Origin of the sequence: Thermosynechococcus sp. NK55a (assembly GCF_000505665.1) — a bacterium.
In the GTDB taxonomy this organism is placed as follows: domain Bacteria; phylum Cyanobacteriota; class Cyanobacteriia; order Thermosynechococcales; family Thermosynechococcaceae; genus Thermosynechococcus.
Map to the genome: position 1 here is coordinate 2,382,824 of NC_023033.1, position 55,691 is coordinate 2,438,514.

Here is a 55,691-nt window from a genome sequence, read left to right on the forward strand (position 1 = left end):
TCTACTAAAGAAACCCGCTCATAACCTAGGGCTGCCAAGGTGGTGGCCACCTCCCCTAGGGCGTACTCTTGACCCACCTGCCAGGTTAAACAGGCAGCACGAAACTGCTCTGGTGGGGGCAAATGGGGTTGCAGTGCCCGTTCCGTGGTGACAATTGCAATATTGCGGCGATCGCTCTCGACTAAGACTTGCAGTTGCCCCCAGACCATCTCCGCTTCCAAGTCAAAGAGGTCATAGGGAGAGGCCGCCGATGTCGGGTAAAAGAGAACCGCATCCCAACCCATGAGTTCCAATTGCGCCGCCCAGCGTCCCCCCTCCTCTAGGGTGGACGTAATCACACACAGCGATTGCTGACTCTGCTGGGCCAATGTAGTGGCCACCAAGCCCTTGACAAGGCGGGGCATCCCCGTAAGGACCAGTTCCCGTTGGTGTTGTAATTTGCTGAGCAGTTCAGCCGTCAGCGGCAGCTTACCCCAACTGCGGGGAATTGCCATCAAGGACATAGACAGTGTCGGCGCTAGGACTTTAGACTTGAATCTCTACCCCTTAGGGGAGCATTAGCAAATTAGCAAATAATCGAATCAAATAATCAAAATAATCAAATAATAAAGTCTTACACTCCACTCCTTCTCTAAAATAGGGGATACATCAAGGGGATGCAATCCAGAAACTTCGTTCATAATTATTGAAGAGATAGACTTCCCGACATTTGATGACGCGATCGCCCGATATTCCAGATATTGAGAGTCCCTCTCCTAACCCCTCAGCCATTGTTGACACTTCGTTTGAGGAAAACGTCCCCATTGACCCGGAGGATGAACTGCCCAACGAGGTGGAAATGTCCCTTTGGGATCACCTTGAGGAGTTGCGGCAGCGGCTCTTTGTTGTCCTCGGCACTGTTGCTGTCACCATTGTGCTCTGCTTTACCCAAGTCCGCTGGATCATTCAGTTCCTAGAAAAACCAGCCCAAGGCGCGAAGTTCCTGCAACTGAGTCCGGGGGAGTACTTTTTTGTCTCCTGTAAAGCGGCGGCCTACAGTGGCATTCTGCTAGCCACTCCAATGATTCTCTACCAAGCAATCCGTTTTATCCTGCCGGGATTGACACGGCGTGAGCAACGCTTGCTGGCACCGGTGGTTTTCGGTTCATCCCTTCTCTTTATTGCCGGTTTGGTGTTTGCCTATACCCTCTTGGCTCCCGCCGCCCTTGGCTTTTTCATTAGCTATGGGGCAGATGTGGTTGAGCAACTGTGGTCGATTGATCGCTATGTGGACTTTATTTTGCTGCTGCTGCTTGCCACTGGTCTCGCCTTTCAAGTCCCCATTCTGCAGTTGGTCCTCATTGCCCTAGGCATTGTCTCGATTCCGCAAATGCTCAGCCAATGGCGCTACGTGGTGATTATTGCCGTGGCCGTGGCAGCGGTCTTGACCCCCTCCATTGACCCGATTACTCAAGGCCTGTTGGCGGGTGCGCTGCTTGCTCTGTACTTTACGGGGATTGGCTTGGCTAAGCTCATGGGGGTGGGGCGTTCTTAAAATAGCCCCAAAAAAGACTCAATTAGAAAAGATGATTTTGGCGATAAAAATCAATTATTGCGATCGTCCCTAGAACTTATCAAGGCTCTCAATAGAGATGATATGCTGAGGTTGCTAAATCAGTGCGTTCCTTGGCGATCGCAAGAATGGCACCACTTTAACAGTTTTTTGTGTTTAGGAGCAGTCTTCATGCCCATTGCCCTTGGGATGGTGGAGGTACTGGGTCACCCCCCTGCCTTAGCTGTTGCGGATGTCATGGTGAAAGCGGCGCGCGTTACCCTTGTGGGCTATGAAGTGGTCAGTGGTGCTCGCCTGACAATTATTGTGCGCGGTGATGTTTCTGAAGTGCAAATTGCCGTTGCAGCGGGTGTCGAAGCCGCTAAGAAAATTCCAGCTCAGAGTCCCAAGGAAAAAACACTCTATTTATCATCAACAGTGATCCCGCGCCCCCACGAGAATTTAGAGGCCGTTTTCCCGAAAATGCGGTTCCAATATGGCGATGGCTGGGAGCGTTTTCTCGTTTAGCAGCCTTGAAAGGGCTTCGCCAAGTTTTCCTAATGAGCAAAACTTCACCGCTGAGATAATTGTCTTAGCGGGGAGCAGCCCACCCAACCAACTATCTCAACAGTGAAGCCTCAAAATCTCTAGGAAGCAGCTTTAGAGGGGTACCTAGGCCAGGCCAGTATTGACCCCGGGCTTACCCGTAAACAGTTCCACTTTCACAATTTTGCCACCCATTTTTTGGATGCGTTGTTGCTCGCGGAACCAGTTTTCGTAGGGCACCAGTTTCGTGAAATAGGTATTTTGCAGTTCGCGCTGGGTGCGAATACGGGTTTGACTCGGCACGCAGGCGGTAATTTTGAACATGCGCATGGAATGGGACTCCAAATCTGTGTGGGGGGATTACACGTCTGGGAGCTAAAGGCCAGATTCAGACTGTTTAAGCACAATTGCCATGACAGGCTGACACTCTAACCCCTAACTCCCAGACAGATGTGCGACTGGAGAGCTGTATCTAGCTTAAGCCAGAGCAGATGTAGTCAAAGTAGATGCCCATTTCTTTGCCGGCATCCGCACCCACCAAGCTGGCAGTGACTTCTTTCATGGCTTGGATGGCTTGCACAGTGGCAGCGATGGGCACGCCCAAGGAGTTGTAGGTTTCTTTCAAGCCATTGAGCACCCGCTCATCGAGGATAGAAGGATCCCCCGCCAACATGGCATAGGTGGCATAGCGCAGGTAGTAGTCGAGGTCGCGGATACAGGCTGCATAGCGACGAGTGGTATACATGTTGCCACCGGGACGGGTGATGTCAGAGTACAGCAGGGATTTGGCCACTGCTTCTTTGACAATGTTGGCGGCATTGGCACTGATCACACTCGCAGCCCGCACCCGCAGTTCACCAGTTGCGAAGTAAGCTTTCAGCTTCTCCATGGCGGCAGTGTCGAGGTATTTGCCTTGTACGTCAGAGGCGTTGATGACAGCGGTAATCGCGTCTTGCATAGTTCTTTTTCCTCAAAAACGATTTGGATGATGGATCAATCTAAGGATGCTGAGGCGACCTACTGCATGGCGCCAATCACGAAGTCAAAGTAAGAACCGGCTTCAGCGGCATCTTCCGCAGACAGCAGCGAGCAAGCAACGTTCTTCATGGCGCGAATCCCTTCAGCCACAGCGGGAATGGGGGTACCGAGGGAGTTGTACATTTCACGCACACCCACCAAACCAATTTCTTCGATGGGGGTGACATCACCAGCAACGATACCGTAGGTCACAAGCCGCAGGTAGTAGTCGAGGTCACGCAGGCAGGTGGCGGTCATTTCTTCACCGTAGGCATTGCCACCGGGGGAGACCACATCAGGCCGTTTTTGGAAGAGTTGATCGCCCGCTTGCTTGACAATGCGCTCGCGGTTTTCCGTCAGGGTTTGGGCAATGCGCAGACGGCGCTCGCCAGTGCTGACAAAGTTTTTGATGCGATCCAGTTCACCGGGGCTGAGGTAACGGGCCTCGGCATCTGCATTCACGATCGATTTCGTGACGACGCTCATTGAGTTCCTCCAAAGTTGGAATTGTAAAACAAGGGTCTTGATAATGTGGCATCTGCCATTGGAATGTTACGACTTACCGAACTCCTGAAGGAGAGAGGTACGGGGATTGACCCGACCAGCTGCCGTAACCTTCCGCAAACATTCTCAGGCATAGGGGGGACATCTCCCACATCATCGCAATCCTTTTTAACATTCTTAACGTTTTTTCAAAAATCTGCTAAGGGCAGCTATTCCAGCCATTCAATAATGCGGGTGCCAAGGTCGAGGGGAATATTCACAGCCTTGCCGAGGCGGGGCTTTTCACGGGTGGTCTCAATATAGGTGCAGACCTGCTGGGCACAGCCCCAGTCATTGAGGTGCTGCGCGATCGCCCCTAGGTGGGCAGCATAGTCTTCGGGGGTATCAGGATAAGAGGCCTGCTCAAGGTAGCGCCACATGACCTGCAAAAAGATGCGATGGCCAACGCGGCGAAACTGAAGATCAAAGGAGCGCCCCCATTTGCGCAGGAGCAAGGCATGGAGTTCATCACCAGTAAGGGGCGTCAGCATTGGTTCAGCCCTTGTGGTTGGGACGGCTCGGACAATGTGATAATAGTTAACAGACGTAATTATTTTACGGCTGTCCGTTTCGATTTCTTAGTAAATAAGCGTAAACCATGGCTCAAGTTTCTGGAATGTCCGATGTGCCCGATATGGGGCGGCGACAGTTTATGAATCTACTGACGTTTGGTACCATCACCGGTACGGCGTTGGGTGCCCTCTACCCTGTCGTCAAGTACTTCATTCCGCCCTCCAGTGGGGGCACAGGGGGGGGTGTGGTTGCCAAGGATGCCTTGGGCAAAGATATTAAGGTTTCCGAGTATCTCACAAAGCATCTGCCGGGCGATCGCTCCCTTGCCCAAGGGATTAAAGGGGATCCCACCTACGTGATTGTTACTGAGGATCACCAAATTGCCAATTACGGCTTGAATGCTGTCTGCACTCACCTTGGTTGCGTGGTCCCTTGGAATGTGAGTGAAAACAAGTTCATTTGCCCCTGCCACGGCTCTCAATACGACAGCACAGGTAAAGTGGTGCGTGGCCCCGCTCCCCTCTCCTTGGCACTAGTGAATGCCACTGTAACCGAAGATGACAAACTGGTGTTTACCCCCTGGACGGAAACCGATTTCCGCACGGGCAAAGAACCTTGGTGGACGTAAAAAGAAATTTAGGGAGTGGTATGAAACACTTGTTCAAATCCTTGATGCTGGCGATCGCCCTTGCCGCCAGTGTACTTCTCTGGTCACCGCAAGCGCAGGCCTATCCATTCTATGCCCAGCAGGGATACGACAGTCCTCGGGAAGCCACCGGTCGGATTGTCTGTGCCAACTGCCACTTAGCTGCGAAGCCCATCCAAGTCGAAGTGCCCCAAGCCGTTACCCCCGATGCCGTTTTTGAAGCGGTGGTGAAAATTCCCTACGACACCAGTGTGCAACAGGTGCTGGGGGATGGCTCTAAGGGGGGTCTGAATGTCGGTGCGGTGCTGATGCTGCCAGAGGGCTTCAAAATTGCTCCCCCCGATCGCCTCCCCGAGGAGCTGCAAGCCAAAACCAGCGGCATTTACTACCAACCCTACAGTGACGATAAGCAAAACATTATTCTGGTGGGGCCGCTACCGGGTGAGCAGTATCAGGAAATTGTTTTCCCCATCCTCGCCCCCAACCCAGCGACGGATAAATCCATCCACTTCGGTAAATACTCTGTCCATGCCGGGGGCAATCGCGGTCGCGGCCAAGTCTATCCCAATGGCGAAAAGAGCAACAACAATGTCTTTACGGCACCGATTGCGGGCACGATTACGAGTATTACCGCTAACCCCGATGGCAGCACGGCGGTGGTGATTACCCCCGAGAGTGGCGAAGCAGTGACGGAAACCATTCCCGCTGGTCCTGAGCTCATTGTCGGTGAAGGCCAAACGGTGGCCGCTGGTGCAGCCCTGACTAACAATCCCAATGTGGGTGGTTTTGGCCAAAAAGACACGGAAATTGTCCTTCAGGATCCCAACCGCATTAAGTGGTTGCTGGTCTTCTTTGCTGCCATTACACTGTCCCAGATTCTCTTGGTGTTGAAGAAGAAACAGGTGGAGAAAGTACAAGCAGCAGAGATGAGCTTTTAGGGAGTTGTATCCCCAACGGTCGTGCGATACCTCCATGACACGATTGTGGCGATCGCCACGGCTATTGTGCCCCAGCAAGGGAGTATCGGCATTGTCCGTCTCTCCGGAGCCAAAGCGGTAGCGATTGCCCAATCTTTATTTGAGGCCCCTGGCAAGCAGCCTTGGGAATCCCACCGTATTCTCTATGGCTATGTCCGAGACCCCCAAACCAAGGAACGGGTAGATGAAGCGCTCCTACTTTTAATGCTTGCTCCCCGCTCCTATACCCGCGAAGATGTGGTGGAATTTCATTGCCACGGTGGCTTGATACCGGTACAGCGAGTGCTGCAATTGTGTATTGCTGCAGGTGCCCGCCTCGCAGATCCGGGGGAATTTACGCTGCGTGCTTTCCTCAACGGTCGCCTTGATCTCACCCAAGCTGAGAGTGTGGCTGAACTGGTGGCTGCCCAATCCACCGCAGCCGCCCAAATCGCCCTCGCCGGCCTCACGGGTAAATTGGCTCGTCCCCTCCAGCAGATTCGGCAAACTTGCTTATCTCTGTTGGCAGAAATTGAAGCGCGCCTAGACTTTACCGATGAGCTACCTCCCCTGGATCCAGCAGCCATTGCTGAACAAATTCGCCAGTTACAACACCAAGTAGAGGTGTTTTTAGCCACGGCAGAGCGGGGAGCGCTGATCCGCACCGGGCTGAAAGTGGCAATTGTTGGCCGGCCCAATGTGGGGAAGTCCAGTTTGCTGAATGCTTGGAGTCGGAGCGATCGCGCCATTGTCACCGATTTGCCGGGCACCACCCGTGATATTGTTGAGTCTCAATTGGTAGTCGGTGGGATTCCAATCCAAGTGCTTGATACCGCAGGTATTCGCGAGACCGATAACCTTGTGGAACAAATTGGCGTCCAGCGATCGCGCCAAGCCGCCCTCAGCGCTGATCTCATCCTCTTTGTCATTGATGCTAGTCAAGGGTGGACAGCTGCAGATCAGGAGATTTACGACCAACTCCAGCTGCAACGGCGGCGGCAGCAAGCGCCTCAGTCAGTCTTGGTGGTTTTGAACAAAGCGGATCTCCTCAGTGAAACCGTAGAAGTTAAAGATATTCTATTGCCCATTGCCCCCATTCCCACCGTACTGCTCTCGGCTCTCAGTCAAAGGGGAATTGAGCAGCTCGAGGAGGCCATTTTAGACCTTGTCCAGGGTCGAGGGGTGAGCGCCGCCAACCTAGACTTTGCGATCAACCAACGCCAAGCCGGGCTCTTGGAGCAGGTCCACCAATCCCTCAATCATGTGCTGGCGGCCATTGATGCCCAACTGCCCCTGGATTTTTGGACAATTGATCTGCATGCGGCTGCCCGTGCCCTTGGCACATTGACGGGGGAAGAGGTCAGCGAGTCAATCCTCACAGAAATCTTTAGCCGCTTTTGTATTGGTAAATAGGCTATGCTGGGCAAAACCAGTTATCGTTTTCTTCTTCCCTACGTATTGCGCTATTGGCGAACCCTCTCCCTAGCACTGTTGTGTACGGTGGGCTTTGTGGGCACGGCCCCCTTGGCTGCCCAGTTAGTGGGTCAAACCTCTGAACTTGTGGGGACCGGCAATGTGAGGCAGTTATTACCGTGGGCAGTGGCTGCCATCCTGCTCTTTCTTTGGCGGGGGATCTGTCAATTTGGTCAAGATGTGTTGATGGCCGATGCTGCTTTTCGGGTGGTTTACGATATTCGCCTAATTTTGTATGCCCACCTGCATCGCCTTGGGGTGGATTTTTTTGAGCGCATGGGTAGCGGTGATCTCACCTACCGATTAGCGGGGGATGTGGAGGCGATCGCGATCGCCATAATTAGAGTGTTTCAACAACTTTTGCCGGCCCTGCTAACGGCGATCGCCCTCATGGCCTATATGTTCTGTCTCAACTGGCCACTCACCCTAGCGGCTTTGATCATCACTCCCCTGATGGTGGCCGCAATCAGTTGGTTTGGTGAGCGCTTACGCACTGCTTCGCGGCGTAATCAAGATGCCCTTGGCGGACTGTCCTCCTACCTTACGGAAACCTTCGCGGGAATTCGCTTAATCAAGGCATTTGCCACGGAGGAGACGATCTTTCAACGCTTTCAGCAAGAGGTGGAAAGGAACCGCCGGGCCTATTTTCAAATTGCTCGGATTCAGGCAACGCAGTACCCTGTGGTGGGTTTCTTAGAAGCCTTGAGTATCATGAGCTTGTTTCTGCTTGGGACATGGCAAATTGGCGCCGGCAATCTCACACCCGCGCAATTGATTAGCTTTGGCGCCGCTGCCGCTTTACTCATCGATCCCGTCAATCAAATCTCCAGCAGCTATAGCTCCCTCAAAGTTGCTGAAGCCTCTTTGGATCGCAGTTTTAGCCTATTGGCGATTGCACCGAATGTGCAAGAAGTCAGGGATGCCCAACCCTTACCCCCCATTACTGGCAAAGTAGAATACCGCCATGTGTGGTTTGCCTATGAGCCTGATCAACCCGTGCTCCAAGAGTTCAATCTCCTGGTGCAGCCTGGGGAAGTGGTGGCGCTGGTTGGCCATTCCGGGGCAGGCAAGTCAACCCTCATTAACCTCCTCCTGCGGTTCTACGATCCCCAAGCAGGGCAAATTCTCATTGATGGCATTGATATTAAAACCGTGACCCTCAAAAGCCTGCGGCGTCAAATTGGCATTGTGCCCCAGGAAACAATACTGTTTTCAGGCACCATTGCTGAAAATATTGCCTTTGGGGATTCTGAACCCGATTGGGAGCGACTGGTTGAGGCAGCCAAAATTGCCAATGCCCATGACTTTATTACTCAGCTTCCCGATGGTTATCAAACATGGCTCGGGGAGAGGGGTATCAATCTCTCAGGCGGCCAACGGCAGCGCCTGGCGATCGCCCGTGCCATTTATGCCGATCCGCGGATTTTAATTTTGGATGAGGCAACCTCCGCTTTGGACGCCGAATCAGAGACCTTAGTGCAAGATGCTTTGGAGAAGGCAATGAAGGGGCGTACCGCCTTTATTATTGCCCACCGTTTGGCCACGGTGCGTCGCGCCGATCGCATTCTTGTTCTAGAGCAGGGGCGGATCATTGAAAGTGGCACTCACCAAGAACTGCTCGCCCAGTCTGCCCGCTATGCCCAGTTCTACACCCAGCAGTATCTCCCAGACGCGGAATGACCTTTTTTCTGATGGGCTGGCCCTTTGGGTTCGTTCTATCTTCTGAATTTGGGATGGGATGTTTCCTCGACGGCGGGATGTGAAAATAGACGTTGAATTCTCAGATCAGCGAGGACGGCCATGGGGAGCATTATTTCTGTGCATTCTTTTCGCGGGGGCACAGGCAAATCAAATACAACCGCAAATCTGGGCTGTACCTTGGCGATATTGGGCTATCGGGTGGCGATCGTAGACACCGATATTCAATCCCCCGGTATCCATGTGCTCTTTGGCCTTGAGTCGGCAGATACGGAAAATGCCCTGAATGATTACCTGTGGGGACGCTGTGACATTACCGATGTGGCCCGTGATGTCAGCCATCTCATTACTGCCCATGGCCAGCAAGCCAAAGGAGCCATCTATCTTATTCCTTCTAGCCTCAAAACTAGTGAAATTACCCGTGTCTTGCGGGAGGGCTACGATGTCGGCCTGCTCAATGATGGTTTTCAGCAGTTGCTGCAAGGGCTGAATCTGGACTTTTTGCTGATTGATACCCACCCAGGACTGAATGAGGAAACCCTGCTGTCGATTACGATTTCCGATGCCTTGGTACTGATTCTGCGACCCGATCGCCAAGACTTTCAAGGGACAGCGGTCACCGTTGATGTGGCGCGACAGCTTGATGTGCCGAAAATGGTCATGGTGGTTAACAAAGTCCCCAGTGCTTTTAATCAAGACTCCCTCAAGCAGCAGGTGGAGACGACCTATGGTGTGCCGGTTGCGGGCATCCTACCTGTTTGTGAAGAGATGTTTCAACTGGGGAGCAGCGACATTTTCTGTTTACGCTACCCTGAGCATCCCTACAGTCTTATTGTCAGGAGTGTTGTGCAGCATTTGTTGGATTAGGATAGCCTAGGAGTAGGGACGGTTATTTTGATCCTTTCTGGGTGCCACTGCCGTTGAGGAACACTACCGATCATGAATAGTCAAGACGCCAGCAGTGATTCCGAGAGGTGTCTCAATCCAGCAGATTTACTGGTTTTGCCCGAGCGCCAGCGATCCCTTTTGACACTGATGATGCGCCAGCCGATGCCCTGCACTGTGCCAGAATTGGCTAACCAGCTGCACTGGTCTGCCCAGGACGTCAGCGCTACCCTCGCGGAGGTTCTTCAACTGGGCTACGTAACAGTTGACAATGACACCTACCGAGTTAAATTCGGACGGCGTACCCCGCGCGTCCAAGCCAAGGGTCAATCTCCCCGTGTCGCGGCGGTTTGGGACAAGTTGGGCTAGGTCTCAAGCGGAGGTTTTCAGTCACTTCCTCTAAATTATTAATTATTAATATTAATAATTATTAAATTATTAATAATTACTAGGGATAACCCCTGTGGTAGGCTTGATCAGGTTAAGTTTCGCAGAGGAAAATCAGGACGAGTGCGCCCAAAAGTTCTTGCTGGCAACTGGAAAATGCACAAAACCCAACAGGAGGCAGTGGCCTTCCTACAGGAGTTTTTAGGGGAATTGGTGGACACCCCCAGCGATCGCGAGGTGGTGCTATGTGTTCCCTACACCTGTTTGAGTGTATTGTCTAAGAGTCTGCACGGAACACGGGTGAAGCTGGGTGCCCAAAATGTCCACTGGGCAGATCAAGGGGCGTTTACGGGCGAAATTTCGCCACCGATGCTGGTGGAGCTGGGCGTGCGCTACGTGATTATTGGCCATAGTGAGCGGCGACAGTATTTTGGTGAAACGGATGCCACGGTTAACCAACGGCTCAGGGCTGCCCAAAGCCACGGCCTAACACCGATTCTCTGTGTCGGTGAAACGAAAGCCCAACGGGATGCCGGCGAAACAGAAAACCACATCTTTCAGCAGTTGGCGCTGGATTTGGTGGATGTGGATCAGACCAATTTGGTGATTGCCTACGAACCCATTTGGGCGATCGGTACCGGTGACACCTGTGAAGAAACGGAAGCCAACCGTGTCATTGGTTTGATTCGCAGTAAGTTGCACAATCCCGATGTCCCCATTCAGTACGGTGGCTCAGTGAATGCTAACAACATTGATGCCATCATGGCCCAGCCAGAAATTGATGGGGTGCTGGTGGGTGGCGCTAGTTTGCAGCCGGAGAGTTTTGGGCGCATTGTTAATTACAAGCCCCTTTGAACATCACCCAAAGTTCCCCGTCAGTGCCCTACACCACACCTATCCCAGAGATAGAGCACTGTCTTCTGAGCGGAAAACCTCAAAATATCAACACCCAGCCTTTTTTCCAAGGATTTAAAACCGCGACAGAGCGGAAGGCTGGGTGTGCCGCCCAGAAAGGGGTCGTAGCTAGCAATTTATTACAACTGTTATCGTTTGCTGACCGATCGCTTCATTTTCTTTTAGGATCGAAGTAAGGCTGAGCAATGCCGAAAGGAGGCCGACGATGCGCCAACAACTCTTCAGTACTTTGACGGTTTTAGCTGCTTTTGTTGGTCTCAGCAGTGCTGTTGTGGCACAGCCGATGGCGATCGCCACCCTGACTCCCCCCGAACTTCAGGAACTGCAACGCCTGATGCCCCGCAGTGCCGAGGACTACTACAACGTGGGATTAATGCACCAAGGTACGGGGGACCTGGCCGCTGCCATTGATGCCTTTAGCCAAGCGATCAGACTCAACCCCAGTGCTGACTACTACTTTGCTCGCGGCCTGGCCTATTACGACCAAGGGGATATGCAGCGGGCGATCGCTGACTTTACCACTGCGCTGCGCAACGATCCACAGTTTATTGCCGCCTACTACAACCGCGGCATGGCCTATCTTGCCCTGCAAAACTACAATGCAGCAATTGCGGACTTTGATGCTGCCCTAGCACGGGATCCTCAATTTGTTGCTGCCTACTATAGTCGGGGCATGGCCCACTTCGACAGTGGGAATGTGGAACTGGCGCAACGGGACTATGAGCGTGCTCGCGCTCTCAACCCAGCCATGACCGCCCAGTACTATGATCGCGCTCCCCGTCCCCTCACCGGTGGTCCCTAGTACCTGAAGCCACCAATTACAGCGATAATAGAGGATAATGTGCACGATAAGGATGAGCGATCGCGCCTATGCCCAGAACCCCTTCTGAATTTGCGGTTCATTTATTTCTGGAGGGCGGTCACCGTGAGGAGGTGCGCTTCCCCACCATTCAAGACTTCCAGAAGTGGTACAGCAACGAGTTGGCGGCCAAAGCAGATTCCAACGACTTTATTTCTGTTCCCATTAAAAACATTCAAGGGGAATACATGGTGGTGCGCCCCTCAAAAGTCTTTGCGATTCGGGTAGAACCTGTGTTTGCCTCCAGTGTCGATCGGTTTGCCTAGGCTCTATGGCGGGTTTATGGACAGGATGGCTTCAGGGGGTCATCATCCTCGCAGCGGGCGCGATCGCCACAGCACCAACGGTTGCTCCCTTGACGCGCCAAAGCCAACTTCCACCAACCGTTGCCCTAGATACTGCCCTCTGGCAATCCCGCGGTGAGCGAGCACGACTCCTCCAAGCCATTGATCATAGTTTGCGTTACCTGCGTACTGAGAAGGCCCGCCAAGACTACGCCGCCTACACCGCTATTGGCCAACCCGGAGCAGCCCTTGGCCCCAATCTCCAGCAGCGGGTCATCCGCTCCCTCGAACGCTTTCGCCATCTGGTACAAACCCGTCGCTCTGCGGCAGAACTGCAAGCCGCCGTCAAGCGAGAATTTGTTTTTTATCAATCCATTGGCGCCGATGGCCAAGGGCGAGTGGAGTTCACGGGCTATTATGCACCGACCTATCGTGCCAGCTTAGTGCCGACAGCAGAATACCGCTATCCTCTATTTCGTCGCCCCCCTAATTTTGAGCAGTGGCCAGAGCCGCACCCCACTCGCTTGGAACTGGAAGGGGCGGATGGGCAGCAGTGGCGCAATGGCCCTTTGCGGGGTCTGGAACTGGTCTATTTGCGCGATCGCCTTGAGGCTTTTTTGGTTCACGTCCAAGGCTCGGCTGAGCTGCAACTGCCCAATGGTCGCCGCTTTACCGTGGGCTATGCCGGCAAAACGAATCACCCCTACACCAGTATTGGCCAAGAACTCATTCGCGATGGCAAGATTGCCCGTGAGGAACTGACACTCCCGCGCCTCATGGCTTACTTTGAGGCCAACCCTGCTGAGCTCGATCGCTACTTGCCCCGCAACGCCAGTTTTGTCTTTTTTGAACACACCCAAGGGCGTCCTCCCACAGGCAGTCTCTCGATGCCGGTGACCCCAGAGCGTTCGATCGCCACCGATAAGTCTCTAATGCCACCGGGCGCCTTGGCGGTGATCAACACGCAGATTCCCCTCAAGGCCCAAGGCCAATGGCGGCAAACCCCCGTTAGCCGTTTTGTGTTGGATCAGGATACGGGCAGTGCTATTCGGGGGCCAGGTCGTGTCGATATTTTCATGGGCACGGGAGATGTCGCCAAAGCGCGCGCCGGTCTCGTCAATACGCCGGGGCAGTTGTACTATTTGCTACTGCGGCAATAGCTAGGGTTGCAGGGCGACTTTGATCACTTGGCGTGCCTTCATGGCTTGCAAAACACTTTCAATCTCCGTTAGGGGGGCTTGGCCACTAATGAGCTTCTCAAAGGGCAGTGTACCGCTGGCAATCAATTGCAGAGCCTGACGGACAAAGGGGGGAGTGTTGTGAAAGACCCCCTTGAGGGTGAGTTCTTCGTAGTGCAGGCGTTCTGTATCCACGCGGATCGCCGTTTCCCGGGGACAACCACCAAAGAGGTTAATCGTGGCGCCCGGCCGACCACAGGCGATCGCCGTTTCCCAGACTTCAGGAATCCCAGTGGCTTCAATGACAATGTCGGCGCCCCGTCCTTCCGTCCAGTCTTTGACGACGGCGGGAATTTCCCCGCACTGGTGATGATTGATGGTTTGCTCTGCCCCAAAGGTGGTAGCGATCGCCAGCCGCCCATCGGAACCGCCAAAGGCAAGAACCCGTGCCCCCTGTTGTGCCAGCACGCCGACAAACATTAGACCAATGGCGCCATCCCCAAGGACAACAATTTGCGGTGGACTCGGCCACGTTTCCACCATAGCCGGGTCAAAGCCAGAGCGGGCAACACCATGGAGAACACAGGCGAGGGGTTCGGTCAGCGCTGCCAAGGCAAAGGAGAGGCATTCTGGAATGGGCAAAAGGTTTTGGCGGACAATACTGGCAGGAAGTTTCAAATACTCGGCAAAGGTGCCATTGTTAAACTCCAGATGAGGACACAGGGAAAAGGCCTGCCGCTGACAATAAAAACACTGACCACAGGGGGCAGAATTATTGGCCACCACGCGATCGCCCACCCGCCATTCAGTCACACCAGCTCCAAGGGCAACAATTTCCCCGGCAGCTTCATGGCCAAAGAGAATCGGCGGAGTCAGCATCCGGGCATGACCCCCGCGGCGCCATACCTTCAAGTCGGTGCCACAGGTGGTGGCGGCCCGTACCCGAATCACCACTTCCCCCGGCCCCGGCGTCGGATCAGGGACGGTTTCAATGCGGACATCTTCTTTGCCGTAGAGCACTGCGGCTTTCATTGCACTTCCCCCATCCAATTAGGCCAACCATTGCAGGAGGCCGCAGAGCAGTCCCAAGAGGGCAACGACCCCATAGAAGGTGGTCACCACCCGCAGTTCTGACCACCCCCCCAGCTCAAAGTGATGGTGCAGAGGTGCCATGCGCAGCAGCCGCTTGCCCACGCCGTCGGGGCCTTTTGTTGCCTTGTAGTAGAGCACTTGGGCAATCACTGAAAGGGACTCCACAAAAAAAAGACCACTGACAATCAACAGTTCCCAGAGGTGGTGACTGGCCAAGCCAATGCCCGCAAGGACTGCCCCCAGGGCTAGGGAACCGGTATCCCCCATAAACACCCGTGCCGGATGGTGATTGTGCCAGAGGAAGCCAAGACAGGCACCACTCATAACAACGGCCAGAATTTGCAAGTCGGGATAGGGGCTGAGAATCATCCCTAAAGCAAGGAGGGCGATCGCCGCCGTCCCAGTCGCCAGACCATCGAGACCATCGGTAAGATTCAGAGCATTCCCTTCCGCCATCGGCACAAAAATTGCTAAGGGGATAAATGCCATCCCTAAAGGCCAGACCCATCCCCAGGGAGCCGTCACAACCGTTGCCGTTGGATCACTACCCACCAGCCAAGCACAAAAAAGAGCCGCCCCAATGCCCTCCAGCAGGAGCCGCAGCCGAGCCGATAGTCCTTTGTTGGATTTGCGCCGCAGAACTTGCCAGTCGTCCCACCAGCCAATGGCCGCATACCAAAGCACCAACAGGGCGATCGCCCCCACCGTTGGCGATAGCTTCCCCTGAGCAAACCCTGTCCACAGGAGGGCTAGCCCCAGCCCCGGCGGCACAAAAAAGATTCCCCCCATCGTCGGTGTGCCCGATTTTTGCAGGTGAGATTGTGGGCCATCTTCGCGGATAATTTGCCCAGTTTTCAACCGCCGCAACATGGGCACGACGGCCATCCCTAGAACCGCCACGATGGCAAAACTCACCAAATAAGGCACCGTTAAGGTTTGCAACGGCCGTTGCCAGTGGTTTGCCCCTGTATCGTAAGCAATGCTAGCAATGAGGAGGCCAATGGCGAGAAGGCCAAAAAGCCGCCGTCCCGTTAGCCAACGGGGTTCAATCGCAGCCCTGGTTTTGGTGGAAGGCATGGGGATAGCTTTAGCACATACTCCGATAATAGGGGGATTTGTGCCCTACTCCTCAAGCCCTAGGTCCTCTTCTTCGTCGTAATCGCCCAAGGAGTCACCCACAAATTCCTCAATTTCACCCATATCATCGAGGGTGCTATCAATGATTGGGTCTGCCTCATTGGCATCGCGGGGAATAAGGCGGCCGGTTTGCTGTAACCATTCCAAAATTGAGCGATCAGAACGCCCCTCAGCAGTGAGGTTCTTTTGGGAAATGGGTTCTTCGTACAACGAGGGATTGTATAGGGTCATAGAGCGATGGGTAACAACCAAGTAGGGGCAATCAATCCAATCTTTTAGTTTAACGTTTGGCCATAGGAATGTAAACGTTGGCCGCAGACCAATCCGCCACAGTGGCACATTCTCTGGAACCTGCCTAAACTGGAGAAGTCTCTAAAGAATGGGCATTAGGCTTTCATACATGAGGGATCGAAAGAATGTCTTTACTCAAAACATCATCCATTCCCTTGATGGTTTTAAGTGTAGTGTCTCTCGGTGGGGGGCGATCGCCACCCCCTATCCTCCAGAGGTGGTTTCCCGATTCACCAGTGAATGCACAACCGCTCTGGAACAGCAAGTGCCTCAAATGGCGCAATACGGCAATGCCTACTGCACCTGTGTGATCAATGAACTGCAATCCTCGCTGACCTTAGCCGAGTTTCAAGCCATTGGTGAAAGTGTGCAGACCAATATCAAGCCGGAAGTGCGCCAGATGCTCACCCAGACCGCCCAAACCTGCCTGCAACGAGTCAGCCAGTAACTAGGGGGGGACAACTCCCCCCATACTTTCCTAGACTGCACTTAGAAACTGAGCAGCAGCAGCTTGCAGATCGGCAACTTTATCGAGTCTTTCCCAAGGCAAGTCAAGGTCATGACGCCCAAAGTGACCATAGGCTGCCACATCTTGGTAGAAGCGACCACCGCGATCTTGGGGTAAGTGGCGCAGGTTAAAGGTTTGAATAATAGCAGCGGGGCGAAGATCAAAGTGGGTTTTAATCAACTCCAACAATTGCTCTGGGGCGAGTTTGCCCGTGCCAAAGGTATCCACAAAGAGGCTCATGGGGCGAGCAACGCCAATGGCATAGCTAATCTGTAACTCGCATTTGTCCGCCAGCCCTGCGGCAACGATGTTTTTGGCAATGTAACGAGCCATATAGGCGGCACTGCGATCCACTTTTGTCGGATCTTTACCGGAAAAGGCACCCCCCCCATGGCGGGCATAGCCACCGTAGGTATCCACCACCAGTTTGCGCCCCGTGAGTCCTGAATCCCCTTGGGGACCGCCAATCACAAATTTGCCCGTAGGATTGACTAAAAAGCGGGTGTTTCCATCGGGTTGGAGGGTCAAATCGGCAAAAACTGGCTTGACAACTGCCTCCCAGAGATCGGCTTTAATCTTGGCTTGAACAGCGCTTTCCTCGCTAATGTCATCAATGGTGGCGGTGTGTTGGGTGGAAATCAAAATTGTATCAATCCCCACTGGTTTGCCATCCTCATAGATGACCGTGACTTGGGTTTTGCCATCGGGGCGTAGGTAGGGAAGCTGACCCGTTTTACGGACAGCAGCTAAGCGGCGTGCCATGCGGTGTGCCAAGCTAATGGGCAAGGGCATATACTCAGGGGTTTCATTGCAGGCATAGCCAAACATAATCCCCTGATCGCCGGCGCCAATGCGATCCAGTTCGGCGTCACTGAGCTGTTCCCGGGCTTCCTGGGCTGTATCCACACCACGGGCAATATCGGGGGATTGCTCATCAAGAGCAACAATGACGGCACAGCTATTGGCGGCAAAGCCATTGTTAGCATCGGTATAGCCAATTTCATGGATTTTCTGCCGCGCTAAGTTAACGTAGTTGACCTGTGCCTTGGTCGTAATTTCCCCGGTAATCAGGACTAAACCCGTATTAACAACCACCTCAGCAGCCACGCGACTCTGGGGGTCTTGGGTGAGCAAAGCATCCAGAATGGCATCGGCAATTTGGTCGCAAATTTTATCGGGGTGGCCTTCGGTGACGGACTCTGAACTGAATAAGTAACGCAAGATCGCACTCCTATGGCATGGATGATTGAAAGAAGGCAAGAAATTGCCTGGTGGCAACACGGACTTTTGACTAAAAACTAAGCACTTGTTTCTAAATCCTAGGATTATAACTGAGCAGCGAGACGTTACGAAGGTAATGTGATGATTGGCTAGACTAGGGGCAGATTTTAGACTTTTCAAGTGGTATGCCTGCTTTACGCTATGCCTACTATCCCGGTTGTGTGGCTCAAGGTGCCTGTCGGGAATTAGATCTCTCAACGCGGGCGATCGCCCCCCTGTTGGATATAGAGCTTGTGCCACTGAAGCAAGCCAGTTGTTGTGGCTCAGGTACCTTTAAGGAAAATTCATGGCTGCTGGAAGATACCGTGAATGCCCGCAACATTGCCCTTGCAGAACAGTTAGGCCTGCCCCTGTTGACCCATTGCAGCACCTGTCAGGGGGTGATTGGCCATGTGGATGAACGCCTCAAAAGGTTTCAGCGCGATCGCCCGGCGTACGTGGCAGAAATTAACCAAGTGTTGACGCAACAGGGCTGCGCTCCCTACCAAGGCACAACAGAAGTCAAGCATTTGCTCTGGGCAATTGTTGGCGATGTGGGCATTGACCAGTTGCGCGATCGCGTCCATCGTCCCCTCAAAGGACTTCGCTGCGCTGCCTTTTATGGCTGTTACCTCCTGCGCGCCCAAGAGAGACTCCCCTTTGATCATCCGCTCCATCCCACCTCGATGGAGCAGGTATTTGAGGCGCTAGGAGCGACCCCCATAGAGTATGAGGGACGTACCCAGTGCTGTGGTTGGCCAATTTCTAGCTATGCCACGGCGGCCAGTTTTGCGATGGCCGCCCAACGACTCCAGAGCGCGATCGCCAAGGGTGCGGATTGCATTGTCACCCCCTGTCCCCTGTGTCACCTCAATCTCGATGCCCGTCAACCGGAGATTGCCCAGCAGGTGGGGGTTCCCCTCAATCTGCCGATTCTCCACTTGCCGCAACTAGTGGGTCTAGCCCTTGGCCTGAGTCCGGAGGAACTTGGTTTGAGAAAGCACATCGTCTCGACGCAGCCAGTGTTAGCCAAGCTGGGTCTTTAGCGGATTTCCCAGAGGCCTGATTCAGTGCAAATTGCTTGCAGCGGCTGATCCCACGGATCATGGGGCAATTCTTCTACAAGCGCTGCCTCAAAGACAATCCCCCAGCGACACACGTGCTGCCAGTCAGGGTGGGCAAAGAGGCGATCAAAAAAACCCGCGCCATAGCCGAGGCGATACCCCTGGCGATCGCAGGCAACCGCAGGAATCAAACACAGATCAACGCAAGCGGGATCAATAGGAGGAGCTTCGGGGGACGGTTGCCAGAGGCCATAGCGGCCTTGCTGGAGAGTGTCTTCTTTGCCATCAAAACAATGCCACTGTAAATCCTGGCCCACCACACGAGGTAAGCCCCACTGTTTCGGGAGTAACCACAGGGAGCGCAAATCCGGTTCTCGGCGATGGGGCACGTAGGTCAACACCGTGGTTGCCTGTTGAAACTGGGGGTGATCAAACAAGTGCTGACAAATGCGCTGACTGCGCTCTTGCCACTCGCGATCGCTCAGGTGCTGCCGCCATTCAAGATAGTGTTGTCGCAATCTGACTTTATCGCTCATTGATTTGACATTGATTTTCTGGGCCCCCAAGCCACAGGCTAGTATATGAGGTAGAGCCAATGCTTAACCCTAGCAACGATGCAACTATCCCCGCAAGAAAAAGACAAGCTCCTGATTTTTACGGCCGCTCTTGTGGCCGAACGTCGCAAAGCCCGGGGTCTCAAGCTCAATTATCCCGAAGCAGTGGCCTATATTTCTGCGGCCATCTTGGAAGGAGCGCGGGAGGGGCGCACGGTTGCCGATTTGATGAACTATGGCACAACGCTGCTCACCCGTGATGATGTTATGGAAGGGGTGCCAGAAATGCTCACAGAGGTGCAAGTCGAGGCAACATTTCCCGATGGCACAAAGTTGGTGACAGTACATACCCCCATTCGCTGAAGTCTCAAGAAGCCTCAGGAGAGTGCCAACGGAGGACGAGGAACCCATCCCCAACAGGAAGAATTTTGCTGGTGATTCAAATCCCGATAAAAATAGTCGGATATGTTTGACAGGGTGATCGCCCCCTGCTAGGATGGTCAACAACTTGTCTGAGGCAGTCTGAGACCCATGACCGCAACCTTGACCTCCACCACCGAAACCGCCTATTTTACCCACCTCAAATGCAAAGAGTGTGGCGCAGAGTACGAACCCCAAGCCATTCATGTCTGTGAGTACTGTTTTGGCCCCCTAGAGGTGAAGTACGATCTGGAACGCTTGGCGGCAGTTGTAACGCGCAGCACCATTGAGGCGGGTCCGAAGTCCATTTGGCGCTACCGTCCCTTTTTGCCGGTGACCTCGGCAAACCCCATTGATGTGGGCACAGGGATGACTCCCCTCATCAAAGCCCAGCGGCTGGGGCGGCGGCTTGGGCTCAAGCATCTGTACATCAAAAACGATGCGGTGAATATGCCCACCCTCAGCTTCAAGGATCGGGTGGTATCGGTGGCGTTGACACGGGCGCGGGAATTGGGCTTTACGACGGTGTCCTGTGCCAGTACCGGCAATTTGGCGAATTCAACGGCGGCGATCGCGGCCCATGCGGGGCTAGACTGCTGCGTGTTTATTCCAGCGGATCTGGAAGCGGGTAAGGTCTTGGGGACGCTCATCTATGGACCAACGGTGATGGCGGTTGAGGGCAACTACGATCAAGTCAATCGTCTCTGCTCGGAGGTGGCAAATACCCATGGCTGGGGGTTTGTCAATATCAATTTGCGCCCCTACTATTCGGAAGGGTCAAAGACGCTAGGTTATGAGGTAGTTGAACAGTTGGGCTGGCAACTTCCTGACCACATTGTGGCCCCCTTGGCTTCCGGCTCTCTGTTCACGAAAATTTACAAAGGTTTCCGTGAATTTGTGGCAGTGGGTCTAGTGGCTGACAAACCTGTCCGCTGTAGTGGTGCCCAAGCGGTCGGCTGCTCCCCCATTGCCCAAGCCTATGCCGAGGGGCGGGACTTTGTGGCACCCGTGAAGCCCAACACCATTGCTAAATCGATTGCCATTGGTAACCCCGCCGATGGTGTCTATGCCCTAGACATTGCCCGCAAAACGAATGGGGCGATCGCTGCGGCCACCGATGAAGAAATTGTGGCAGGCATTAAGCTGCTTGCGGAGACGGAAGGGATTTTCACCGAAACCGCTGGTGGTACCACAGTTGCTGTTCTCAAAAAGTTGGTGGAATCGGGCAAAATTGACCCCGAAGAAGTGACCGTTGTCTATATCACGGGCAATGGCCTGAAAACCCAAGAGGCGGTACAAAACGATATTGGTCAACCCTTGACGATTGAACCGAAGTTGGCCAGCTTTGAGCGCGCCCTAGAGCGATCGCGCACCCTTGAACGGTTGGATTGGCAACCGGTATTGGTCTAGTTAGTTTTCCCAAACTTTGTTGAAATCTATGGATGGTTTGTAGAGGTCTATGGCTGTTACTGTTTTGATTCCGACTCCCTTGCAAAAACTCACCCGCGATCAGGCAACGGTGGAGTGTCAAGCCCAATCGATCGCTGAACTCCTAGAGAAGCTAGAGCAGGACTGCCCCGGCATTAAAGGGCGCCTCTGTGATGAAAACGGTCAGCTGCGGCGGTTTGTGAATTTCTACGTCAATAACGAGGATATTCGCTTCCTCAATGGCATTGAAACGCCCCTCAAGGATGGCGACGAGGTCAGCATCATTCCCGCGATCGCTGGCGGCTAAGGCGTTGTCAAGGGATGGTCTGATTCCTGCTGCACTGACTTGGCCCATAGGCAAAACATAGGCAAACCCTGTGATTTAAGGGTAAGGAAACGCTGGAGCTAGCAGGCGATGCCCCTAGGGGGTGATTTGCCCGCTCTCAAGTAGACATTTGTTAGGATCAGGGCACAGTTTTTCCCTGCTGCCTTTATGTTTCAGTCTTGGCTGCAACCCCTTGCCCACTCACCGATGCTGGCCCCGGCCAAAGATATTGAGGATTCCCTGCTGCTGCGCCTAGGGGTATTGGGCCTGGTCATTGTTGGCCTGGTGACCACGGATGTTGCCTCAGAAACAACGAATAGTTTTTGGGCAGTTCCCCTCTCCATTGCCGGTTTTGGTTGGAGTTGGTGGGCACGGCGGCAAAGCAATGTTGTCGCTAAGCTAGTGATTGCCATCGGTATGTTGGTGGCATTGGCGGTGTTTTTAGGGCGGCTGGCCGCACTGAACCAAGATTCCCGGGTGTTGCTGACGGAACTGTTAATCCAACTGCAAGTGCTCCACAGTTTTGACTTGCCTCGCCGCAAGGATTTGGGCTACTCGATGGTGATTGCCCTGATTTTGATCAGTGTAGCGGCCACCCTCAGTCAAACCATGATCTTTGGCGTGTTTCTTTTAATCTTTCTGGCGATCGCTCTACCGGTTTTAGTCCTCGACTACCGCTCACGCCTGGGCTTGCTATCCACTACACTAAACTCCCTGCGCTTGCCCTGGCCGCAATGGCTTGGTCTCTTTGCCCTGATTCTTGGCTTGGGAATGGCGGTCTTTGTGCTGCTGCCGCGTTTCCCTGGCTATCAGATTCGCACCTTGCCTGTCAGTGCTGAAATTGAAGTTCAAGGGGAGTTTGACCAAACCCGTGTGATCAATCCGGGCTACGTCAGTGGTCGTGGTGGTGGCGGTTTGGGGGAGGAACTGACCCATCAAACCTTCGACTCGAACTTTTACTATGGCTTTGGTGCCGAGATTGACCAGACCATTGGGGGCATGATGACCCCCCAGGAACTAATGCGAGTGCGATCGCAAGCCCCCGGCTTCTGGCGAGTCCTTGCCTTTGACCAATATACGGGGCGGGGTTGGCGCATTAGTCGCAACGATGAGGCAGAAGTGCTGCAGCGTTCCCCTTGGAGTTTTCGCTATCTGCTGCCGCAGCAACTCTCCCAGATGCCAACGCAGGAAGTGATTCAGACCTACACGATTGTTTCTGAGTTTAGTAACCTCATTCCCCACCTCTATGAGCCGCGCGAACTCTATTTTCCCACCCGTGAAATTGCCCGCGATCTCGATGGTGGGCTGCGGGCGCCGCTGCCCTTGCCAGCGGGGCTGACCTATTCCGTAATTTCTCAAGTGCCGGTGCGCGATCGCTCCCTGTTGCGCAGCGCTCCTAGACTGCATTCTCCCCTCGGGTATGAAGCCTACTTGGCAGTACCGGCGGATCTCAAACCGCGACTCCAAGCCCTCGCTAAGGATCTGCTGGCAAAGGCCGATCGCTCGATTCCTGAACCCTACGAGCAAGCCCTTTACCTCACCCAGGCTCTGAAGCAATCCTATGCCCTGAGAACTGATATTCCTGAACTAGGTAAAGATCAAGATTTGGTGGAGGCCTTTCTTTTTGAGTGGCGCGGGGGCTATCCCGATCACTTTTCCAGTGCGTTGACACTGCTGTTGCGCAGTATTGGTATTCCCAGCCGCTTGGTAACAGGGTTAGGAACAGGGGAATTTAACCCCTTCACGGGTCTGTACGTGGTTCGTAATACCGATGCCTATGCCTTGACGGAGGCCTACTTCCCCAATTTGGGATGGTTTCTCTTTGATCCGATTCCGGGGCACGATCTCTATCCAGCTACTCTAGAGGTGGATCAGACCTTTAGCGTTCTCCAGCAGTTTTGGCAGTGGGTCACCGGCTGGCTGCCGACCCCAGTGACAGGGCTCTTTGGTACCCTTTTTGCCACCCTCGAAACCGCTTTACAAAAATTCTTTGATCTGTTTAGCCAAGGGCTGGGGGGTATTGTCCAAGGGATTTTGATTCTTTTGGGGGGCGCCATCACTGTCTGGGGCTTGGGATACGCTCTCCAGGGGTGGCGATACCGTCAACGTCTGCAAAAACTGCCCCCGATCGCCCGCCTCTATGTACAAATGCTCGATGGTCTGGCCCAGCAGGGATTACCGAAGCGCGCCAATCAAACCCCTTGGGAATACGCGCGATCGCTGCAAACCTGTAGCCGCCTTGATGCCGTCAGTCAACGGGCCATTGCAACCCTGACCCAGGCCTATGTGGCTTGGCGCTATGGTGGTGATTGCCCCCCTTTGCCCCCCCTGAAACGGGCCCTTAACCAACTGCGACAACAACGCTGGCGATCGCTACAACGCACGGTAGCCGATTTGCGCCGTCGTTAATCCTTCTCCTTGTGGTTGCTCTCATCGGCGAGGGCATCATCGCTCACCAGTTCAGTGACCAGCACCTTATCAACGCGGTTGCCATCCATATCCACCACTTCAAAGCGCAAGCCGTCGGTTTCAATATAATCTCCCGACTGGGGAATGCGACCAAATAGCGTAATGATGAGCCCACCAAGGGTGTGGTAGTTGGCAGTGTCCTCCTGGGGCAAGCTTTCCCGCCGCAGCAATTCCTTGAGTTCATAGGTAGAAAGCAGACCATCCAACAGCAAAGAGCCATCCTCCCGCTGAACAATTTGTGGTTCCTCCTCCTCATCGTGGCGCAGTGTGCCAATAATTGCTTCCGTGAGATCATTGAGGGTGACTAGTCCTTCAATGCCACCGTATTCATCGGTAATCAGAGCAATGTGTTGGCTCGACTGGCGAAAGAGTTCAAGGACATCAAGCGCCGGTAGGCCTTCGGGAACAAACAGCGCCGGCTGCACCAGTTGCCGCAGGTCAATGGTTTGCTGGGTTAAGCGAGCCGCTAAAAAATCCTTGGCTGAGATAATCCCCAAGCAGTGATCAATGGTTTCCTCAGCAACAGGAAACCGTGAATGGGAACTGGCTAGGATTTCCGCCTCTATTTCTTCAAGGGAAGATTCAATATCCAGCCAAACAATATCGGTGCGGGGGGTCATGATGGATTGAATCGGGCGATCGCCCAAGTTAAAAATCCGCGCCACCATATCCTGCTCTGCCACCTCAAAGAGACCCGCCCGGGCCCCCTGCTCAATCAGGACCTTGATTTCATCCTCCGTAACCGTTTGGTCGGCAGTGGTGGCAATGCCCAATACTTGCAAGATGGCATCTGTGGAGATGCTGAGTAAATGCACAATCGGGGCTGCTAATTTCGTCAGCCAAGTCATTGGCTTGGCAATATTGCAGGCGATCGCCTCCGGATAGGTCATGGCAATCCGCTTGGGCACCAGTTCACCTATCACCAAGGAAAGATATGTAATCCCCGTCACCACAAGGGCAATGCTCAAAGGCTGGCTGTGTTGACCCAACCATGGCACGGGACTCAGGGTAGCCTGTAACCGCTGGGCAAGGGTGGCACCCCCCACAGCACCACTGAGAATACCAATCAGAGTAATGCCAATTTGTACAACCGAGAGAAAATCATTGGGGGAGTTGGCCAGTTTCAGAGCTGCCCTCGCCTTGCGTTTACCGCGTTTTGCCAGTTGCTCGAGGCGGACTTTGCGCGCAGAGACCACTGCGATTTCAGCACCAGCAAAAATGCCATTGGCGATGATGAGCAGCAGGACAAATAAAAGTTCTAAGGCAGCGGCAGACATTGCAGCTATTCTTCTAGGGGCGACCCCAGATATACATTCTCCGTCGGCATCGTCGGTGGTCAGACCTATTCAAGAGACTGCTCCTTTACTGCCGATGTTGTTTCCATGATGCTGAATAAATTGCTCCTCTGCCATATCGCCCTATGGAGGGGATGTGATTCCATTATTAAGCAGTCTTTGCGGTTTTGAGGGGGTTTCATCCTATTGCAAAGGGCTGTATAGCAGTCAGGATACTGGAATCTGGGAGACTCTACAAGAGGGAGAGAGTCACCAAGGGAATCCTAGAATAGACGTGATGTTTCCCTCGCTAGCCAATGCAAGCGCGGCTTCAACGCTTCCTTACCCTGGGGGCGATCGCGATTCTGGTGCTGTTGATTGTGGCTTTTGTCTGGAGCGAAGAGGCATTGCAGTCACCCAGCCGAGCTTGGGAGGCCCTCAGTAATGCAATCATCACACTGGTGGGAGAGTATCCCGATCGCCCGCGAACCCTGCTGGGGCAAGTCGTGCAACTGCTACTACTGCTCTTTGGCACCTTTGCCTTTGGTGCCCTGATTGGCAAGTTTTCCTCCTACTTTGTCACCCAAGCCCTTGCCCAAACGCTGCCCATGAAATCCTTTAGCAACCATATTATTATCTGCAATTGGAATACCAAGGCTCCCCTGGTGCTACGGCAACTCATTGAGGCCAACCGCTACTATCCCCGCGATATTGTCCTGTTGTGTGCGGAACCCATTAAACTTAACTCCGAATTTCAAGAGCGCACCGATGTTTTTGTGGTGCAGGGGGATCCCACCCACCACAGTACCCTCGAACGCCTCAATGCCCCCAAGGCCAAGGCAATTATTCTGCTTGCCGATGCCGATATGGAAGCCCCCGATGAAAAAAATGTTCTTATTGCCCTTGCGGTGAAGCATCTGGAGAAAACCCCTGGCCACGAGCAGGATATTCATGTGGTGGCCGAATTGGTGAATAGCGATCGCCGGCGCCACCTCAAGGAAGCAGGGGTCGATGAAGTCATTTTCAGCCAAGACTACAGTTCTGGCATCCTAGCCCAAAGTGCCCTCTTTCGGCAAATGTCCGAGGTCTATCGCCAACTCCTGACCTACTCCGATCACACCAATGAGTTTTACTTTATTGAGCCAAGGTACTATCCTGCCACCCTTTATGGCCTCTCATTTCCTGCCCTTAGTGCTTGGGTGAGTGAGTACAGCAACCGCCATCCCGACAATCCAGTTCTCCTTGTGGGGATTCGCCGCCAAAATCAACAGGTGTTGCTCAACCCTCGTCCCACAGACTTTCGGGGCCTTGACGCCAGTGACACCCTCATTGTTATGGCCTATCACCCTATCTATGACTTGCGCGGATAAACCCGTCCTTTCCAAGCACCGCCCCGGCCTTGCCAGTGACGACGGGCAGAATCCAGGGTCATCAGGGTATAGAGAAAGGCAATCACGGGCAGTGTCAGCGCCCAGCCGCCATTAAGGCCATAGAAACGCACCGTTGGCCCGTAGGCGATCGCCATGCCCCCCCAAGTGAGTCCCCCCATGACGGCTAAGGGCAGTGATTGACTCATAAGACCGATCCCAAGGGCAAAGGGGGCCCACAAATACACCAGGGTCATGCCAATCACCGTTGCCACAAGCAAAAGCGGCGAATAGGACAACTGCGTATAGGCGGTGCGAGCCACCATCTGCCAAATACTGCCGAGCGTATTGTAGGCACGCAGGCTCACAGTGGTGGGGGTCAGCCCCAACCAAATGCGGTAGCCGGCTCGCTTGACGGCGGCGGCCAAGGAACAATCATCAATCAGGGCATCCCGAATACAGGCAATGCCACCAATTTTGTCCAGCACCGCGGGATCAATCAAAATACAACCGCCGGCGGCAGCTGCCGTTGCCCGCTGCGGATCGTTGACCCAACGGAAAGGATAGAGCTTGGCAAAGAAAAAGACAAAGGCGGGAATTAGGAGTTTTTCCCAGAGACTTTGGCAGCGCAGTTTCACCATGAGGGACACCAGGGCGCATTTTTGCTGACGGGCGTGGGCAACCAATTGGCGCAAATTTTGGCGATCGTGGGCAATATCGGCATCCGTCAGCAGCAAGTAATCGGGATCAAAGGCACGGGCTGCTTCAATGCCTTGGGACAGTGCCCAGAGCTTACCTGACCAGCCGAGGGGGAGCGGTGTGCCCTCGATAATTGTCAGGCGATCGCCCTGACCGAGATCAAGAGCCGTTTGGCGAGCGATGTCTCCTGTGCCATCGTCACTTTGATCGTCCACCACAATCAGGTGGAGGGGTCCTGCGTAGTCCTGTTCTAGGAGCGATCGCACACTGGTGCCAATCACCGCCGCCTCATTGCGGGCTGGAATGACAATCACGACCGTTGGCCAAACCTTCAGATCTCCCCCCTGTAGCCGCTGATCCGGGCGCCAAAACTCTCCCCAAAACAGCAGCAAAACCAGCCAGATCAAAAGGGAAAGACCTGTGACACTCAACAGGATAGAGATCAACACGGGGGGCATAGTCATCACCATTCGCTATCGAGGACTTCCTCAGCCATGGGATTGAGGTGCTGATGTTGCTGCCGTCGCGATCGCCGACGATATTTTTTCGGATCCAAGAGGGGTTCAAGGCGCTGCTGACCTTGGCGGTCACTCTTGGCCTTCACTGGGGGCACCTTCCCCAAGGATGGCTCTGAACTAGCGATTGTTTCTAGCTGGTGTAAATACGCAATGTAGAGGGGGTAGCGCTCCCAGTTGCCACGGACACAGCAGCCCGGTTCCTGATCGTGGCGACAGTTATCAAAGAGGCACTGATTCTTGCTTAGCCGTTGGCGAATCTCCGGAAAAGCCGCCGCCAATTGCTGCGGATCTGGGGGCAATTCCGGTTGGTTAAAGCCCGGTGTATCGGCAATCCAGCCCCCCGCCGGTAGGGGAAAGAGTTCCACATGGCGTGTAGTGTGCCGTCCTCGATGCCAGTGATCGGAGACCACGCCGACGCGAATATCCTCCCGAGGTGTAAGATGGCGGATCAAGCTACTTTTGCCCACCCCCGAGGGGCCACAGACGACCGTGATTTGATTGGCCAGATGGGGACGCAGAGCCTGCCAAGCTGTTCCTTGGGTAAGGCTGAGGACATGGCAACGATAGCCCCATTGTTGCAGGCGATCGCGCCACTGCTGTTGCGCTTGGGGAGAAACCAAATCCGCTTTGGTAAAAACCACCTGAATTTCAACATTTAACCCTTCAGCGGTCAAAAGGAAGCGGGTAATTTGATGGACATCCGCAGGGGGGTCGGCCAAGGCAAAAAGCAGCAAAATCTGATCTACATTGGCAATTGCCGGGCGGGGCAATTGATTGCGGCGGGGCAAAATCTCAGCGATCGCCCCCCGTTGTCCTGGCCAATCGGGATGGCTCACCACCACCCAATCTCCCACGCAGATCTGTTGCCCCATCTTCTTGAGGCGAGCACGGCGCACGCAGAGGAGTTCCTCAACCCCATTGGTGGGTTCCCGTAGGCGGACACGATAGTAATTGGCCTGGACAGCTCGCACCAAGCCCACCAGCTCACTCATGCGGGACGCTGCACCTGAAGGGCAAAATAGTCCTGCCGTGGCTCAATTCTGAGAACCTCATAGCCCGCCATCCGCAAACTATCGGGCACCTGCTCAATGGGTTCGCCCGCATCCAACCACACCTCAAGGGGCTGCTGGGGGGGCAACTGTTGCAGGCGCAGTTTCGTGCGCACAAAGTTCAAAGGACAGGGCGTTCCCCGTAGATCCAATGTTTCCATGGCAGGGCCAGTAACCAACTGCAACTATCTTCCCAAAAAGGCGACCACCTTGGCGAATACCTGCTCTCGCTCCACATCCAGGGGGAGCAAATGATCCGAATCCTTGAGCCAATGCAATTCCTTGTTGGGACTGCCTAAGTCTTCATAGATCCTCTGTGCCCCTTGGGGGTCCACGATGGTGTCGGCGCGACTTTGGAGAATCAGTGTCGGTGTTGTGATCATGGGCAGCTCCTGCTCCACTTGGGCAATGAGGTCGAGGGCACTGCCTACTGCCTGTAAATTGAAACTCTTAAAAAAACAGGCTTCTTCCGCTGCTTGGCGCAGAGCGCGATCGCGAATCGGTAGGCTCCGCCGAGGTACCCAAGGAATCCAGCGACCAAGGGACCGCACCAGCCTCTCGGGTCTGACGGCGGAAAACCAAGGTCGATAGATGCGCAAAAAGGGCGCAAGGAGCACTAGGGCATCAACGGAATAGTGATAGGCAAGATGGAGGGCTAGGGTTCCTCCTGTGGAAAAGCCAACCACCGCAACCGTTGAGTAGCTCTCTCGCAAGACTTGGAAGGCGGTGACGACGGCCTCATACCACTGCGGCCATGTCGAGGCGGGCATTTGGGCACTGGGGCGATCGTGCCCCGGATACAGAATGCCCTGAACCGTCCAACCCGTTTCATAGAGAACTTCTCCCAAAAGCTGCAGTTCATAAGCCCCACCCCCCAAGCCATGGAGGAGCAAACAGGCGCGATCGCCCGCCCTATGGCCATAGAAAAAGGGAAGATTGACCAGACTCACAATACCCTCGAGCCCTTCATGCAACCACCATAAAAAATCTACCCCGATCGCTCGAGGTAGAGGAGGCGGCGTTCACCTAGGCAGCAGTTGCCCAGTGAGCCTAAAAGCGCTCGTGGAACGTGCGGTTAATAACATCCAACTGTTGTTCGCGGGTGAGTTTAATGAAATTCACCGCATATCCAGACACCCGAATGGTGAGTTGTGGGTACAGTTCAGGGTGATCCATAGCATCTAGCAACATTTCGCGGTTGAGCACGTTGACGTTGATGTGGAAGCCCTGATCATGGATGTACCCATCCAACATATTCACCAGGTTGCTGATTTGATCTTCCCGGGTCTTGCCAAGGGCACTAGGCACGATAGAGAAGGTATTGGAGATGCCATCTTGGGCATGGATATAGGGCAACTTGGCCACGGACGCTAGTGAGGCGATCGCCCCTTTGGTATCGCGACCGTGCATGGGGTTGGCCCCTGGCGCAAAAGGTTCACCCGCCTTGCGGCCATCGGGAGTACTGCCGGTTTTCTTGCCATAGACGACGTTGGAGGTAATCGTCAGGATTGACTGGGTGGGCACCGCATTGCGGTAGGTTTTGTGTTTGCGGACTTCGTTCATGAAGGTTTCCACGACCCACACCGCAAGACTATCCACGCGATCGTCATTGTTGCCGTACTTCGGAAAGTCGCCCTTGATCTCGTAGTCCACGGCCAACCCTTCGGCATTCCGGATTACTTTCACCTCGGCGTACTTAATGGCCGAGAGGGCATCCGCCACCACCGATAGACCAGCCACCCCACAGGCCATTGTGCGGAAGACATCGCGATCGTGGAGCGCCATCTCCAGCCGCTCATAGCAGTACTTATCGTGCATATAGTGGATGACGTTAAGGGTATTTACATACACCTTCGCCAACCAAGCCATCATCTGCTCAAAGCGTGGCAGCACCTCTTCCCACTTCAGTGTGTCGCCGGTAATTGGGGCAAACATCGGTGCCACCTGCTGACCAGAGACTTCATCCCGACCACCGTTGATTGCGTAGAGGAGGGCTTTGGCCAAGTTCACCCGTGCCCCAAAGAATTGCATTTGTTTGCCGACTCGCATCGCCGAAACGCAGCAGGCGATCGCGTAGTCATCCCCCCAGTAGGGACGCATCAAGTCGTCGTTTTCGTATTGGATGGAACTGGTGTCAATGGACACTTGAGCACAGAAACGCTTGAAGGCCTCTGGCAAGTTTTCCGACCACAGCACCGTCAGGTTGGGTTCGGGGGCAGGCCCCAGGGTATAGAGGGTATTCAAAATACGGAAGCTGGTTTTCGTCACCAACGGGCGACCATCGAGACCCATACCGCCAATGGACTCCGTGACCCACGTGGGATCCCCAGAGAAGAGTTCATTGTATTCCGGCGTCCGCAGGAAGCGCACCATCCGCAGTTTCATGACAAAGTGGTCAATCCACTCTTGAATGTCGGCTTCTGTGGCTGTGCCCTGACGCAAATCTCGCTCAAAGTAAATGTCAAGAAAGGTTGAGACCCGCCCAAGGGACATGGCAGCGCCGTTTTGTTCTTTGACCGCCGCCAGGTAGCCAAAGTAGAGCCACTGAATAGCCTCTTTGCCATTGGCCGCTGGCCGCGAAATATCAAAGCCATAGCTGGCGGCCATTTCCTTGAGTTCATTGAGGGCTTTGATTTGCTCTGAGAGCTCTTCTCGCAGGCGGATGGTTTCTTCATCCATGACATCGACTTCAAGGGAGGCCTGCTGCGCCTGTTTGTCGGCAATCAAGCGATCTACCCCGTAGAGCGGCACGCGGCGATAGTCACCAATAATCCGACCCCGGCCGTAGGCATCTGGCAGTCCGGTAATGATTCCCGATTTACGGCAGCGGCGCATTTCGGGTGTGTAGGCATCAAAGACGCCATCGTTGTGGGTTTTGCGATATTTGGTAAAGATTTCCTTCGTGCGCGGATCTAGTTCATAGCCGTAGGCCTTGAGGGCGGTTTCAACCACGCGAATGCCGCCAAAGGGCATAATCGCCCGTTTCAAGGGCTTATCGGTTTGCAGGCCAACGATTTGCTCCAGCTCCCGATCGATGTAACCCGGTGGGTGGGCTGTGATTGAGGAAGGCACGCTGGTGTCGGCATCAAGGACGCCTTTTTCGCGCTCTAGAGCCATCAGCGCACGCACTTTTGCCCAGAGTTGCTGGGTGCGATCGCTGGCGCCTACGAGGAAGGAAGCATCTCCGGTGTAGGGGGTATAGTTGCGCTGAATAAAGTCGCGCACATCAATGTGCTCAACCCAGTCACCCCCTGTAAATCCTTGCCATGCCGCTTCGGGCAATTCTGTGTAGCGTGTAGTGTAGCGTGTACAGTTCATAGTCCATGTTCCTCATCAAGTGGGCAGCAACTTCTCGCGATCGCCTGTAACCGATAGCGATCGCTCCTTCCAACCAGCAAGAACCTGCTAACTGCAACTGCTAGAAAATGCGTAAGAGATTAAAAAATTGCCCTCAATCCACAAATGCCAATCAACCTTTTGTAGGCCAAGCCCCATCACTATTTTTCGGCCTGCTTACACCTACACCTTCATTATAACCCTTCGGCTCTAGAAGCTTCTTTTACGAAGTTTTTGTGAAAATGTTGCGAAACACAAATCTTTTTTTCATTTGTTTAGGCTGCGATCGCCTCCATTTCGGAGGCCATTTGCAAGCGCTCAATTGCTGCATCGAGGAGAGCTAAACCAGCCTCTAGGGTTTCAATGCGACACAATTCACCGCGCAGTTCTGCTGCATCGGCAAAGCCCTTGGCGTACCACGTCAAATGCTTACGCGCTTGGCGAATCCCCCGTTCCCCTTTGTACTCCCAGAGGGCAATCAGATGATCTCGCGCACATTGCAGACGCTCAACCACCGTTGGCGCAGGCCGCAATTCCCCCGTTTTCAAAAAGTGATCAATTTCTCCCACCAAGAAGGGATATCCCATCGTTCCCCGCGAGCACATCACCCCATCTGCCCCGGTTTGCTCCAAGCAGCGGACTGCCGCCTCTACCGAGAAAATATCGCCATTGGCAATCACGGGAATACTGACGCGCTCCTTCACCCGCGCAATCCACTCCCAGCGGGCTGGGCCATTAAAGCCCTGGGCACGGGTACGCCCATGAACCGTAATCATTGCCGCACCAGCATCTTCCATCGCCTTGGCAAAGTCAAGGATATTGATTTCCTCATCACTCCAGCCAATGCGAGTTTTCACCGTGACTGGCACAGGCACCGCCTTTGAGACCGTACGCACAATGGTTACTGCTGTTTGTACATCCCGCAGTAGGGAAGAACCACCGCCATTCTTCGTGATTTTATTCACGGGGCAGCCCATATTGATGTCCACGGTGTCTGCCCCTTCAGCCACTGCCTTTATCGCGGCTTCTGCGAGAAAATCAGGCCGACAGTCAAAAAGCTGAATACTGATGGGATGCTCATTCGCATCCACTTCCATAATCCGGGGTAATGTTTTCAGATAGTGCAGCCCCGACGCACTGACCATCTCGGTATACATCATCGACTCAGGGGCATATCGGCGCACTAAGCGGCGAAAGACGAGGTCCGTTACACCTGCTAAAGGGGACTGCAATACCCGACTATTGACCCTAACAGAGCCAATCTGCAGTGGCGTGGCTAAACGGGCTTTGAGCGCTGGTGACAGGGTTGGCGTGCTCATAAAATGACTAGCTTAACAACTGATACTTGGAAACTCAAAGTACTGAGGGAAGCTAATTAATTCTATCAAAAGCTCGCCCGTCAACCTACCGCTGGTTCCTTACATCACATTTTTAATTTCACTTTGAATTTTTAATTTCACTTTGATAGGCTGCATAAACCGCTTGAACATTGTACCAGTTCAAAAAGATGCGAGCCACCTCAAGGGCATCTTGGGGGCGACCGATGTTAATCAACCATTGCAACAGGGGTGCCAGGGTTTTTTCATTGAGCATACCACCGAGGGATAGGATTGCCCAAAGAAGGTAATGAAAAGGGGTCATTTGAATCATGAGCTTCACTTCCCAAATCGGATGCTTTTTATAGAACAAGACCCCCATTCTCCCCCTTTCAATCTCTTTCTGAATGAGGGCAGGCACTTGGCTGAGGGAAAAGGAGGGATGCCAGTGGTAGCCAACTGCTTCAGGGCACTTCAGTAATCGTAAACCTAATTTTTTTAGGCGCACCCCTAGTTCTAAATCTTCCCAGCCGTAGAGTTGAAACTGGGTATCAAAGAGGCCTGCCTTTTCCAACCAGTGGCGGGCGATCGCCACATTTCCCGTTGCAAAATAGGCAGCTGAAAAATCAGTTATCTTATATGGCTCTGAAGTTGGATCTTCAAAATTACAGGTATTAATCACACGCCCATAGGAAAAGGCAGGAACCTGAGTCACATCCTCTATTCCAAGGCGTTTTTGTTCTCGCATTAAGCGCCGCACATGGGCATCTAAGAAGGTTGAAGTCACAACTAAGTCGCTATCAATAAAAATCATCCAGTCACCCTGAGCTGCTTGGATACCTAAGTTGCGAGCAGCTGCAGGACCAAGATGCTCCTGTTGCAACCATTGCACACAGGGAAATTCATGACGATGCTCTTTGAGCCACTCAACCGTATTGTCCGTTGAACCATCGTCAACAATAATGACTTCATAGCCCTTGATGCCCAGATCAGGATGCCATCTTTGATGGGCGATCGCCCGCACACACTTTTCTAAAATCGGCAAACGATTATAGGTAGGAATTACAACGCTAAAAAACATGATCACTCCCGAAACGTGGTCTTGAGCTCCTCAACTAGCTTGTTCTATCTAAAACCCAACTATGAAGACGGTGAGAACAAAGGCGCAGAAACGCATGGTCAAGGTTTTTTTCTGCTTCTGTTCCTTTATAACATTGCTTTAGCTGCCACAGGAGTTGGAACGTTTTCCATGGGTCTTTCTCTGCTTCCTGAGCCTCAGTTCGCGCAATACCTAACTTGACACTTAGGAGTTGCTGCCAGTGGCGCGAACGAATCCGTTGACTATTTTGAGCTTGCTGGCGGCGGTAAAGGCTGGAGGTTTGTTTCCGATGCGTCCGGTATTGGAGAAGTGCCTCCGGGAGATTCCCCATCTTGAACCCTGCTGCCCATGCCCGCTGCCATAGATCATAATCTTCCACCAGTGGCCACTCAGAGGAGTACCTCAGCTCCTTGAATACCTCCGAGCGACCGATCACAGATGGATGGGCAAAAGGTACACCAAACAACAGCTCTGCTTCACAACCTTCATGGGAATAGGGATAGTGCCAGTAACCAGTTGCTGTGCCGATGAGTTGAACCGATGCGCCACAAATATCTAATTTCTTCTCCCAAAGAAAGTTAAGCTGAGATGCGAACCTATGAGGTAGAGCCACGTCATCTGCATCCATTCTGGCGATATACTCACCCCTAGCAATTTCAATTGCTTGATTCAGTGTTTTGACTAAACCTTGGTTAGATTGGTTGATTAAGCAAATACGAGAATCAATTTTTGCATAATTCGACAATATTTCAAATGATTTATCCAAGGAACCATCATTAATTATAATCAACTCAAAATTATCAACGGTTTGACTAATGATAGATTCCATAGCTAAATGAAGATATTTTTCGGAATTGTAAACAGGTAAGATCACTGAAATAAGTGGCTTATTAATGACATTCATGATGAAATTATTAACAAAAATAGCGATTGAAGAGAGAGTTAAAAATAGTCGCTCACTCGAAGGTGTATTGCAAAAGAGCCATGGCCCCCATTGCCAGGCCAGCCCCGACTGTGGTGTTAATACCATTGACCAGTTCATTGCTGAGCCAAGGGTAGCGTCCCTGCAGCGTTGCTCCCACTAGACTCTCCACAAGATTGGCAAAGAAAGCAGCAAGGATGCAAATGGGAATGGCGATCGCCCCCATCAAGCCCACACTCCAGCCTAGCAGAGCAATTGCAGTCGCACCAACTAGCCCCGCCAGGGTTCCCTCTAGGCTCACGGCACCTTCAGTGCCCCGCGGCACAGGTTGCAGTGTGGTGATGAGGAACGTGCGCTGGCCATAGGCTTTGCCTACTTCACTGGCACAGGTGTCCGACAGCTTCGTACTAAAACTGGCAACAAACGCCACTAGGAATAACTCCCGCCATTGGGGAAGTAAAACTACAAGGAGTGCGCAGACAGTCCCTGTAAAAGCCGAGCCCCAGACGTTCTCCGGTCCGCGCGCCCCTGAGCGTTTTTCCGCAATACCAGCGGCCTCTTTTTCGGTCATACCGAGGCGGGTGACAGCTGAACCAACAAGGAAATAGACCATGACAATCAGATAGCCTTGCCAGCTTAAGGTGCCCCAAATCAGCACGCCGAGGAGCCACGCATGGAAAAGTCCTGCTGGGGTGAGTAATTTTTGCCGGGTCAGAAGGGCGATCGCGCCAAGGACGGTATTGAGCAAAACACCCATCCACCAAGGATTCAGTAACAGGATGCCATCCACGAGAACCGCCCTCCGACTGTACTGGCAGCACCTTATCATACTTTTCAGACATAGAGGACAGATGATGATCACTTGGCTATTGGAACCACTGCAACACGCGTTTATGGTCAAGGCACTGGGAGTAAGCACCCTTGTGGGCGGCGTTTGTGCCGTATTGTCTTGTTTTTTGACCCTGAAGGGCTGGGCACTGATGGGGGATGCCGTGTCCCATGCAGTCTTACCTGGTGTGGTTTTGGCCTACTGGCTAGGGTTACCCCTTGCTTTGGGAGCTTTTGTCTTTGGTCTGATGGCCGTGACCCTGATTGGTTTCATTCAGCAGCAGACAAGGGTAAAGGAGGATACCGTTATTGGCTTGGTGTTTACGGGCTTTTTTGCCTTGGGGTTGGTGTTGCTCTCGAAAACCGCCAGTAGCGTTGACCTGATGCACATTCTCTTTGGGAATGTCTTGGGCATTAGCGATCGCGACCTCTGGCAAACGGTCATTGTTAGCCTCATGACACTGATCACGATCGCTCTCTTGCATCGCGACTTGATCCTCTTTTGCTTTGATCCGACCCATGCCCGCACCATTGGTCTGAATACAACGCTGCTGTACTATCTTCTGCTGGCGTTGCTATCCCTAACCACTGTGGCTGCCCTGCAAACCGTGGGCATCATTCTCGTTGTGGCGATGCTAATTACACCGGGGGCAACCGCCTATTTGCTGAGCGATCGCTTTGGCATCATGGTACTGATTGCCCTAGCCGTGGGTGGTCTTGGCAGTTTACTGGGCACCTACATCAGTTACTACCTTGATGTGTCAACGGGTGGCTGTATTGTTGTCCTGCAAGCAGTGATTTTTTTCCTGACGATGATTTTTGCCCCCAAGCATGGTCTTTTGGCCAAAGCCCGCTCTCCCCTGAGTTAGGCTGAAGGATTAGATTATTTTTATTTTCTGAGGTGTTGCCGATGCCTTTGCTAGAGTTCATGATATAGTTGCCCCATATTTATCATGGGTGAAGAAGTTGCGTTATGGAGTCAGATCAACGGTGGCCTACGGAACCTGTTCCGTCTGAAGTCCGCGCCTCCTTTGTCTTGGGAGAGGTAGGCATTGCATCTGGCAACAGTGACCATGGCGCACCAGCCGATGTGTTAAGGAGTTATGACAGCTTGGTGGAAACTTCAGCGGCGCGCATCAAAGTGATTGGTGTCGGTGGTGGCGGTGGCAATGCAGTTAACCGCATGATTGCCAGTAATGTGGCTGGTGTTGAATTTTGGTGCGTCAATACTGATGCCCAGGCGCTCGCCCAATCCCAAGCCCACCGCTGCCTGCAAATTGGCCAGAAACTCACCCGTGGTCTTGGTGCAGGTGGCAACCCTGCCATTGGTCAAAAGGCGGCTGAAGAATCCCGTGAAGACCTTGCTGCGGCGCTCAAGGATGCTGATTTGATTTTCATTACCTGTGGCATGGGTGGCGGTACTGGCACTGGTGCTGCCCCAATTGTGGCGGAAGTAGCCAAGGAACAGGGAGCCCTAACCGTGGCAGTGGTGACCCGCCCCTTTACCTTTGAGGGTCGTCGTCGAGCGAGCCAAGCCGATGAAGGGATTGAAGCACTGCAAAGTCGCGTTGATACCCTAATCGTGATTCCCAATGACAAGATTCTCTCGGTGATCTCTGAGCAAACATCGGTTCAGGATGCGTTTCGCGTTGCCGATGATGTGCTGCGCCAAGGGGTTCAGGGGATTTCCGACATTATTAACCTGCCGGGGCTGATTAACGTGGATTTTGCCGATATTCGCTCGGTGATGGCTGATGCCGGTTCTGCCATGATGGGCATTGGTATTGCCTCTGGAAAGTCACGAGCCACTGAAGCCGCCCTCAGTGCCATTTCCTCACCGCTACTGGAGGGGTCTATCGAGGGTGCCAAGGGCGTTGTCTTTAACATTACAGGGGGCACAGATCTCACCCTCCATGAAGTCAATGCTGCTGCAGAGGTCATTTACAATGTGGCCGATGCCAACGCCAATATCATCTTTGGTGCTGTGATTGATCCCCAAATGCAAGGGGAAGTTCAAATCACCGTTATCGCCACTGGCTTTAGTGGTGAACCCATGAGCCGCAGCCGTACCACAACCAAGACAACACCCCTGACGAACCGCCCCCTAACAACGGCACCTCCCACTCCTGAAGCACCTGCACCAGAGGTTGAAGCCAAACCCAGGTTGGATATTCCTGAGTTTCTCCAGCGACGGCGACCAACCCCCTAGGTATACAAGGCACCCATCCTTAAAGACCCAATTCACGAGCGATCGCTCGTAGCCCCTCGCGGTAGGAGGGATAGCGGAGTTGAACCCCTAAAGCCTGCTTGATTTTGTCATTGCGCACTCGCCGAGATTCACGCCAAAAAGATTGAGCCATTGGACTCAGATTGGCCACCTTCAAGGGTATGGCTGGTGGTGCTGGACGACCTAAAAGACGATAGGCCTCGAGTAAAACAGGGAGCGACTCTGAGGGTTGATCATCACTCAGGTTATAGATTTCCTGCGGGGTAGGCCGTGCCAGCGATCGCTCAAGGGTTTGGACAATATCCGCCACATGGATACGGCAAAAGTAGTGCCCCGGCTTATCAATGAGTTGAACATCGCCTTTGAGAATGCGAGCGATAGGATTGCGTCCTTCTCCGGGGCCATAGATGCCGGGGAGGCGAAAAATGTGGGTAGGCAGATTGGCGTTGAGAAAGATTTGCTCAATCCTGACGCGGTGTTGTGAACGCAAATTTTGAGGGTTGACGGGTGTCGTTTCATCTACCCAGCCCCCTTGGCGATCGCCATAGACCCCCGTTGTCGAAAGATAGCCAAACCATTGCAGATTCAGTTTTTCTAACTGAGGCAACAGTGCTAGCGCAACCGCATCCTCCCCTTGGCGATCGGGGGGAATACTATTGAGGACGTGGGTTACCCCCTCAAGGGCAGCTGGTACTAGGGGAAATTGCTCCCCCTGCTGCTCCCATTTAAAAGGAAAACAGGGAATAGCGCTGAGTTCTGGCGGCAGCTCCCCCCGACGGTTGGTAATGACCACATCAATGCCTTGGGCTTGGAGCGATCGCGCTAACCAAGTTCCTGTATAACCACAACCCAGAATCAGAACCCGCATTGCGCGCTAGTCTTGGGAAGAGACTGCCGGTGCCTCCACCAAGCGCACCTTCGTAGCCAAGCCCAGCAATTGCAAGAAGCGAATGGTGAGCCACGTCAGATCCAGCTCCCACCACTGCAAACCATGGCGTGCCGAGTATTGATAGGCGTGGTGATTATTGTGCCAGCCCTCACCAAAGGTTAACAGGGCTACCCACCAGCAATTCGTTGAGTGATCCGTAGTTTCAAACGTGCGATAGCCAAAGGTATGGGTAGCACTATTGACCAGCCAAGTGGTGTGATAGACGGTTACAAGCCGCACAAAAATTCCCCAAACCACAAATGGCCAGCCCCCCCAAAGATAAAGGACAATGGCCAAGACCACCTGAATGGGAAGAAAGTACTTGTCAAGGAATTGATAGACGGGGTCATCAGCAATATCTTTGGTGAAACGGGGAATTTCTGCCTCCGCCGGCACCTCACGAAACATCCATTCAATATGGCTCCACCAAAAGCCCTTACGGGAATCGTGGTGATCATTCGGTTGATCGGAGTACAGATGGTGATGGCGGTGCAGCCCAACCCACCAAATCGGCCCCCCTTGCATTGAGAGCGTGCCGCAAAAGACCAGGAAATACTCCAGCCACTTGGGAACTTGGAAGCTACGATGGGAGACCAGACGGTGCCAACCAAGGGTAATACCGATGCCAGCGGTTAACCAGTGGAGCACAAGGGCCAGCAGGACTGCTCTCCAGCTAAACATGCTGGGTAAAAAAGCAAGAAGAGCACCGAGGTGTACAAAAATAATAAAGGTCGCCGTAGGCCAGGCAATGGGGGGTTTGGCAACGGTCGCTTGGGTCATGAACACATCCTTAAAACAACTGAATAGGTTGCTGTTCCCTCTAGACTGAGCTTGAACAACACCCATCAGACTTTAGTATAACGAGCTACGGTTGAGTATCTTTACTTAGAATGTTTTGCCCAAGACGAATGATTGAGCCTTTGCTTCTAGAAATTCCCTCTGGTGGGGGAAGTCTCTGGGGAAAGTGTCCCCGAAAATAGCAGGCATCATACCAAATAGCAGGCTGATTATTTCATTGTCTATGGTTTTGTAACGAAATGTTGCATTTTCTCAGATTGATCCCTAGGATAGAGGGTAAGGTGTGGTAGTTATAGGAATCATGAAAACGCCACGTTGGACACGACTCATTGACTTCCTACAGCGGGAGATGGCACTGCCCACCGCTGCCATTGACTTTGGCCTCAAGCACTGCGATGAGCAGGTGAATCTGTTGCCGGTTGTTCTTTGGCAGTATGGCTTGGTGAGCCTTGAGCAGCTTGACCGCATCTTCGATTGGCTAGAAGCTAGTCAGCCCTAGGGGCGCTCTCAGGATTCCTTTATTTATTTAGGCTTAATGAATTAGTGTTTCCTTAGCAACAAAGTCGTAGCTTTGGGAAATCCCTAACTGTTGAGGCACAGAGATGGGACTTTGCCAGCCCACGGGTTCAATTGACAACAGGGATGAAGGGACTTTGAACGTTCCCCAGAGATGAACCTTCTTACCGAGTAGCTCTGGTGGAACCGTAATTTTGTAACTACAACTATTGCTACCAGTAGGTGACAAAGTAGCGGTAGCACCTCCTACTGGAAAGCTGCCGGGAGGATGCAGTGTAGCATTAATCACAATCTCATTGCAGGAGATGGAATGAGATTTAGTAACCTTCCCGATGATGGTAGGGCGCACCTGCAGATTGCTTGGGATTTTGAATTCGACATTATTACTTGGTCGTTGCGATTGCAGGGTCTGGGTGGAAGCTAGAGGTACAGCACGGCTCACAGCGGGGCTGAGGGCAACGGCGAGGCAAGCGAGAAGTAAGCCTTTTTGATTCAGCATTGGGTGTCCTTTGTGTAAGTGGAGAGAACGGTTTTGTCTAGCCCCTTCCGGGGTGAATACTCTTATCCTAGATGGGTTGACTAAGAGCAGCGGTGGTATTTCTCACCCGTAACTGATGATGCTCATCACCAAGGGCGGTGACCATTGCAACCGTTGAATGGAGGAATTGACCAGTAGAACGTCTTAGCTATATTGCTAAATAGAAAATAATTTGCAAGAAATTAATAAAAGTATTCCTGTCAATCCTAAGGCCATGAGGTAAATCTGGCGGCTAAGGTCAAGCGCAGACCAGATCGTTTTTTGATCAAGGGAGTGTAACGGTTCTCCTAAAAAGGGTTTCACCTTCACCGTGCCGCGGTAGATATTCGTGCCCCCCAGACGTACCCCCAAGGCCGCTGCATAGGCACACTCACTCCAACCAGAATTGGGACTCGGATCCTTGGGAGCATCACGGCAACACCATTGCCACACTCGCTGCCACTGCCCGGAGCAGAGGGCAACGAGAAAGACCAACAACCGACAGGGCAACCATGTGAGGACATCATCAGTTTTGGCGGCAAACCACCCCCAATGGGTGTAGGGTGGCTCACGGTAGCCGATCATCGAGTCCAAGGTGCTGGCGGCTTTATAGGCCATGACCAGCGGCAAGGGACTCACTTGCGGCACGATCAGGGTGGCGATCGCCCCATAAAAAAGTGGTGCCATCATGCCATCGGTGGTATTTTCACTTACGGTTTCCAGAACTGCCCGCAGAATTTCAGGTGCCTCTAGGTGGGCAGTTTCGCGACCCACATACTTGGCTAAGGACTGGCGTGCCCCTTCAAGATTGCCAGTTGCCAAAGGTGCCAATACCTCTGCTGCTGCATCCCGTAGACTACGACCCGCAAAGCCACTGGCGGTACCCACAACTGCAACTCCCCAAGCGAGGAGGGGTGAAATTGCCATCCCCAGTGCCACTAAGCCCCAACTGATTAGGGCAGAACCTAGGATTAAGCTCAGTGTAAGCAGTGCCCCCCCCAACCGCTGTCCCCAAACTGGCCAGCCTTGGCCATAGTTGAACCAATGGCTGAGGAATTGGATATAGGCTCCCATCCAGCGTACCGGGTGTGGCCAGCCCCAAGGATCTCCAAAACCAAAGTCAAGGAGGGCCGCGGCCAGAAGAATCGTGTAGGCAATGAGGGGGCAAGACACAGGAACGATCAACGGGGGTCATCGCTCATTTTAGGGTTTTAGCGCCATCCAGCCCGGTCCATAATCCGCAGTGCTTCAGCATTGTTGCGGCCAAAAACTGCTGCATTGACACGTTGTCCTCGGAAATTGCCAAACCGTTGCACAATCGGATGCACGGGTACCCCCGAGCGGACCGGATATTCAAAGTTGGCCATTGCAAACATTTCTTGCGCCTTCGGACTCACCAGATACTCCAAAAAGCGAATTGCCGCCTGACGATTGGGGGCGCCAGCTACCACACCGCCGCCACAGATATTTACATGGGCACCACGATCGCGCTGGTTGGGGAAAAATAAGCCCACTTTCTCAGCAACTGCTCGATCTTCTGCTTTATCTGAGGCAATCAACCGTGCTAAATAGTAGTGATTTGCAATTGCAATGCTGCCAACACCCGCTGCGCAGGCACGAATTTGAGCGGTATCATTTCCCTCGGGGGGGCGGGCAAAGTTTTGGGCTAGGCCCCTTGCCCATTGTTCCGTTTTTTGGGCACCATGAATTGCTAGCAATGACCCCGTGAGGGACTGATTGTAGATATTGCTGGAACTGCGACAGAGAACCTGCCGGCCCCACTTCGGATTAGCCAGATCCTCGTAGGTGGAGAGTTGGTTGGGATCCACTTTGGATTTATTGTAAATGAGGACACGCACCCGCCGCGAGAGACCAAACCAGTGTCCTTGAGGCTCCCGTAGGTTTGCTGGCACAATGCTGTTGAGTACCCTTGACTGAATTGGCTGCAAAATACCGGCTTCCTGTGCTCGCCACAAGCGACCTGCATCCACAGTAATCAGGACATCGGCAGGACTGCGACTCCCTTCACTGCGAATCCGTTCAATCAGAGCATCAGCTTCAGCCTCAATAATGTTGACGCGAATCCCGGTCTGCTGCGTAAAACCGTTGTAGAGGGCTTTGTCTGTGTCGTAGTGCCGTGCCGAATAAACATTGATCACACCTCCTGAGGACTGTTGCGCATAGCTTGATTCAGTGTTTTGGTTCCAGAGGGAGTGGGTTACATAAGCTGTTGCTGCGGCGCCCATGCCGAGGAATACACGGCGACCTACTTTCTCCATACTTGAGAATCTCTCCTAAAATTAATCTGAGGAATATTCTAGGGCTGGACGGGCAGTTTTGCAACTCTTTCGCAATAAGTTTAGCCTTTGCCGTACCACCACTGGCGATCGCTTGCAGCCAGCTCTACCCAATAGAGGGTTATGACCATCATGGTGTTTGTTTCAATGTGGCGTACCCAATAGCTGGGATGCCGTTTTGTAGCACTATCGAGGACAAGCCGCCGGCCAATGCGTCGCCAACTAGGTTCTTTGCTGCGCCAAGCAATACGACAACAGGGCCACGGTAACTGTTCCCGATCAAAAAGGCGACAACAGGCCCCCGCTACCTCATAGCTAAAGGAATAACCCGGACTGTAAAAACGCGTGCCGGTAGGCCAAAGGAGTGGGAATTCTCTGGTTGCGGAGGAGGCAATCAAGGAAATACACCAGGGTGCAGACCAGTTCTCCAATGTATCAGCAGAAATGTATCAGCAGATCAGGCATTGACCTTAGGGCTCTTGGGCTGCAATCAAGAGTGCACAGCAGCTAAAGCCGATGACAAGTGGAAACAAAGACTGCAGCCAGCCACTCAAGCCCGTGGTGACTAGAGCGATCGCCAGTGCCAACATCTGTAGGCGTCGTTGCTGCGGTGAGAGGGCAACCGGCAGTTCAATGAATTGCAACCCCTCCGTGGGCAAGGGTAGGGGCATCACTCCCCCCGGCGGAAATGCCCAATACTGGTACTGCTCAATGAACAGATCGGTCCAGCCGTGTTCTTGGCACCAGGCCACTGCGGACTGATAGGAGTATTTGAGTAGCTGCAACGAAGGATGACGATCCATAGGGGCACTGGTAAGGGCAAGACAATCAACATCTCTATTGAGAACATAACAGAACTAGGAAATCTGTTTGGAAGGCTTGTAGTAACTCTTAATCCTTTTGCTTGGAAGAAAATTAAGATTCCCCAAATGAAGTCGGCAGATATGCAGATATACTGAAAGATAGAGTTGTCCCAGAAAGGAATACGGTTCATACACACCTGATCGTTCCTGATCCTTGCAGCCCATTACGTAAAGAAATGTTTATTTATGTTTTGCAGTGAGGGGTGTTGTTAAGCCGTTAATTCATGGTTGTCAACGATGATTAAATTTTTCCCAAATCCCTATGAAATCTTGATTTGCCGTGAATCTAACCCCATCATCAAATCCCTTAAAAATTTAAAAATTATCTAGGAGGCGGTCATGTTGCTGGAGGTGCCAACTGTACCCATTTCACCTGCTGCCTTGCTCGATAGCCTGTTAGAACTGCGGCAGGAAATTACTAAAGAGGGGGAAGCCCGTTTTCAAGAGTGGCAATCAAAAATTAAGCGATCCGAATTTATACCTAGTGCGCGCAATCTTGCCTACTATTTGGCCTTGCGCTGGCGGGATCTACGGGCAATGCAAATGGCCTTAATGCCTTGGGGGTTATCGTCCTTAGGACGGATTGAGTCACGGGTGCTCCCCAATTTGGATGCGGTGATCAATACCTTGGGTGCCCTTTGTCGTGCCCATGAGTCACTGCCGCCGCGCCCACCCCTTGATGCTTTTTTTGCGGGCGATCGCCAACTGCGCCGCCAAACGGCGGAACTCTTTGGCCCAATTCGTGGCAAACGCCATGTGCGGATTATGGTGACACTCCCCACCGAAGCGGCCACTGACCGGCAATGGAGTATTACGCTCCTGCGCAAGGGAATGAACTGTGCTCGCATCAACTGTGCCCATGATGACCCTGCTACTTGGGAAGCGATGATTGAGCATCTGCGCGCGGCAAGTCACATTACGGGTCAACCCTGCAAAGTTCTCATGGACTTGGGGGGACCGAAACCCCGCATTGCTGCGACTTGGCCGGCAACGGTGCGCGTCCACGGTGGCGATCGCCTGCGACTGACAACGGAAATTTGCCCTGATGGCGGCCAGATACCGCAATTCACCTGCTCCTTGCCAGAAATTTTGCCCCAATTAGAGGTGGGGCAGCGGGTTTGGATTGATGATGGCCACATTGGCGGTCGCATTGTCAGCAAAGATGCCCAAGGGGTAGAACTCACCATTACCCACTGCAAGGAAGGGCAGCGGCTGAAGGTGGCCAAGGGCTTGAACTTCCCCGACAGTGATTTGCGCCTGTCTCCTTTGACCGACAGCGATCGCGAGCATCTTGCCTTTGCTTGCCGCTATGCTGACATCATTGGCTACTCCTACGTTCAGTCCGCTGAGGATATTGCCCTACTGCAACGGGAACTGGCGCATTGTGGTGGCGATCGCGCCGACCAGATGGGCATCATTGCCAAAATTGAGACCCCGAAAGCGATTCGAGCACTGCCAGAAATGATCATTCAAGCGGCGGGTCGACAACCCTTTGGTGTCATGATTGCCCGGGGCGATCTCGCTGTTGAAATTGGCTACCAACGCTTGGCGGAAATGCAGGAGGAAATCCTCTGGATCTGTGAAGCGGCCCATGTTCCTGTGGTGTGGGCCACCCAAGTCCTTGAAAACTTAGTCAAAAAAGGCGTGCCCTCCCGTGCCGAAATCACCGATGCAGCCATGGCGGAGCGAGCGGAGTGTGTCATGCTCAACAAAGGTCCCTATGTAGGGTTAGCAGTGGATATTCTCGACGATGTCCTTGCCCGCATGGAAGCGCACCAGCAGAAGAAAACACCGCAACTACGGGCACTGCACTCGTGGCACCCCTACGAGACCATTGGGCGCCCATAAACCTGTGATTACCCCTTAGAGAAAATGCTGGGGCGAATTTTATCCCCGTCCCGCAGGGGGCGACTTGCGCGGACAACATAGCGATCGCCGGCCTTGAGGCCACTGAGGATTTCCACTTGACCCTGCCGCCGTTGGCCAAGGGTGACCTGCCGCTCCTGCACGCGATCGCCAACCACCACAAAGACGCTCCCCTGCCGTGAGGAGAGTTGCCCCTCCTCAAAGCCACCGAGGGCGGATTGGGGAATCATTAAGCGCGGCGCATTCGCTCCTTGGAAAGCCACCCGTGCCAGTAAACCACTGCCCAAGCGTTCATCGGCATTGTCAATCACCACTTCCACAGGAATCAGACGGGCAGCGGCAGCGGCAGGTGAAATTCGGGTAATCCGTCCTTCGTAGGTGCGATTGGGCACGGCATCAAAGGTGACTGTCGCCCGTTGGCCGGGGGCTAATCTAGCCAATTCCCGTTCTGAGACTTCCACGACAACCTTGAGTTGGCGAATATCGCCAAGGCGGAGAACTTCCCCCCCCGGTTGCAGTAGGTTGCCCACTTCCGTGAGTCGCTCTAGCACCACGCCATTGAGGGGCGATCGCAGGAGAGCTTGATTCAACCGTGCTCGTGCCTGTTGGACAAGGGCGGTTTGGGCCTGTACCCGACCCTGGGCAACGGCCACTCCCTGTTGAGCTGTCACCACCTCTGCTTCGCGGGAACGTAGTACCTGCCGTGCTGTTTGCGCCGTTGTGCGTGCCTGTTCTGCTGCTTGTGCTGAGACGGCGCCATCCCGCAGCAGGGCTTCCAGGCGGCGGGCATCGCTTTCTGCCTGGTGGAGGGTAAGACGGGCTTCTTCGACAGCCGTGCGGGCACGATTGACGGCGGCTTGGGCTTGGATCACTTCGTTGCGGCGGGCAGCCAGTTCTGCTTCTGCTTGAAAGACGGCGTTTTTCAGGACAACGGGATCCACCGCCGCCAGCAGTTGCCCCGGTTGCACGCGATCGCCCACATCCACGCCTAGTCGAATCACTTGACCTTCCACCTGCGATCGCACCATCACTTCACGGTAGGGGCGAGTGGTGCCCGTGAGGGTTGTATCGGCCTCTAACTGGGCCAAGCGTGCCACAGCCACATCGACAGCCACTCCGTCACGTTCTGGACGCGCAACCGCTGGCGATTCTAAGCGACCCATGGCCGACTGGCATCCCCCCAAGAGCACCGCGATCGCGATCGCCCCCAGCCATTGTTGCTTCGCCATCATCTGCCTGATCATCTTGCCAACTGCTGCCGATAGCCTATCACACTGTCCCCAACTGCATCAGTAACACCTCCCAGGCAAGCCGAGGTTGAACGTACTGCTGCAAATACTGACGGGCACGCTCCAATTGCTGAAGCACCAGAACACACCGAGGGAAGTCTCTTCGCTGCCAAATTTGCTGCTGCATTAGACTGAGGAGCCAGAGCTGCCGTTCCACATCGAGGGATTGAGTAATCTCCCGTGCCAATTCCAAAGCCGTTTGCAGAGGTAGGGGGACAGTCAACTGTTCACCGAGGTGGCGAAACGCCTCAGGAATCTCTTGCCATGTTTGCCACGCCTGCAGAATTGCCCCCGGAGACCCTGCTCCCAAGTCCAGGAGGGCGGGAGTGACCTGATGCCAAAAGTCAGGGGGGGCCACCTGTCGCAGCACCTGTTCGACCTCCTGACGACTCAGGGGATAGAAGGGAATTTTCTGACAGCGGGAAACAATCGTATTCAAGAGTGCCGACGGGCTAGGGGCAATCAGAATCAAGGTGGCCTGCCCCGGTTCTTCGAGGGTTTTCAGCAGGGCATTGGCGGCGGCTTCGTTCATGGTTTCAGCCTGGGTCAAGACCACTAGCGATCGCGGCGCGCGCATGGGTGGTTGGCTGAGGTGACGACTCAGTTGGCGAATTTGCTCTAGACGAATCTGGGGGGCACTGCGGGGAATCTCCTTGTCAGCCGCCAGCAGTTGGCGACGGGTGTAGAGTGTTCCTTGGACACTGTAGGTGGGCTCCATCCAGAGGACGTCGGGGTGGTTGCTAAGATCCCTGGCCTCATTGAGAATTGCTTGTAGAAAACAGCGGGCAGTGAGGGCACGGCCTACCCCTTCGGGTCCAACAAAGAGATAGGCGGGGGCAATGTGCCGGCGATCGAGGGCATGGATCAGGAGTTGAATGGCGGTTGGTTGACCAATGACGGGACGAAACCAATTCATGGCTTGGGGAAATGGGCTTCAACATAGGCAATGGCACTGGAGCGATCGCTGATAAGGCCATCGAGCATCGCCGATCGCAGGGCAAGGAGAATTTGCCGCAACTGCGGTCCACGGCGGTAACCCAACTGTTGCAGATCATGGCCATTCAAGGGCGGCTTTTGCAGGCGCCACTGCCAGAGATACTCCCGCAGTAGGGTGACCTCTGCTAGGGCTGCTGCACTGCCCTCTGCTTGCAACACCGCTGCCAACAGCACAATCAGCGGTAGGGGGTGGCTCTCCAAAAACCTCCAGTGGTGGCTGCGCTGTGGCGTTGTCTGCCGCAACGTCTGCCATTCCTGCTGGAATTGAGGAAAAGTATCGAGCCACTCACAGAGGGGCTCCCCCAGTTGGAGTTGACGCGCGATCGCCCCCGCTGTGGGCACGGTCACAATTAAGGCCAAAAGTTCTAGCTCCCACAGGGGAAAGGTTTGCCACTGCCGCCGCTCAGGAATCTCTGGCCACCACTTCCAAACCAACTGCAAGCGCCCCTTGGCCGCCTCATCAAAGGTGACTTGGCGATCCAAACACTCAAGGGCACGCAACTCGGCGAGTAGCGTCAAGGCCCGCTCACCGCCAAAGTGCTCGTTTGGAGCAAGGGGCAGTTCAAGGATGTGGCGCAGTTCGTTGCGCAGTCGACTTTGTAGGGAAGGCCGTTTTGAGGTGGGGCGATCGCGGGTGGCAAAGACACCGCTGGTGAGGGCATATTCAATGTACTGGCGGGTTTGCGGCTCCAACTCAAATCCCAAACGTACAGCAAAACGCACAGCTCGAAAAATGCGCGTTGGGTCTTCAATAAAACTATTGGGGTGGAGAACCCGAATCAGTCCCCGCTCTAAATCCTCCTGCCCACCAAAAAAATCCAGAACCTCCCCGTGGCGCGGTGGGGTAAGGCGCATGGCGAGGGCGTTGATGGTAAAGTCGCGGCGGTAGAGATCTTGGCGAATCGAACTGGCGGCCACTTCTGGATGCGCGGCCGGATAGGGATAAAACTCACTGCGGGCAGTGGCAATATCCACGGCAAACCCCGCTAAAGCTGATGCCTTCGGCCAATGGAGTGTTGCCGTTTGAAACTGACCGTAAATCTGTAAATCGGTTTCTGGGTAAAGCGCATGGAGTGCTTGCGCCAAATGCACCCCAGCGGCCTCCTCCTGCTGTACCCCATCTACCACCAAGTCAAATTCCCGTGTGGGTAAATGGTGATTCCCCTGGGCAATCGCCAAGAGCAGATCTCGCACCGCGCCGCCCACGAGGTACAGTTGCCAGCCACGCTCCCTGGCGATCGCTGCCGCCCGCTGTAGCAGTGTCCACAGTTGCTCCGGCAGCCGCTGTTGCAGTGCCTCGTAAAGGTTTAGGGTTGGCAGCGGGCACACTGTTTCCCGGTTGCGGTTGAGGGCATAGAGGTGGCGTAGGACATCGGTACGAGTGACAATCCCGACGAGGTCGCCTTGATCATTCACCACTGGTAACCGCCCAATATCGTACTGCACCATTAGGGCTTGAATCTCCGGCAGCGGTGTGGTGGGGGAAATGGTGCGCACCGGCGCTTTCATATAGCCTTTGACCGGGGCATGGGCAAATCCATGGTGCAGGGCCACATCCAAATCCCGCCGTGAAATAATCCCCTGAAGTTCTCCTTCGGCACTCACCACCGACAGACCAGAGTGGCCATAGCGCAGCAAGACGCGGTGGGCATCGGCAATGGGGGTTTCTGGACGGACTGTGCGTACCGGCGAAGACATGAGTTCGGCAGCGGTGGGAGGATGGGGAATCTGTTCCCTAAGGCGAGTAAATAGTTCCTGGAGCATTGCCTCTGGCGCCTCTGTGGTCACCGTCACAGCTGCGGCTTGGGCATGACCACCGCCGCCCAGGGGAGCAAGCAAATGTGCAACATTGACGTTGGGAATGTGACTGCGGGCAATAATGGCGAGATGATGTTGGCGATAGGAGTGCCCAAGGAGAATGGCATCGCACTCACTGAGATCCGCCAATTGGGTGATGAACCGTGAGAGGCCAGGGAGATACTCCGCCGTATGTAGCAATACCCAGCCCAGCCGATAGCCCTGATGAACCACTTGCTGGAGATTGGCCCAGGCCTGCCGCAGTAACGGCTGTAAATTTTCGCTCAAACCTTCCGCGCAATAGGCGGCGATCGCCCGCTGATTTGCCCCTTGGCTCAACAGCCATGCTAAGGCCTGCACATCCCGCACCGTGGTTTGCTCAAAGGTTAGGGAACCCGTATCGGCGTGAATCCCTAGGGCCAGGACAGTCGCTTCTGTAGGCGTCAGGCTAATCTCTGCCGCCTGCAACTGTTCGCAAACAATGGTGCTGGTGGCTCCAACAGGTTCTAACCATTGCTGCTGCGAGACAATGTCCCCCCTCATCTCCAAATGGTGATCGTACAGACCAATTTGTACTTGGGGTTGATCCAGCCATCCTGCCGCTTGCCCCAACTGGCGACGCCACTGCGTATCCACCACCCAAATCTGCCGCAATTGGCTGGGGTCAACGGCCCTTGCTTCAATGAGAGGGTATTCATCGCGATGGTAGGCCAAAAACTCCCCCACCTTAGGATGGGTACCCCCCGTCAAGACAATTTTCGTCCCCGGATGAAGGCGCGTCAGACCAACGGCTGCCCCAAGGGTGTCAAAATCAGCAATTTGATGACAAAGAACAACATTCATCAGAACTTCCGCAAGGGGGCACTAGCGACAGTTGTGAGCTGGCACTACCCTGTATCCAGTCTGCGGCAAGTTGTGTTCAAGCAAAAGGATAAAAATTAGTAGAGAAAAGGAATCAGTTTTTTCACCGACTGCCGATAGGTTGAGTAATCCTTAAACTTTGTCGATAGCCACTGTTCCTCTTGAGCCGCCTTGCGGTCAAAGAAAATAAACAGGGCGATCGCCCCCAGACCATGGGAAAGGCTCATTTGCCAGACGCCATAGGCCAACGCTAAAAAAATCACACTGCTATAGATGGGATGGCGCACCCAAGCATAAACCCCCGTCGTCACTAACTGACTCTCCTCCTTCGGATGGGGTAAGGGCGTCAAGCTGTTCCCTAGGTGAAACACGCCAGCAATACCTAGGCCAAGGCCAATCAGCCCCAAGCCAAGGGTCAGACCTAGACGCACTGCAAAAGGTGGGCGAGCCATTTGTACCACCGGCAAGAGAATAAAGCCAATACTGAGCACGGTTTGCCCAAGCACCCAAAACTCTCCCCGCTGGTTGCGCCACCAGTCTTTGCTGAAGCCCCACTCTTGCAGTTTATTCACCTTGGTTACCGCTCTCCGTGGATATTTCAAATTGTAGCGATCCTGTAGCGATCGCAGGGTTACTCCACAGGGGGCAATAATTTTGTGGCTTTAGCAGCGGCTTTTTTCGCCTTTGTTTGGCCACTTCCCAGTTTGCCGAGGGATTCTTGGAGCGTTCCCATCGGACAAATCGCACACCACGCCCGCTGATTAAAGATCACCCCCAAGAGAATGGCAACAATGGAGGTAACGACGCACATATTGACAAAGAGACCACCCACGGCCATCCAGTTGCCCCATGCCAACGTCATGCGAATGGCAAAAACGGTCATGATGAAGCTAAACACAGCCCAACGAAAACTCTGTTTTTTGAAGAGTTTGGGATAGGGACGGTGGGGACTAAAGTGATAGAGGACAATGTCTAGGAAGGCGCCACGCGGGCAGAGGTTACCACACCAATAGCGGCTCCGAAAATAGGCCAGCACAGGAATTCCCAGCATCATTGCCAGCATCAGGTACCCCAACCACGGATACCAGAGGCCACCGATCGCAATTAAGAAAAAGAGCCAAATGGTTGCCCACTGACTAGGCTTGCCCCTCAGTGATCGCTTCATAGGATGGCTACCATACAGTTTTATATGCTTATATGAATATAAGGTTATTTAGAAGAAAAAGTCAAGGCCCAGATGCCGTGCCTTCATGACTCTTTAATGTTCTTTACGTTATGTTCTTTACGGTGTTAGGCCAGTAGCTATGCGTGCCGCTCTAGGGCCAATTGCACCAAACGATGGACCAATTCTGGGAAAGACACGCCACTGGCCGCCCACAGTTGCGGGTACATGCTCAGGGCGGTAAACCCCGGCAGCGTATTCACTTCATTGATCAAGACTTCCCCAGTGCTTGGTACATAGAAAAAATCAAAGCGAGCTAAGCCAGCGGCATCGAGGGCCTGAAAGGCTTGCAGGGACATGCTGCGAATTTGCTCACTCACCGCCGGGGGAATCTCCGCAGGGATATGGAGCTGAGCGCGGCCATCGGTGTATTTGGTTTCGTAGTCGTAAAACTCACTGCTGTAGGTAATCTCCCCCACCACTGAGGCTTGGAGTTTATCATTGCCGAGCACAGCACACTCGAGCTCACGGGCAACCACAGCCGCTTCCACAATAATGCGGCGATCCAGTTCGGCAGCGGCCTCAAGGGCCGTTGTCAGTTGTTGGCGATTTTTGGCTTTGGAGATGCCCACCGAGGAGCCAAGGTTGGCGGGCTTAACAAAGCAGGGATAGCCCAATTCGGTTTCAATGCGATCGCACAAATGATTGTAACGACAGGGATCTGACCACAGGTCACTGCGCTGAAGTGCCACATAGCGCACTTGGGGTAAGCCGATTGCCCCAAAGACTGTTTTCATCAGAATTTTGTCCATACCAATGGCAGAGGCAGCTACCCCTGACCCCACATAGGGGCGCTGCATCAATTCCAAGAGTCCCTGAATCGTTCCATCTTCCCCATTGGGGCCATGGACAATGGGAAACCAGACATCAATGGTGTCAACCACGGCTGGAAACTGCCACAGGGAACTCTCTGATGCCGTGCCTTCAGGGATGCCAATCCGCTCTGTGTGCCGCCAGCGACCATCTTTTTGGATGTAGATGGGAATCACCTCATAGCGATCGTGATTGTCCCCCGCGGCAAAGGCTTGGGCGATCGCTGCCGCCGAGACTACCGAAACTTCATGCTCCCGTGAGCGACCTCCAAACAATAGCCCAACCCGCAGACGACCCATAGGACAAACCCGTGTGAATGTGACGGTTTCTTGGTACGATTTTCAAGGATTATACAAAGTTTGGGAGTTGCTATGGACGTGGGGCAAAAAGTGCGCGTCTGTCGAATTCGCGATCGCGTCGCCCAAGACATTATTCAAAAACTTGGCCAAGTGGGTCAAATTACTGGTTTTAAAATGACCGACGGCAGTGGGGTTGGCGTCGTTGTCACCTTTGACGATCGCTCCAGCACTTGGTTTTTTGAGGATGAAGTTGAACTCGTTGGCTAAGTCCTGCCCTGCCGCCTTTTTCACAGCAACTGAGCTGGGTCCATAGGGCCTTAGGTTGGCTCTCCCACAGGATCCCACTGAATCCGATAGAAAAAGGTTGCATTAGTGGTACGTTGTATTGTGGTGCGCTTGCACCAAAAGCTGCATTCCACTTTCAGTCTTGATCGCTGTGCCCCCTAGGGAGCGATCGCCCCTTGAAAAACGCAAATGAATTTACCTAGACAGTAGGCAAACGTCCATGGTCATATCAGCAGAACGAACCAATGTAGGCTTTATCACTCAGGTCATTGGACCGGTCGTTGACATTGAATTTCCCAGCGGCAAAATGCCCTCCATTTACAATGCCCTGCGGATTCAAGGCAAAAACGAGGCCGGCTTAGACGTCGCGGTAACCTGCGAAGTGCAACAGCTCCTTGGCGATAACCGCGTCCGTGCCGTTGCTATGAGCAGCACCGATGGCTTAGTGCGGGGGATGGAAGTCGTAGATACTGGCGCCCCCATCAGCGTGCCCGTGGGGACAGCCACCCTTGGTCGCATTTTCAACGTGCTGGGTGAACCCGTGGACGAAAAAGGTGCTGTCAATGCCACCGAAACCCTGCCCATTCACCGGCCTGCCCCCAGCTTTACGCAACTGGAAACTAAGCCCTCGGTATTTGAAACGGGCATCAAGGTGATTGACCTGCTCACGCCCTATCGCCGTGGCGGCAAAATTGGCCTCTTTGGCGGTGCTGGCGTCGGCAAAACCGTGATCATGATGGAGCTCATCAACAATATTGCCACCCAGCATGGTGGGGTCTCGGTGTTTGCTGGTGTGGGCGAACGTACCCGCGAAGGCAATGACCTCTACAACGAAATGATTGAATCGGGAGTTATTGATAAAGACGATCCCAGTAAGTCCAAAATCGCCCTGGTCTATGGTCAAATGAATGAACCCCCCGGGGCACGGATGCGCGTCGGGCTGTCGGGGCTGACAATGGCTGAATACTTCCGCGATGTCAACAAGCAGGATGTGCTGCTGTTTATTGATAACATCTTCCGTTTTGTCCAAGCCGGTTCTGAGGTGTCGGCGCTTCTCGGTCGCATGCCCTCGGCGGTGGGATACCAGCCCACCCTTGGTACGGATGTGGGCGCTCTGCAAGAACGGATTACCTCAACCACCGAAGGTTCGATTACCTCGATTCAAGCAGTCTATGTGCCGGCGGATGACTTGACCGACCCTGCTCCTGCAACGACCTTTGCTCACTTGGATGGGACAACGGTGCTCTCCCGTAGTCTAGCTGCAAAAGGGATTTACCCCGCCGTGGATCCCCTTGGCTCCACCTCCAATATGTTGCAGCCGGACATTGTGGGTGAAGAGCACTATCAAACGGCACGGGCAGTCCAAGCCACCCTCCAGCGCTACAAAGAGCTTCAGGACATTATCGCTATTTTGGGTCTTGATGAACTCTCTGAGGAAGACCGCCTGACGGTGGCACGGGCACGCAAAATTGAGCGCTTCTTGTCTCAGCCCTTCTTTGTGGCAGAAGTGTTTACCGGTGCCCCCGGCAAATACGTCACCCTCGAAGAAACCATCAAAGGTTTCCAGATGATCCTCAGCGGTGAGCTGGATGATCTGCCAGAGCAAGCCTTCTACATGGTGGGCAACATCGAAGAAGCCAAAGCTAAGGCTGAAAAACTGAAAGCCTAGGTGAGTACATGTCAATAGCGGGTGGGGTAGCCCACCCGTTCCTTCTTGAGTGACAAGGAAT

Annotated in this window: 58 protein-coding genes (1 of these 58 cut by a window edge); 25 read left to right on the forward strand and 33 right to left on the reverse strand. The window is 53.7% G+C overall.

The window, feature by feature from the left end; genetic code table 11:
- On the reverse strand, window positions 1-503 hold the 5' portion of the coding sequence (gene mfd / locus NK55_RS11545; protein WP_024125878.1) for a transcription-repair coupling factor. Its footprint begins 2,938 nt before the window's first position; the window shows 503 of its 3,441 coding nt (coding positions 1-503); it begins with the start codon at window positions 501-503; its stop codon lies beyond the left edge, outside the window.
- 209 nt (window positions 504-712) lie between these two features.
- On the opposite strand from mfd, the gene tatC reads away from it, so the two are divergent.
- Both tatC and NK55_RS11555 read left to right on the forward strand, forming a co-directional pair.
- Window positions 713-1,534: a twin-arginine translocase subunit TatC gene (gene tatC, locus NK55_RS11550; protein ID WP_024125879.1), complete on the forward strand. Its 822-nt coding sequence runs from the start codon at window positions 713-715 to the stop codon at window positions 1,532-1,534.
- 189 nt (window positions 1,535-1,723) lie between these two features.
- Window positions 1,724-2,059 (forward strand): carbon dioxide-concentrating mechanism protein CcmK, encoded by a 336-nt coding sequence (locus NK55_RS11555; protein WP_024125880.1) that lies wholly within the window; start codon window positions 1,724-1,726, stop codon window positions 2,057-2,059.
- 144 nt (window positions 2,060-2,203) lie between these two features.
- On the opposite strand, the gene NK55_RS11560 is transcribed toward NK55_RS11555, so the two are convergent.
- The 4 genes from NK55_RS11560 to NK55_RS11575 all read right to left on the reverse strand — a co-directional run bounded on the left by NK55_RS11560 (window position 2,204) and on the right by NK55_RS11575 (window position 4,128).
- A complete protein-coding gene (locus NK55_RS11560; RefSeq protein WP_011056799.1) occupies window positions 2,204-2,407 on the reverse strand; it encodes a phycobilisome linker polypeptide in 204 nt (67 codons plus the stop codon).
- A gap of 142 nt (window positions 2,408-2,549) precedes the next feature.
- Window positions 2,550-3,035 (reverse strand): allophycocyanin subunit beta, encoded by a 486-nt coding sequence (apcB, locus tag NK55_RS11565; protein ID WP_011056800.1) that lies wholly within the window; start codon window positions 3,033-3,035, stop codon window positions 2,550-2,552.
- A gap of 59 nt (window positions 3,036-3,094) precedes the next feature.
- A complete protein-coding gene (gene apcA, locus NK55_RS11570; protein ID WP_011056801.1) occupies window positions 3,095-3,580 on the reverse strand; it encodes an allophycocyanin subunit alpha in 486 nt (161 codons plus the stop codon).
- Window positions 3,581-3,807: 227 nt separating this feature from the next.
- On the reverse strand, window positions 3,808-4,128 hold the full coding sequence (locus NK55_RS11575; protein WP_024125881.1) for a DUF3067 family protein: 321 nt from the start codon (window positions 4,126-4,128) through the stop codon (window positions 3,808-3,810).
- Window positions 4,129-4,235: 107 nt separating this feature from the next.
- Between NK55_RS11575 and petC the strand changes: the two genes are divergently transcribed.
- From petC to NK55_RS11625, 10 genes are all read left to right on the forward strand, one after another.
- Complete coding sequence (gene petC, locus NK55_RS11580; RefSeq protein WP_024125882.1) at window positions 4,236-4,778, forward strand: cytochrome b6-f complex iron-sulfur subunit; 543 nt, start codon at window positions 4,236-4,238, stop codon at window positions 4,776-4,778.
- 20 nt (window positions 4,779-4,798) lie between these two features.
- Window positions 4,799-5,734, forward strand: coding sequence for a cytochrome f (gene petA / locus NK55_RS11585; protein WP_024125883.1), 936 nt, complete (start codon window positions 4,799-4,801; stop codon window positions 5,732-5,734).
- 21 nt (window positions 5,735-5,755) lie between these two features.
- Window positions 5,756-7,165 carry a tRNA uridine-5-carboxymethylaminomethyl(34) synthesis GTPase MnmE gene (gene mnmE, locus NK55_RS11590; protein ID WP_024125884.1) on the forward strand — a complete coding sequence of 470 codons (1,410 nt, stop codon included), beginning with the start codon at window positions 5,756-5,758 and terminating at the stop codon, window positions 7,163-7,165.
- A gap of 3 nt (window positions 7,166-7,168) precedes the next feature.
- Window positions 7,169-8,905, forward strand: a complete 1,737-nt coding sequence (locus NK55_RS11595; protein ID WP_024125885.1) for an ABC transporter ATP-binding protein — start codon at window positions 7,169-7,171, stop codon at window positions 8,903-8,905.
- Window positions 8,906-9,025: 120 nt separating this feature from the next.
- Window positions 9,026-9,790: a MinD/ParA family protein gene (locus tag NK55_RS11600; RefSeq protein ID WP_024125886.1), complete on the forward strand. Its 765-nt coding sequence runs from the start codon at window positions 9,026-9,028 to the stop codon at window positions 9,788-9,790.
- Window positions 9,791-9,862: 72 nt separating this feature from the next.
- Window positions 9,863-10,177: a MarR family transcriptional regulator gene (locus NK55_RS11605; protein WP_024125887.1), complete on the forward strand. Its 315-nt coding sequence runs from the start codon at window positions 9,863-9,865 to the stop codon at window positions 10,175-10,177.
- Between the two features lie 174 nt (window positions 10,178-10,351).
- Window positions 10,352-11,050 (forward strand): triose-phosphate isomerase, encoded by a 699-nt coding sequence (gene tpiA / locus NK55_RS11610; RefSeq protein WP_255325267.1) that lies wholly within the window; start codon window positions 10,352-10,354, stop codon window positions 11,048-11,050.
- A gap of 265 nt (window positions 11,051-11,315) precedes the next feature.
- Window positions 11,316-11,912 (forward strand): tetratricopeptide repeat protein, encoded by a 597-nt coding sequence (locus tag NK55_RS11615; RefSeq protein WP_024125889.1) that lies wholly within the window; start codon window positions 11,316-11,318, stop codon window positions 11,910-11,912.
- 68 nt (window positions 11,913-11,980) lie between these two features.
- Window positions 11,981-12,235: a hypothetical protein gene (locus tag NK55_RS11620; protein ID WP_024125890.1), complete on the forward strand. Its 255-nt coding sequence runs from the start codon at window positions 11,981-11,983 to the stop codon at window positions 12,233-12,235.
- Between the two features lie 5 nt (window positions 12,236-12,240).
- Window positions 12,241-13,413 (forward strand): murein transglycosylase A, encoded by a 1,173-nt coding sequence (locus NK55_RS11625; protein ID WP_024125891.1) that lies wholly within the window; start codon window positions 12,241-12,243, stop codon window positions 13,411-13,413.
- Here NK55_RS11625 and NK55_RS11630 read toward each other — a convergent pair whose 3' ends face one another.
- The 3 genes from NK55_RS11630 to NK55_RS11640 are packed head-to-tail and all read right to left on the reverse strand — an operon-like array spanning window position 13,414 to window position 15,999.
- Window positions 13,414-14,463: a zinc-binding dehydrogenase gene (locus NK55_RS11630; RefSeq protein WP_024125892.1), complete on the reverse strand. Its 1,050-nt coding sequence runs from the start codon at window positions 14,461-14,463 to the stop codon at window positions 13,414-13,416.
- An 18-nt stretch (window positions 14,464-14,481) separates the two neighbouring features.
- Window positions 14,482-15,600 (reverse strand): phospho-N-acetylmuramoyl-pentapeptide-transferase, encoded by a 1,119-nt coding sequence (mraY, locus tag NK55_RS11635; protein WP_024125893.1) that lies wholly within the window; start codon window positions 15,598-15,600, stop codon window positions 14,482-14,484.
- 45 nt (window positions 15,601-15,645) lie between these two features.
- Window positions 15,646-15,999, reverse strand: coding sequence for a DUF3134 domain-containing protein (locus tag NK55_RS11640; protein WP_225871756.1), 354 nt, complete (start codon window positions 15,997-15,999; stop codon window positions 15,646-15,648).
- Between the two features lie 61 nt (window positions 16,000-16,060).
- Here NK55_RS11640 and NK55_RS11645 point away from each other — a divergent pair, with 61 nt between their 5' ends.
- Window positions 16,061-16,399, forward strand: a complete 339-nt coding sequence (locus NK55_RS11645; RefSeq protein WP_024125895.1) for a hypothetical protein — start codon at window positions 16,061-16,063, stop codon at window positions 16,397-16,399.
- Window positions 16,400-16,429: 30 nt separating this feature from the next.
- Here the strand turns inward: NK55_RS11645 and metK are convergent, their stop codons facing one another.
- Window positions 16,430-17,680: a methionine adenosyltransferase gene (gene metK, locus NK55_RS11650; RefSeq protein ID WP_024125896.1), complete on the reverse strand. Its 1,251-nt coding sequence runs from the start codon at window positions 17,678-17,680 to the stop codon at window positions 16,430-16,432.
- A 185-nt stretch (window positions 17,681-17,865) separates the two neighbouring features.
- Between metK and NK55_RS11655 the strand changes: the two genes are divergently transcribed.
- Entirely contained in the window at window positions 17,866-18,765 is a 900-nt protein-coding gene (locus NK55_RS11655; protein WP_024125897.1) for a CoB--CoM heterodisulfide reductase iron-sulfur subunit B family protein, read from the forward strand.
- Here the strand turns inward: NK55_RS11655 and NK55_RS11660 are convergent.
- Window positions 18,762-19,319 carry a 5-formyltetrahydrofolate cyclo-ligase gene (locus tag NK55_RS11660; RefSeq protein WP_041429310.1) on the reverse strand — a complete coding sequence of 186 codons (558 nt, stop codon included), beginning with the start codon at window positions 19,317-19,319 and terminating at the stop codon, window positions 18,762-18,764. The genes NK55_RS11655 and NK55_RS11660 overlap by 4 nt on opposite strands.
- Before the next feature lie 78 nt (window positions 19,320-19,397).
- Here NK55_RS11660 and ureA point away from each other — a divergent pair, with 78 nt between their 5' ends.
- From ureA to NK55_RS11680, 4 genes are all read left to right on the forward strand, one after another.
- Entirely contained in the window at window positions 19,398-19,700 is a 303-nt protein-coding gene (gene ureA / locus NK55_RS11665) for an urease subunit gamma (RefSeq protein ID WP_011056825.1), read from the forward strand.
- A 168-nt stretch (window positions 19,701-19,868) separates the two neighbouring features.
- Window positions 19,869-21,167, forward strand: coding sequence for a threonine synthase (gene thrC, locus NK55_RS11670; protein ID WP_024125899.1), 1,299 nt, complete (start codon window positions 19,869-19,871; stop codon window positions 21,165-21,167).
- A 49-nt stretch (window positions 21,168-21,216) separates the two neighbouring features.
- The gene (locus NK55_RS11675) at window positions 21,217-21,492 is read left to right on the forward strand and encodes a MoaD/ThiS family protein (RefSeq protein WP_024125900.1); all 276 of its coding nucleotides are present in this window, start codon (window positions 21,217-21,219) and stop codon (window positions 21,490-21,492) included.
- A 186-nt stretch (window positions 21,493-21,678) separates the two neighbouring features.
- Entirely contained in the window at window positions 21,679-23,919 is a 2,241-nt protein-coding gene (locus NK55_RS11680) for a DUF3488 and DUF4129 domain-containing transglutaminase family protein (RefSeq protein ID WP_024125901.1), read from the forward strand.
- Here NK55_RS11680 and NK55_RS11685 read toward each other — a convergent pair.
- The gene (locus NK55_RS11685; RefSeq protein ID WP_024125902.1) at window positions 23,916-25,256 is read right to left on the reverse strand and encodes a hemolysin family protein; all 1,341 of its coding nucleotides are present in this window, start codon (window positions 25,254-25,256) and stop codon (window positions 23,916-23,918) included. The genes NK55_RS11680 and NK55_RS11685 overlap by 4 nt on opposite strands.
- Window positions 25,257-25,570: 314 nt before the next feature.
- Here NK55_RS11685 and NK55_RS11690 point away from each other — a divergent pair, with 314 nt between their 5' ends.
- The gene (locus NK55_RS11690) at window positions 25,571-26,623 is read left to right on the forward strand and encodes a TrkA family potassium uptake protein (RefSeq protein WP_024125903.1); all 1,053 of its coding nucleotides are present in this window, start codon (window positions 25,571-25,573) and stop codon (window positions 26,621-26,623) included.
- On the opposite strand, the gene NK55_RS11695 is transcribed toward NK55_RS11690, so the two are convergent.
- The 9 genes from NK55_RS11695 to NK55_RS11735 all read right to left on the reverse strand — a co-directional run bounded on the left by NK55_RS11695 (window position 26,605) and on the right by NK55_RS11735 (window position 36,388).
- The gene (locus NK55_RS11695; protein ID WP_157869737.1) at window positions 26,605-27,789 is read right to left on the reverse strand and encodes a glycosyltransferase; all 1,185 of its coding nucleotides are present in this window, start codon (window positions 27,787-27,789) and stop codon (window positions 26,605-26,607) included. The two genes, NK55_RS11690 and NK55_RS11695, sit on opposite strands and share 19 nt — an antisense overlap.
- Window positions 27,783-28,829 carry a small ribosomal subunit biogenesis GTPase RsgA gene (rsgA, locus tag NK55_RS11700; RefSeq protein ID WP_024125905.1) on the reverse strand — a complete coding sequence of 349 codons (1,047 nt, stop codon included), beginning with the start codon at window positions 28,827-28,829 and terminating at the stop codon, window positions 27,783-27,785. Before rsgA ends, NK55_RS11695 begins: the two co-directional genes overlap by 7 nt.
- Window positions 28,826-29,047, reverse strand: coding sequence for a sulfurtransferase TusA family protein (locus tag NK55_RS11705; RefSeq protein WP_041429931.1), 222 nt, complete (start codon window positions 29,045-29,047; stop codon window positions 28,826-28,828). The genes rsgA and NK55_RS11705 overlap by 4 nt, the downstream gene beginning before the upstream one ends.
- A gap of 24 nt (window positions 29,048-29,071) precedes the next feature.
- On the reverse strand, window positions 29,072-29,836 hold the full coding sequence (locus NK55_RS11710; RefSeq protein ID WP_024125907.1) for a carboxylesterase: 765 nt from the start codon (window positions 29,834-29,836) through the stop codon (window positions 29,072-29,074).
- Window positions 29,837-29,936: 100 nt separating this feature from the next.
- Window positions 29,937-32,204, reverse strand: a complete 2,268-nt coding sequence (pflB, locus tag NK55_RS11715; protein ID WP_024125908.1) for a formate C-acetyltransferase — start codon at window positions 32,202-32,204, stop codon at window positions 29,937-29,939.
- 293 nt (window positions 32,205-32,497) lie between these two features.
- Window positions 32,498-33,541: a tRNA dihydrouridine synthase DusB gene (dusB, locus tag NK55_RS11720; protein ID WP_024125909.1), complete on the reverse strand. Its 1,044-nt coding sequence runs from the start codon at window positions 33,539-33,541 to the stop codon at window positions 32,498-32,500.
- 118 nt (window positions 33,542-33,659) lie between these two features.
- Window positions 33,660-34,619 carry a glycosyltransferase family 2 protein gene (locus tag NK55_RS11725; protein ID WP_024125910.1) on the reverse strand — a complete coding sequence of 320 codons (960 nt, stop codon included), beginning with the start codon at window positions 34,617-34,619 and terminating at the stop codon, window positions 33,660-33,662.
- A gap of 34 nt (window positions 34,620-34,653) precedes the next feature.
- A complete protein-coding gene (locus tag NK55_RS11730; RefSeq protein ID WP_225871757.1) occupies window positions 34,654-35,667 on the reverse strand; it encodes a glycosyltransferase in 1,014 nt (337 codons plus the stop codon).
- Window positions 35,594-36,388 carry a TIGR00297 family protein gene (locus tag NK55_RS11735; RefSeq protein WP_051372857.1) on the reverse strand — a complete coding sequence of 265 codons (795 nt, stop codon included), beginning with the start codon at window positions 36,386-36,388 and terminating at the stop codon, window positions 35,594-35,596. Before NK55_RS11735 ends, NK55_RS11730 begins: the two co-directional genes overlap by 74 nt.
- Before the next feature lie 22 nt (window positions 36,389-36,410).
- On the opposite strand from NK55_RS11735, the gene NK55_RS11740 reads away from it, so the two are divergent.
- Together NK55_RS11740 and ftsZ are read left to right on the forward strand one after the other, a co-directional pair.
- Window positions 36,411-37,256, forward strand: coding sequence for a metal ABC transporter permease (locus NK55_RS11740; RefSeq protein ID WP_157869739.1), 846 nt, complete (start codon window positions 36,411-36,413; stop codon window positions 37,254-37,256).
- A 104-nt stretch (window positions 37,257-37,360) separates the two neighbouring features.
- Window positions 37,361-38,596 (forward strand): cell division protein FtsZ, encoded by a 1,236-nt coding sequence (ftsZ, locus tag NK55_RS11745; protein WP_024125914.1) that lies wholly within the window; start codon window positions 37,361-37,363, stop codon window positions 38,594-38,596.
- Window positions 38,597-38,615: 19 nt separating this feature from the next.
- On the opposite strand, the gene NK55_RS11750 is transcribed toward ftsZ, so the two are convergent.
- Window positions 38,616-39,482 carry an SDR family oxidoreductase gene (locus NK55_RS11750; protein ID WP_024125915.1) on the reverse strand — a complete coding sequence of 289 codons (867 nt, stop codon included), beginning with the start codon at window positions 39,480-39,482 and terminating at the stop codon, window positions 38,616-38,618.
- Between the two features lie 6 nt (window positions 39,483-39,488).
- Entirely contained in the window at window positions 39,489-40,322 is an 834-nt protein-coding gene (locus NK55_RS11755) for a fatty acid desaturase (protein ID WP_024125916.1), read from the reverse strand.
- Between the two features lie 319 nt (window positions 40,323-40,641).
- Between NK55_RS11755 and NK55_RS11760 the strand changes: the two genes are divergently transcribed.
- Window positions 40,642-40,839 carry a DUF2949 domain-containing protein gene (locus NK55_RS11760; protein WP_024125917.1) on the forward strand — a complete coding sequence of 66 codons (198 nt, stop codon included), beginning with the start codon at window positions 40,642-40,644 and terminating at the stop codon, window positions 40,837-40,839.
- Window positions 40,840-40,872: 33 nt separating this feature from the next.
- Here NK55_RS11760 and NK55_RS13335 read toward each other — a convergent pair whose 3' ends face one another.
- The 5 genes from NK55_RS13335 to NK55_RS11780 form a co-directional block, all read right to left on the reverse strand.
- A complete protein-coding gene (locus tag NK55_RS13335) occupies window positions 40,873-41,355 on the reverse strand; it encodes a hypothetical protein (RefSeq protein WP_024125918.1) in 483 nt (160 codons plus the stop codon).
- 195 nt (window positions 41,356-41,550) lie between these two features.
- Window positions 41,551-42,546: an adenosylcobinamide-phosphate synthase CbiB gene (gene cbiB, locus NK55_RS11765; RefSeq protein ID WP_024125919.1), complete on the reverse strand. Its 996-nt coding sequence runs from the start codon at window positions 42,544-42,546 to the stop codon at window positions 41,551-41,553.
- 38 nt (window positions 42,547-42,584) lie between these two features.
- The gene (locus NK55_RS11770; RefSeq protein ID WP_024125920.1) at window positions 42,585-43,652 is read right to left on the reverse strand and encodes a Fe(3+) ABC transporter substrate-binding protein; all 1,068 of its coding nucleotides are present in this window, start codon (window positions 43,650-43,652) and stop codon (window positions 42,585-42,587) included.
- Between the two features lie 80 nt (window positions 43,653-43,732).
- Window positions 43,733-44,068 carry a hypothetical protein gene (locus NK55_RS11775; protein WP_024125921.1) on the reverse strand — a complete coding sequence of 112 codons (336 nt, stop codon included), beginning with the start codon at window positions 44,066-44,068 and terminating at the stop codon, window positions 43,733-43,735.
- A gap of 72 nt (window positions 44,069-44,140) precedes the next feature.
- Window positions 44,141-44,473, reverse strand: coding sequence for a hypothetical protein (locus NK55_RS11780; RefSeq protein ID WP_051372858.1), 333 nt, complete (start codon window positions 44,471-44,473; stop codon window positions 44,141-44,143).
- Window positions 44,474-44,872: 399 nt separating this feature from the next.
- Between NK55_RS11780 and NK55_RS11785 the strand changes: the two genes are divergently transcribed.
- Window positions 44,873-46,381: a pyruvate kinase gene (locus NK55_RS11785; RefSeq protein ID WP_024125923.1), complete on the forward strand. Its 1,509-nt coding sequence runs from the start codon at window positions 44,873-44,875 to the stop codon at window positions 46,379-46,381.
- Window positions 46,382-46,389: 8 nt separating this feature from the next.
- Here NK55_RS11785 and NK55_RS11790 read toward each other — a convergent pair whose 3' ends face one another.
- From NK55_RS11790 to NK55_RS11815, 6 genes are all read right to left on the reverse strand, one after another.
- Window positions 46,390-47,631 carry an efflux RND transporter periplasmic adaptor subunit gene (locus tag NK55_RS11790; RefSeq protein ID WP_225871758.1) on the reverse strand — a complete coding sequence of 414 codons (1,242 nt, stop codon included), beginning with the start codon at window positions 47,629-47,631 and terminating at the stop codon, window positions 46,390-46,392.
- Window positions 47,632-47,668: 37 nt separating this feature from the next.
- Window positions 47,669-48,604, reverse strand: coding sequence for a DNA polymerase III subunit delta' (locus tag NK55_RS11795; RefSeq protein ID WP_024125925.1), 936 nt, complete (start codon window positions 48,602-48,604; stop codon window positions 47,669-47,671).
- On the reverse strand, window positions 48,601-51,324 hold the full coding sequence (locus NK55_RS11800; protein WP_024125926.1) for a CBS domain-containing protein: 2,724 nt from the start codon (window positions 51,322-51,324) through the stop codon (window positions 48,601-48,603). Before NK55_RS11800 ends, NK55_RS11795 begins: the two co-directional genes overlap by 4 nt.
- 95 nt (window positions 51,325-51,419) lie before the next feature.
- Window positions 51,420-51,914: an isoprenylcysteine carboxylmethyltransferase family protein gene (locus tag NK55_RS11805; RefSeq protein WP_024125927.1), complete on the reverse strand. Its 495-nt coding sequence runs from the start codon at window positions 51,912-51,914 to the stop codon at window positions 51,420-51,422.
- A 59-nt stretch (window positions 51,915-51,973) separates the two neighbouring features.
- On the reverse strand, window positions 51,974-52,507 hold the full coding sequence (locus tag NK55_RS11810; RefSeq protein WP_024125928.1) for a 4Fe-4S binding protein: 534 nt from the start codon (window positions 52,505-52,507) through the stop codon (window positions 51,974-51,976).
- A 137-nt stretch (window positions 52,508-52,644) separates the two neighbouring features.
- Complete coding sequence (locus NK55_RS11815; RefSeq protein WP_024125929.1) at window positions 52,645-53,676, reverse strand: D-alanine--D-alanine ligase family protein; 1,032 nt, start codon at window positions 53,674-53,676, stop codon at window positions 52,645-52,647.
- Between the two features lie 72 nt (window positions 53,677-53,748).
- Here NK55_RS11815 and NK55_RS11820 point away from each other — a divergent pair, with 72 nt between their 5' ends.
- Both NK55_RS11820 and atpD read left to right on the forward strand, forming a co-directional pair.
- Entirely contained in the window at window positions 53,749-53,943 is a 195-nt protein-coding gene (locus NK55_RS11820; protein ID WP_024125930.1) for a DUF2862 domain-containing protein, read from the forward strand.
- Window positions 53,944-54,181: 238 nt separating this feature from the next.
- Window positions 54,182-55,630 carry a F0F1 ATP synthase subunit beta gene (gene atpD / locus NK55_RS11825; RefSeq protein ID WP_024125931.1) on the forward strand — a complete coding sequence of 483 codons (1,449 nt, stop codon included), beginning with the start codon at window positions 54,182-54,184 and terminating at the stop codon, window positions 55,628-55,630.
- Window positions 55,631-55,691: the final 61 nt, after the last annotated feature.

Coding starts and splice junctions, on each gene's coding strand:
- ureA (WP_011056825.1), top strand. CDS start 19,398: ATGCAACTATCCCCGCAAGAAAAAGACAAGCTCCTGATTTTTACGGCC.
- NK55_RS11725 (WP_024125910.1), bottom strand. CDS start 34,619: ATGTTTTTTAGCGTTGTAATTCCTACCTATAATCGTTTGCCGATTTTA.
- NK55_RS11820 (WP_024125930.1), top strand. CDS start 53,749: ATGGACGTGGGGCAAAAAGTGCGCGTCTGTCGAATTCGCGATCGCGTC.
- NK55_RS11685 (WP_024125902.1), bottom strand. CDS start 25,256: ATGTCTGCCGCTGCCTTAGAACTTTTATTTGTCCTGCTGCTCATCATC.
- tpiA (WP_255325267.1), top strand. CDS start 10,352: ATGCACAAAACCCAACAGGAGGCAGTGGCCTTCCTACAGGAGTTTTTA.
- NK55_RS11755 (WP_024125916.1), bottom strand. CDS start 40,322: ATGACCCAAGCGACCGTTGCCAAACCCCCCATTGCCTGGCCTACGGCG.
- NK55_RS11815 (WP_024125929.1), bottom strand. CDS start 53,676: ATGGGTCGTCTGCGGGTTGGGCTATTGTTTGGAGGTCGCTCACGGGAG.
- dusB (WP_024125909.1), bottom strand. CDS start 33,541: ATGAGCACGCCAACCCTGTCACCAGCGCTCAAAGCCCGTTTAGCCACG.
- NK55_RS11740 (WP_157869739.1), top strand. CDS start 36,411: ATGATGATCACTTGGCTATTGGAACCACTGCAACACGCGTTTATGGTC.
- NK55_RS11575 (WP_024125881.1), bottom strand. CDS start 4,128: ATGCTGACGCCCCTTACTGGTGATGAACTCCATGCCTTGCTCCTGCGC.
- NK55_RS11630 (WP_024125892.1), bottom strand. CDS start 14,463: ATGAAAGCCGCAGTGCTCTACGGCAAAGAAGATGTCCGCATTGAAACC.
- apcB (WP_011056800.1), bottom strand. CDS start 3,035: ATGCAAGACGCGATTACCGCTGTCATCAACGCCTCTGACGTACAAGGC.
- NK55_RS11680 (WP_024125901.1), top strand. CDS start 21,679: ATGTTTCAGTCTTGGCTGCAACCCCTTGCCCACTCACCGATGCTGGCC.
- NK55_RS11605 (WP_024125887.1), top strand. CDS start 9,863: ATGAATAGTCAAGACGCCAGCAGTGATTCCGAGAGGTGTCTCAATCCA.
- NK55_RS13335 (WP_024125918.1), bottom strand. CDS start 41,355: ATGCTGAATCAAAAAGGCTTACTTCTCGCTTGCCTCGCCGTTGCCCTC.
- NK55_RS11785 (WP_024125923.1), top strand. CDS start 44,873: ATGTTGCTGGAGGTGCCAACTGTACCCATTTCACCTGCTGCCTTGCTC.
- tatC (WP_024125879.1), top strand. CDS start 713: ATGACGCGATCGCCCGATATTCCAGATATTGAGAGTCCCTCTCCTAAC.
- NK55_RS11800 (WP_024125926.1), bottom strand. CDS start 51,324: ATGAATGTTGTTCTTTGTCATCAAATTGCTGATTTTGACACCCTTGGG.
- petA (WP_024125883.1), top strand. CDS start 4,799: ATGAAACACTTGTTCAAATCCTTGATGCTGGCGATCGCCCTTGCCGCC.
- NK55_RS11675 (WP_024125900.1), top strand. CDS start 21,217: ATGGCTGTTACTGTTTTGATTCCGACTCCCTTGCAAAAACTCACCCGC.
- NK55_RS11780 (WP_051372858.1), bottom strand. CDS start 44,473: ATGGATCGTCATCCTTCGTTGCAGCTACTCAAATACTCCTATCAGTCC.
- NK55_RS11555 (WP_024125880.1), top strand. CDS start 1,724: ATGCCCATTGCCCTTGGGATGGTGGAGGTACTGGGTCACCCCCCTGCC.
- mraY (WP_024125893.1), bottom strand. CDS start 15,600: ATGCCTTCCACCAAAACCAGGGCTGCGATTGAACCCCGTTGGCTAACG.
- NK55_RS11690 (WP_024125903.1), top strand. CDS start 25,571: ATGCAAGCGCGGCTTCAACGCTTCCTTACCCTGGGGGCGATCGCGATT.
- NK55_RS11810 (WP_024125928.1), bottom strand. CDS start 52,507: ATGAAGCGATCACTGAGGGGCAAGCCTAGTCAGTGGGCAACCATTTGG.
- thrC (WP_024125899.1), top strand. CDS start 19,869: ATGACCGCAACCTTGACCTCCACCACCGAAACCGCCTATTTTACCCAC.
- apcA (WP_011056801.1), bottom strand. CDS start 3,580: ATGAGCGTCGTCACGAAATCGATCGTGAATGCAGATGCCGAGGCCCGT.
- NK55_RS11735 (WP_051372857.1), bottom strand. CDS start 36,388: ATGATAAGGTGCTGCCAGTACAGTCGGAGGGCGGTTCTCGTGGATGGC.
- pflB (WP_024125908.1), bottom strand. CDS start 32,204: ATGAACTGTACACGCTACACTACACGCTACACAGAATTGCCCGAAGCG.
- NK55_RS11790 (WP_225871758.1), bottom strand. CDS start 47,631: ATGATGGCGAAGCAACAATGGCTGGGGGCGATCGCGATCGCGGTGCTC.
- NK55_RS11705 (WP_041429931.1), bottom strand. CDS start 29,047: ATGGAAACATTGGATCTACGGGGAACGCCCTGTCCTTTGAACTTTGTG.
- rsgA (WP_024125905.1), bottom strand. CDS start 28,829: ATGAGTGAGCTGGTGGGCTTGGTGCGAGCTGTCCAGGCCAATTACTAT.
- NK55_RS11560 (WP_011056799.1), bottom strand. CDS start 2,407: ATGCGCATGTTCAAAATTACCGCCTGCGTGCCGAGTCAAACCCGTATT.
- NK55_RS11615 (WP_024125889.1), top strand. CDS start 11,316: ATGCGCCAACAACTCTTCAGTACTTTGACGGTTTTAGCTGCTTTTGTT.
- NK55_RS11660 (WP_041429310.1), bottom strand. CDS start 19,319: ATGAGCGATAAAGTCAGATTGCGACAACACTATCTTGAATGGCGGCAG.
- NK55_RS11600 (WP_024125886.1), top strand. CDS start 9,026: ATGGGGAGCATTATTTCTGTGCATTCTTTTCGCGGGGGCACAGGCAAA.
- NK55_RS11695 (WP_157869737.1), bottom strand. CDS start 27,789: ATGGTGATGACTATGCCCCCCGTGTTGATCTCTATCCTGTTGAGTGTC.
- NK55_RS11655 (WP_024125897.1), top strand. CDS start 17,866: ATGCCTGCTTTACGCTATGCCTACTATCCCGGTTGTGTGGCTCAAGGT.
- petC (WP_024125882.1), top strand. CDS start 4,236: ATGGCTCAAGTTTCTGGAATGTCCGATGTGCCCGATATGGGGCGGCGA.
- NK55_RS11595 (WP_024125885.1), top strand. CDS start 7,169: ATGCTGGGCAAAACCAGTTATCGTTTTCTTCTTCCCTACGTATTGCGC.
- NK55_RS11625 (WP_024125891.1), top strand. CDS start 12,241: ATGGCGGGTTTATGGACAGGATGGCTTCAGGGGGTCATCATCCTCGCA.
- NK55_RS11620 (WP_024125890.1), top strand. CDS start 11,981: ATGCCCAGAACCCCTTCTGAATTTGCGGTTCATTTATTTCTGGAGGGC.
- NK55_RS11760 (WP_024125917.1), top strand. CDS start 40,642: ATGAAAACGCCACGTTGGACACGACTCATTGACTTCCTACAGCGGGAG.
- NK55_RS11750 (WP_024125915.1), bottom strand. CDS start 39,482: ATGCGGGTTCTGATTCTGGGTTGTGGTTATACAGGAACTTGGTTAGCG.
- NK55_RS11770 (WP_024125920.1), bottom strand. CDS start 43,652: ATGGAGAAAGTAGGTCGCCGTGTATTCCTCGGCATGGGCGCCGCAGCA.
- ftsZ (WP_024125914.1), top strand. CDS start 37,361: ATGGAGTCAGATCAACGGTGGCCTACGGAACCTGTTCCGTCTGAAGTC.
- NK55_RS11730 (WP_225871757.1), bottom strand. CDS start 35,667: ATGGTATTAACACCACAGTCGGGGCTGGCCTGGCAATGGGGGCCATGG.
- NK55_RS11645 (WP_024125895.1), top strand. CDS start 16,061: ATGAGGGATCGAAAGAATGTCTTTACTCAAAACATCATCCATTCCCTT.
- atpD (WP_024125931.1), top strand. CDS start 54,182: ATGGTCATATCAGCAGAACGAACCAATGTAGGCTTTATCACTCAGGTC.
- NK55_RS11795 (WP_024125925.1), bottom strand. CDS start 48,604: ATGAATTGGTTTCGTCCCGTCATTGGTCAACCAACCGCCATTCAACTC.